General features: G+C 39.8%; 46 protein-coding genes and 5 tRNA genes (2 of these 51 running past the window's edge). 26 read left to right on the forward strand and 25 right to left on the reverse strand.

Features of this window, described 5'->3' with window-relative positions; all coding sequences use genetic code 11:
• Positions 1-1,079 carry the 3' portion of a D-alanyl-D-alanine carboxypeptidase/D-alanyl-D-alanine endopeptidase gene (gene dacB, locus FJ709_RS09805; RefSeq protein ID WP_226409895.1) on the forward strand. It extends 421 nt beyond the left edge of the window, so only the last 1,079 of its 1,500 coding nucleotides appear in the window; its start codon lies off the left edge, out of view; its stop codon occupies positions 1,077-1,079.
• Positions 1,080-1,218: 139 nt separating this feature from the next.
• Here dacB and FJ709_RS09810 read toward each other — a convergent pair whose 3' ends face one another.
• Positions 1,219-2,973 carry an acyl-CoA dehydrogenase C-terminal domain-containing protein gene (locus FJ709_RS09810; RefSeq protein WP_226409896.1) on the reverse strand — a complete coding sequence of 585 codons (1,755 nt, stop codon included), beginning with the start codon at positions 2,971-2,973 and terminating at the stop codon, positions 1,219-1,221.
• Between the two features lie 189 nt (positions 2,974-3,162).
• Between FJ709_RS09810 and FJ709_RS09815 the strand changes: the two genes are divergently transcribed.
• The gene (locus FJ709_RS09815; protein WP_226409897.1) at positions 3,163-4,002 is read left to right on the forward strand and encodes a hypothetical protein; all 840 of its coding nucleotides are present in this window, start codon (positions 3,163-3,165) and stop codon (positions 4,000-4,002) included.
• Positions 4,003-4,048: 46 nt separating this feature from the next.
• On the opposite strand, the gene FJ709_RS09820 is transcribed toward FJ709_RS09815, so the two are convergent.
• From FJ709_RS09820 to aroA, 9 genes are all read right to left on the reverse strand, one after another.
• Positions 4,049-4,600 (reverse strand): DUF2058 domain-containing protein, encoded by a 552-nt coding sequence (locus FJ709_RS09820; protein ID WP_226409898.1) that lies wholly within the window; start codon positions 4,598-4,600, stop codon positions 4,049-4,051.
• 14 nt (positions 4,601-4,614) lie between these two features.
• Entirely contained in the window at positions 4,615-5,427 is an 813-nt protein-coding gene (locus FJ709_RS09825) for an SDR family oxidoreductase (protein WP_226409899.1), read from the reverse strand.
• Positions 5,428-5,477: 50 nt separating this feature from the next.
• Positions 5,478-6,176, reverse strand: coding sequence for an orotidine-5'-phosphate decarboxylase (gene pyrF / locus FJ709_RS09830; protein WP_226409900.1), 699 nt, complete (start codon positions 6,174-6,176; stop codon positions 5,478-5,480).
• Between the two features lie 69 nt (positions 6,177-6,245).
• On the reverse strand, positions 6,246-7,406 hold the full coding sequence (gene lapB, locus FJ709_RS09835; RefSeq protein ID WP_226409901.1) for a lipopolysaccharide assembly protein LapB: 1,161 nt from the start codon (positions 7,404-7,406) through the stop codon (positions 6,246-6,248).
• 2 nt (positions 7,407-7,408) lie between these two features.
• On the reverse strand, positions 7,409-7,717 hold the full coding sequence (locus tag FJ709_RS09840) for a LapA family protein (protein ID WP_226409902.1): 309 nt from the start codon (positions 7,715-7,717) through the stop codon (positions 7,409-7,411).
• Between the two features lie 122 nt (positions 7,718-7,839).
• A complete protein-coding gene (gene ihfB / locus FJ709_RS09845; protein WP_226409903.1) occupies positions 7,840-8,127 on the reverse strand; it encodes an integration host factor subunit beta in 288 nt (95 codons plus the stop codon).
• A 79-nt stretch (positions 8,128-8,206) separates the two neighbouring features.
• Entirely contained in the window at positions 8,207-9,874 is a 1,668-nt protein-coding gene (gene rpsA, locus FJ709_RS09850; protein ID WP_226409904.1) for a 30S ribosomal protein S1, read from the reverse strand.
• A 137-nt stretch (positions 9,875-10,011) separates the two neighbouring features.
• Positions 10,012-10,698, reverse strand: coding sequence for a (d)CMP kinase (gene cmk, locus FJ709_RS09855; protein ID WP_226409905.1), 687 nt, complete (start codon positions 10,696-10,698; stop codon positions 10,012-10,014).
• 191 nt (positions 10,699-10,889) lie between these two features.
• A complete protein-coding gene (gene aroA, locus FJ709_RS09860) occupies positions 10,890-12,173 on the reverse strand; it encodes a 3-phosphoshikimate 1-carboxyvinyltransferase (protein ID WP_226409906.1) in 1,284 nt (427 codons plus the stop codon).
• A 453-nt stretch (positions 12,174-12,626) separates the two neighbouring features.
• Between aroA and FJ709_RS09865 the strand changes: the two genes are divergently transcribed.
• Positions 12,627-13,817: an amino acid aminotransferase gene (locus FJ709_RS09865; protein ID WP_226409907.1), complete on the forward strand. Its 1,191-nt coding sequence runs from the start codon at positions 12,627-12,629 to the stop codon at positions 13,815-13,817.
• Between the two features lie 154 nt (positions 13,818-13,971).
• On the opposite strand, the gene serC is transcribed toward FJ709_RS09865, so the two are convergent.
• Together serC and gyrA are read right to left on the reverse strand one after the other, a co-directional pair.
• Entirely contained in the window at positions 13,972-15,063 is a 1,092-nt protein-coding gene (serC, locus tag FJ709_RS09870) for a 3-phosphoserine/phosphohydroxythreonine transaminase (protein ID WP_226409908.1), read from the reverse strand.
• Between the two features lie 175 nt (positions 15,064-15,238).
• The gene (gene gyrA / locus FJ709_RS09875; protein ID WP_226409909.1) at positions 15,239-17,965 is read right to left on the reverse strand and encodes a DNA gyrase subunit A; all 2,727 of its coding nucleotides are present in this window, start codon (positions 17,963-17,965) and stop codon (positions 15,239-15,241) included.
• 379 nt (positions 17,966-18,344) lie between these two features.
• Between gyrA and ubiG the strand changes: the two genes are divergently transcribed.
• From ubiG to yfaE, 5 genes are all read left to right on the forward strand, one after another.
• A complete protein-coding gene (ubiG, locus tag FJ709_RS09880) occupies positions 18,345-19,067 on the forward strand; it encodes a bifunctional 2-polyprenyl-6-hydroxyphenol methylase/3-demethylubiquinol 3-O-methyltransferase UbiG (RefSeq protein WP_226409910.1) in 723 nt (240 codons plus the stop codon).
• A gap of 28 nt (positions 19,068-19,095) precedes the next feature.
• Positions 19,096-19,773, forward strand: a complete 678-nt coding sequence (locus tag FJ709_RS09885; protein WP_226409911.1) for an HAD family hydrolase — start codon at positions 19,096-19,098, stop codon at positions 19,771-19,773.
• 524 nt (positions 19,774-20,297) lie between these two features.
• Positions 20,298-22,586 carry a class 1a ribonucleoside-diphosphate reductase subunit alpha gene (nrdA, locus tag FJ709_RS09890; RefSeq protein WP_226409912.1) on the forward strand — a complete coding sequence of 763 codons (2,289 nt, stop codon included), beginning with the start codon at positions 20,298-20,300 and terminating at the stop codon, positions 22,584-22,586.
• Positions 22,587-22,662: 76 nt separating this feature from the next.
• Positions 22,663-23,793 carry a class Ia ribonucleoside-diphosphate reductase subunit beta gene (gene nrdB, locus FJ709_RS09895; protein WP_226409913.1) on the forward strand — a complete coding sequence of 377 codons (1,131 nt, stop codon included), beginning with the start codon at positions 22,663-22,665 and terminating at the stop codon, positions 23,791-23,793.
• Positions 23,783-24,184 (forward strand): class I ribonucleotide reductase maintenance protein YfaE, encoded by a 402-nt coding sequence (yfaE, locus tag FJ709_RS09900; protein ID WP_226409914.1) that lies wholly within the window; start codon positions 23,783-23,785, stop codon positions 24,182-24,184. Before nrdB ends, yfaE begins: the two co-directional genes overlap by 11 nt.
• 238 nt (positions 24,185-24,422) lie before the next feature.
• Here the strand turns inward: yfaE and FJ709_RS09905 are convergent, their stop codons facing one another.
• Entirely contained in the window at positions 24,423-25,088 is a 666-nt protein-coding gene (locus tag FJ709_RS09905; RefSeq protein ID WP_226409915.1) for an SDR family oxidoreductase, read from the reverse strand.
• A gap of 254 nt (positions 25,089-25,342) precedes the next feature.
• Here FJ709_RS09905 and FJ709_RS09910 point away from each other — a divergent pair, with 254 nt between their 5' ends.
• Complete coding sequence (locus FJ709_RS09910) at positions 25,343-26,752, forward strand: anti-phage deoxyguanosine triphosphatase (RefSeq protein WP_226409916.1); 1,410 nt, start codon at positions 25,343-25,345, stop codon at positions 26,750-26,752.
• A 166-nt stretch (positions 26,753-26,918) separates the two neighbouring features.
• On the opposite strand, the gene FJ709_RS09915 is transcribed toward FJ709_RS09910, so the two are convergent.
• A complete protein-coding gene (locus FJ709_RS09915; protein WP_226409917.1) occupies positions 26,919-27,815 on the reverse strand; it encodes a DMT family transporter in 897 nt (298 codons plus the stop codon).
• A 191-nt stretch (positions 27,816-28,006) separates the two neighbouring features.
• On the opposite strand from FJ709_RS09915, the gene FJ709_RS09920 reads away from it, so the two are divergent.
• Positions 28,007-28,597 carry a CoA pyrophosphatase gene (locus FJ709_RS09920; protein WP_226409918.1) on the forward strand — a complete coding sequence of 197 codons (591 nt, stop codon included), beginning with the start codon at positions 28,007-28,009 and terminating at the stop codon, positions 28,595-28,597.
• Here FJ709_RS09920 and FJ709_RS09925 read toward each other — a convergent pair.
• Complete coding sequence (locus tag FJ709_RS09925) at positions 28,590-28,925, reverse strand: hypothetical protein (protein WP_226409919.1); 336 nt, start codon at positions 28,923-28,925, stop codon at positions 28,590-28,592. The genes FJ709_RS09920 and FJ709_RS09925 overlap by 8 nt on opposite strands.
• Before the next feature lie 253 nt (positions 28,926-29,178).
• Here FJ709_RS09925 and asnS point away from each other — a divergent pair, with 253 nt between their 5' ends.
• Positions 29,179-30,579, forward strand: a complete 1,401-nt coding sequence (asnS, locus tag FJ709_RS09930) for an asparagine--tRNA ligase (protein WP_226409920.1) — start codon at positions 29,179-29,181, stop codon at positions 30,577-30,579.
• Between the two features lie 78 nt (positions 30,580-30,657).
• Here the strand turns inward: asnS and uvrB are convergent, their stop codons facing one another.
• Complete coding sequence (gene uvrB, locus FJ709_RS09935) at positions 30,658-32,676, reverse strand: excinuclease ABC subunit UvrB (RefSeq protein ID WP_226409921.1); 2,019 nt, start codon at positions 32,674-32,676, stop codon at positions 30,658-30,660.
• A gap of 1,024 nt (positions 32,677-33,700) precedes the next feature.
• On the opposite strand from uvrB, the gene FJ709_RS09940 reads away from it, so the two are divergent.
• The 15 genes from FJ709_RS09940 (at position 33,701) to gloA (ending at position 46,731) form a co-directional block, all read left to right on the forward strand.
• Positions 33,701-33,776: transfer RNA gene (locus FJ709_RS09940), tRNA-Asn, on the forward strand.
• Between the two features lie 32 nt (positions 33,777-33,808).
• Positions 33,809-33,884: transfer RNA gene (locus FJ709_RS09945), tRNA-Asn, on the forward strand.
• A 21-nt stretch (positions 33,885-33,905) separates the two neighbouring features.
• Positions 33,906-33,981: transfer RNA gene (locus FJ709_RS09950), tRNA-Asn, on the forward strand.
• 20 nt (positions 33,982-34,001) lie between these two features.
• Positions 34,002-34,077, forward strand: a tRNA-Asn gene (locus FJ709_RS09955).
• Positions 34,078-34,114: 37 nt separating this feature from the next.
• Positions 34,115-34,190 (forward strand) — tRNA-Asn (locus FJ709_RS09960).
• A 248-nt stretch (positions 34,191-34,438) separates the two neighbouring features.
• Positions 34,439-36,337: an EAL domain-containing protein gene (locus FJ709_RS09965; protein WP_226409922.1), complete on the forward strand. Its 1,899-nt coding sequence runs from the start codon at positions 34,439-34,441 to the stop codon at positions 36,335-36,337.
• A gap of 146 nt (positions 36,338-36,483) precedes the next feature.
• Positions 36,484-37,062 carry an electron transport complex subunit RsxA gene (gene rsxA, locus FJ709_RS09970; protein WP_226409923.1) on the forward strand — a complete coding sequence of 193 codons (579 nt, stop codon included), beginning with the start codon at positions 36,484-36,486 and terminating at the stop codon, positions 37,060-37,062.
• Positions 37,063-37,064: 2 nt separating this feature from the next.
• Positions 37,065-37,637, forward strand: a complete 573-nt coding sequence (rsxB, locus tag FJ709_RS09975; RefSeq protein ID WP_226415924.1) for an electron transport complex subunit RsxB — start codon at positions 37,065-37,067, stop codon at positions 37,635-37,637.
• Entirely contained in the window at positions 37,637-40,135 is a 2,499-nt protein-coding gene (gene rsxC / locus FJ709_RS09980; protein WP_226409924.1) for an electron transport complex subunit RsxC, read from the forward strand. Before rsxB ends, rsxC begins: the two co-directional genes overlap by 1 nt.
• Before the next feature lie 2 nt (positions 40,136-40,137).
• Positions 40,138-41,190 carry an electron transport complex subunit RsxD gene (gene rsxD / locus FJ709_RS09985; protein WP_226409925.1) on the forward strand — a complete coding sequence of 351 codons (1,053 nt, stop codon included), beginning with the start codon at positions 40,138-40,140 and terminating at the stop codon, positions 41,188-41,190.
• 24 nt (positions 41,191-41,214) lie between these two features.
• Positions 41,215-41,844 (forward strand): electron transport complex subunit RsxG, encoded by a 630-nt coding sequence (gene rsxG, locus FJ709_RS09990; RefSeq protein ID WP_226415925.1) that lies wholly within the window; start codon positions 41,215-41,217, stop codon positions 41,842-41,844.
• Positions 41,837-42,532 (forward strand): electron transport complex subunit E, encoded by a 696-nt coding sequence (locus tag FJ709_RS09995; RefSeq protein ID WP_226409926.1) that lies wholly within the window; start codon positions 41,837-41,839, stop codon positions 42,530-42,532. The genes rsxG and FJ709_RS09995 overlap by 8 nt, the downstream gene beginning before the upstream one ends.
• Before the next feature lie 8 nt (positions 42,533-42,540).
• Positions 42,541-43,182 carry an endonuclease III gene (gene nth / locus FJ709_RS10000; protein WP_226409927.1) on the forward strand — a complete coding sequence of 214 codons (642 nt, stop codon included), beginning with the start codon at positions 42,541-42,543 and terminating at the stop codon, positions 43,180-43,182.
• Positions 43,183-43,828: 646 nt separating this feature from the next.
• Positions 43,829-45,790 carry a methyl-accepting chemotaxis protein gene (locus FJ709_RS10005; protein ID WP_226409928.1) on the forward strand — a complete coding sequence of 654 codons (1,962 nt, stop codon included), beginning with the start codon at positions 43,829-43,831 and terminating at the stop codon, positions 45,788-45,790.
• 530 nt (positions 45,791-46,320) lie between these two features.
• Positions 46,321-46,731, forward strand: a complete 411-nt coding sequence (gene gloA, locus FJ709_RS10010; RefSeq protein WP_226409929.1) for a lactoylglutathione lyase — start codon at positions 46,321-46,323, stop codon at positions 46,729-46,731.
• 63 nt (positions 46,732-46,794) lie between these two features.
• Here the strand turns inward: gloA and FJ709_RS10015 are convergent, their stop codons facing one another.
• From FJ709_RS10015 to FJ709_RS10055, 9 genes are all read right to left on the reverse strand, one after another.
• Positions 46,795-49,356: a TonB-dependent receptor gene (locus tag FJ709_RS10015; RefSeq protein ID WP_226409930.1), complete on the reverse strand. Its 2,562-nt coding sequence runs from the start codon at positions 49,354-49,356 to the stop codon at positions 46,795-46,797.
• A 792-nt stretch (positions 49,357-50,148) separates the two neighbouring features.
• Positions 50,149-51,228 carry a protein-glutamate methylesterase/protein-glutamine glutaminase gene (locus tag FJ709_RS10020; RefSeq protein ID WP_226409931.1) on the reverse strand — a complete coding sequence of 360 codons (1,080 nt, stop codon included), beginning with the start codon at positions 51,226-51,228 and terminating at the stop codon, positions 50,149-50,151.
• Complete coding sequence (locus FJ709_RS10025; RefSeq protein ID WP_226409932.1) at positions 51,225-51,737, reverse strand: hypothetical protein; 513 nt, start codon at positions 51,735-51,737, stop codon at positions 51,225-51,227. The genes FJ709_RS10020 and FJ709_RS10025 overlap by 4 nt, the downstream gene beginning before the upstream one ends.
• Positions 51,734-52,534, reverse strand: a complete 801-nt coding sequence (locus tag FJ709_RS10030) for a CheR family methyltransferase (RefSeq protein WP_226409933.1) — start codon at positions 52,532-52,534, stop codon at positions 51,734-51,736. Before FJ709_RS10030 ends, FJ709_RS10025 begins: the two co-directional genes overlap by 4 nt.
• Before the next feature lie 102 nt (positions 52,535-52,636).
• Positions 52,637-53,176 (reverse strand): chemotaxis protein CheW, encoded by a 540-nt coding sequence (locus FJ709_RS10035; protein WP_226409934.1) that lies wholly within the window; start codon positions 53,174-53,176, stop codon positions 52,637-52,639.
• A 6-nt stretch (positions 53,177-53,182) separates the two neighbouring features.
• Positions 53,183-54,799 (reverse strand): methyl-accepting chemotaxis protein, encoded by a 1,617-nt coding sequence (locus FJ709_RS10040; RefSeq protein ID WP_264177944.1) that lies wholly within the window; start codon positions 54,797-54,799, stop codon positions 53,183-53,185.
• 43 nt (positions 54,800-54,842) lie between these two features.
• Entirely contained in the window at positions 54,843-57,044 is a 2,202-nt protein-coding gene (locus FJ709_RS10045) for a chemotaxis protein CheA (protein ID WP_226409936.1), read from the reverse strand.
• 41 nt (positions 57,045-57,085) lie between these two features.
• A complete protein-coding gene (locus FJ709_RS10050; RefSeq protein WP_226409937.1) occupies positions 57,086-57,400 on the reverse strand; it encodes an STAS domain-containing protein in 315 nt (104 codons plus the stop codon).
• Between the two features lie 56 nt (positions 57,401-57,456).
• Positions 57,457-57,671, reverse strand: partial view of a response regulator gene (locus FJ709_RS10055; protein WP_226409938.1) — the 3' portion only. 148 nt of this gene lie beyond the right edge of the window; only the last 215 of its 363 coding nucleotides appear in the window; the start codon falls outside the window, past its right edge — the gene reads right to left on this strand; the stop codon is at positions 57,457-57,459.

A 57,671-nucleotide genomic window follows, 5' to 3' on the forward strand; every position in this document is an offset into this window, starting at 1 on the left:
CCTTGATTAATCAGTTAAAACAAGCGGGTGTTCACACTGTTAATGGCAACATACATCTTATTGGCCATCACCAAGATCAGCTTCAAGCACCCGGTTGGGTGTGGGATGATTTAGGTATTTGTTATGCTGCACCTATCTCCAGTTTCATTATTGATAAAAATTGTGTTTTCGCTAGGCTTAGCGCAAATGGTTACAACAAAAAGGCGACCTTAAAAGTCATGGGGAAAAGACCGATATATGTTGAAAATGAAGCCGTTTTCGCGCCATATCAGCCAAGTGCTATTCCATGCGATTTACAGTTAATAAGAAAAGACAGTAATCATTTTACTCTTAAAGGTTGTTACGCTGGAGCCAAATCTTTACCGTTAGCCATTGCAATTAACGAACCTCAAGGTTATGCCGTGAATGTTGTTAAAGCGATTCTTAAGCAACAAAAGATAAGGTTAACCGGCAAAGTTGTTGTTGATACAACACGGACAATATCAAATGATAATTTCCAGCCTATCGCTACGCATTTATCTGAACCATTGCCTAAGCTTATTGACGAGATGTTACTTAAATCAGATAACCTGATGGCTGAAGCTTTGTTACGAACAAGCGCCGAAGATTTTACACAACAGCCATTAAATTTTAAGCAGACAACACAAGCTTTAGTCGTCATGTTACAGGAATTGGATATTGAGCTTGAAATGGCAAACATTGCCGATGGCTCAGGACTTTCTCGCTATAATTTATTATCTGCAGAACATGTTATGGCAGTTTTAAAAGTCATTGCCACTCATCAGGATTACCAATATTTACTCAACAGTCTGCCTGTTGCCGGAATAAAAGGCACCTTAAAGTACAAGCGTTATTTTAATAAACCACCTTTAAAGCACAAAGTCATGGCAAAAACGGGCAGTATGTTAGGCGTGTCGAATTTAGCGGGTCAGTTTGAAGCATCTAATGGTAAAAGGTATCTGTTTGTGCTGTTCGAAAATGGTCTTAGTCCGAAAATCCAGCAACAACAAAAAGCCCCTTTTTCGGCTATTTTATTGCAGAACCTAATGGACATGCCTTTAGTTCATCTATCAAATTAGTGCATCTACTAAATTAGTACGTTTACCAAAATATCACTCTATTCAGTAGGGTAAAGTCAAATAACAGCCAACAAAAAAGCACCTTTCAGGTGCTTTTTAAAATTGGTGGTGTTACCTTTGTTAGTACATGATGACTTTGTTAAAACATTTCAGCCGGCATCTGCATAATAGACACATCACCATGATTAACCTGAGACAAATGGTAATCCACTTTAACCAGTAATTTATCCATATAAAAGTCAGCTAAATAGCGCTTTTGTTGGCTAAAGTCTTTATCAATGTGATGAGTAGACTTATCCGCCATAACTAACCAGAAATATCCATATAATGCATAACCAAATGCATCCAAATAATCGACCGCACTAGCATTAATCAATGCAGGATGAGCTACTTTATTATCGTTAATGTAGGCCGCTGTAACTAATAAAGCATTCAATCGTTCACTGACTGCAGCAATATGCTTTTCGGATACATGGGTAAGGGTTTGCAGAGTTTGAATTGATTCTTCAATAAATAATGTCAAAGCAACTAAATTATCTCCGGTCACTTTACGGCCTAAGAAATCAATGGCTTGAATACCATTTGTACCTTCGTAAATTTGAGCAATTCGAGTATCACGTACAAATTGTTCTATTCCCGTTTCACGAATATAACCATGACCACCAAAAACTTGCTGCGCCATAATAGTCGCATCAAGGCCTCTATCGGTTAAAAATGCTTTCGCAACAGGTGTTAATAATCCGACATACTGGCTGGCTTTGGCTTTTACATCGCCTTCGCCATATTTAGCCAAATCAAGTTGCTTGCCAGTCAATACCGATAAGGCGCGCCCAGCTTCTGTCATTGCACGAATCGTGAGTAACATACGACGCACGTCACCGTGCACAATAAGGGGATCTGACACGCCAGTTGGCTTAGTGCCTGCGGCTACGCCTTGCAAACGCTCTTTAGCATATTCACTGGCCATTTGATAAGCTGCTTGTGCGTTTCCTAGCCCTTGTATGCCAATCGCTAAGCGTTCATAGTTCATCATGGTAAACATACACACTAGGCCACGATCTGGCTCGCCTATCAAATAACCAATGGCATTATCATAATTCATCACACAAGTCGCTGAGGCTTTCAGCCCCATCTTATGTTCAATTGAACCAACAGTTACGCCATTAGCCTCGCCTAAGCTTCCATCTTGACTAACTTTGATTTTAGGCACTAAAAATAATGAAATGCCTTTAGAATCTGGCAGCTTTGCTAACACTAGGTGAATAACGTTCTCAGTTAAATCCTGATCGCCGCCCGTGATAAAGATTTTATTACCTGTGATGGCATAACTGCCATCCTCTTGTGGTACAGCCTTAGTACGAATACCCCGTAAATCAGACCCTGCATGCGGCTCTGTCATATCCATGGCACCAGCCCATTGACCAGAGTATAAATTAGGTAAGTAGGTTTGTTTTAACTCATCACTAGCATGGGCATTGATACACAGTGCTGCGCCAGCCGTTAGAGAGCTATAGAGAACAAATGAATTACAAGCACTGTAGCCCATTTCGTCGACCAGAATACCTAGCATTTTAGGCATACCCATGCCGCCAAATTCGGCATCACCACAAAGACCTACCCAGCCGCCTGCAGAAAATTGATTGTATACTTCTTTAAATCCATCGGGAGTAATAATTTTATCACCATGATGGACGACGCCTTGTTCGTCACCACTTCGATTTATAGGGTGAAGTAAGTCACGACTGATCTTGTTGGCTTCATCAAGAATAGCAACTGCAGTGTCCATATCAACCATGTCAGCTAATTCTGGTAATTGTTGCCAGGTATTTGTGGCATCAAATACGTCTTCTAACAAAAATTTCATGTCCTTTAGGGGCGCTTGGTATGGGTTCATATCAGTCTCTCAAACGAATAATTAAAACAGGTGTTTAAATTTATATAATTTACCCGCTGAATACAAGTGCAAACTGGCTGATTTGCGATATTGCGTTAAAATTATACTACTGAATATATTTACGAATGCTTAACCGTTTTAGGCCATTTTTAAGTTAGAATACCTGCAATTGTTAACGATGTAGATGTAATGATGCCCCTGCAAAAATTTTATGACTCTCTTGAACAAGTGACTATAATTGGTAATGCTGATGGCGATTGGCTGCCATCAGCTAGTGGTGTGTCGATCACCTTTAATGCTACGCAACATAAAGACACTATTACTATTTGTAACGGTCCTTATGCCGGTGTAGACGAAGCATTTACAGTAGAAAGAAGTCATAACGATGCTATTTTTGTGCAAATATTAACCACAGTTGCTGACAGCCTAGTAAAAAGAATTGATTGTTGGCCGTCGTCTGGGCTTGTTACTGCAGTAATTTCTGCGATGATCTCTAAAACTGTTTACTTAACTCGCATGTCATTATTGCCTTCATTGGCAAGAAGCGTAACCATGGGGGAAACAGAAACTTTACCCTGTATGGTTCATAATTGGCTTGGTGAGAGGCGTATTGCATTAGGGATAGCACTCACTCATCCTCATCTGCATTGGCCCGAACTTTATGTGAAACCCAAATTTAACTCATCAATTGCTACCCAAAAGGGATTTAATCCAATTTCAGCATTATTGGGTGAGCATAATGATATGCAGACCCCGGCTTTAAAATGCCAAGTAACGCTACCTGATGACTATGTTGAGCAGCTGCAAATACTGAAACAAATAGCGAGTTTAGACGCACACTTCTGGCTTGAAGCAGCTAACATAAATAACCTACTTAAATGTGAAAAACTATTTTATAATCAAACACCTGAAAATGGATTGTCCAATTGGTTTTTGATGGATTTTAATGCATCTCAGCATCTAGATGATATTCGCCATCATCTAGCATATTGCCAACAAATTTTGGCATTTAAAGCATTAAGGGTATAAAAAAAGCCTCAATCAATTGAGGCTTTTTTTATGTTGCAGTAATTATTTACCACATCAGATCATCAGGAATAGCATAATTAGCATATGGGTCATCTGCATCAGCAACTTGTGCGACTGCATCTTGTGCGCTTGAATCCCATAAGTACCCGCACCATTGAGGCACTAATAAATTAACTCTCATCGCCAATTTATGGGGGACTAAATAGCTTTTATCTTCATAACGAATAATACCCAATGAGCCATTTAATAATTGACCTTGAATTTTGTCATTAATATAGACAGAAAAAATCTTTTTTTCTAAGGTGTAGTTAAATTTAATCTCTGCATCTTTTGGAATAGAGATGGCAAATTTTATGAACTCAGAGATTAGACCTTTCACTTGGCCTTTTTCTGTTGCTTCATTAAAGCGTTGTTCATTCAACTGCTTATCTTTTTTAGCTTGAAGCTGTTTTTGCTCTGCTATTTGTTGCTTTAATACCGCGCTACCGTCATCAACGTTGGCTTTCTTATCGCGACGCTTCTGTGTTTTCGCATTTTTAACGCTTTGTTTGCTAGTTAAACCCGCTTTGAGTAATTGATCTTGTAATGCATTTGCCATGGTAGAACCCTTAATTATAATCCGTGTTTTGCTGCCAAACTGCCTAATTCGGTCATTGCGATACTCGCGCCCCCAAGTGACCAGCCACCGTCCACTGGCAACACGACGCCTGTGATATAAGAAGCCATATCGGAAGCTAAAAATAATGCGGCATTGGCAATATCTTGTTTCTGGCCATTACGTTGTAATGGCACACTAGAAGCGACTTTTTGTTGTAATGCTTCACTGGGAGCCAGTCTATTAAAACCTTCCGTACCCTCAATTGGTCCAGGCACGATTGAATTTATCCTGACTCCCTCTATCCCCCACTCTAAAGCTAAAGTTCGCGTTAACATATCGACCCCTGCTTTAGCAGCGCAAACGTGAACCTGCAAAGGCATGGCGATATAGGCTTGAGGTGCTGAAATTTGGATAATAGAAGCTTTGGGGCGTTTCAGTAAAAGATAAGCTTGTTTAAGCACTTGAAAACTGCCAATAAGATCAATATCAATAACTGACTTGAAGCCATTATTAGACAGTTTAGCTGCACTGGCAGGAAAATTACCTGCCGCGCCACTCACTAATACATCGATATGACCATAGGTTTGTGCAATAGTTGCAAACCCTATCGCTAAAGCGTTTTCATCTCGTACATCAAAACAGACGCCGATGTGTGTGCCACTTGGGTTTGCTTGCTTTAATAATTCAACAGCTGAGTTCACTTTGTCTGCTTTTCGACTGGCGACGGCTACATTGGCGCCAGCTTGGGCGAAACAGATGGCAACGTGTAAATTGATCCCAGAAGTGCCACCGACAACAACAACATTTTGACTTGTATAATCAAACATATTTTATCCTTAATGCGTTCAGCAAGTGAGCTACAAAATTAGCGATACTATTAGACTTGTAAAGATTGATGTATTGCCGTCAGCGCTGCGAGAGGATCTGCAGCCTGGGTAATAGGGCGACCTATTACTAAGTAATCAGAACCTGCGATAATAGCTTGTGGTGGCGTCATAATCCGATGTTGGTCGCCTGCATCACTTCCTACAGGGCGTATGCCAGGGGTAATTAAATTAAAATCTTGACCAAAAGTCGATTTCAATAATTTTGCTTCCTGGGCCGAGCACACTACACCGTCTAAACCAGCTTGATGTGTTAGCTTAGCTAAACGTAACACATGTTCAAATGCTGGTACGTTAATACCAAGCAAGACTAAGTCTTCATCAGACATTGAAGTTAGTACAGTAACCGCAATTAATAATGGTGCATCTTTACCATATTTGTCTATGGATTGTTTTGCCGCTTGCATCATGGCTAAGCCGCCACTGGCGTGCACATTGGTCATCCAAACGCCCAGATCAGCTGCGGCACTAACAGCTTTAGCCACAGTATTGGGAATATCATGAAATTTAAGGTCTAAAAACAAATCAAATTTACGCTGATGAATATCGTTGACAAGTGCTGGCCCAAACAAAGTGAACATTTCTTTGCCGATTTTTAACCGGCATAAAGCAGGATCAAGTTTATCAATAAGCGTTAAGGCTTCAGCTTTGTTGTTATAATCTAAAGCCACAACAATAGGTTTATCAGTCATACTTTCTCCAACGTTTACAATCAATTTTTTGAATTTTTATTTGCGCTAAAACCCAATGAGAACAAAAATCTATTCACCATCAAGCCCTTTTATTCGCTTAATGCTGCCCCAATGCTTACAAGAAGGACAATGCCAATACAAGGCATGCGCAGGAAAACCACACTCACGGCAGCGGTAGCCAGGTCGAAATTTAATTTGTTGTTCTACTAATTTTTCAAGCATAGATAAACTTTGTTTAGCTTTACCATCTTCAGCTTGCTTAATATGTAGCTTCATTAAGTGCTGAAAACCTTTCATGGTGGGATGTCGATATAAATTATCTAACATCATAGCTTCAGCTGAATCACTATTATTTTTTGCAATCTGATGCTCTGCCAATGCAATAGCAACACTCGCACCCGCGCCTTGTTTTAATGCCAGACTCAAAAGTTGCTCATAACCTTCGCTGTCCGATGACTGGCGGTAAACTTGTTTGGCAATGTTAATACTGTCGGGGAACAGTGCTATATCAGCATCAATTAATTGAAGTAACGAATCCTTACATTCTTTTATCTGATCACTATCGAGATAAATATTCGCTAATCCAAGCCATGCACGCCCACAACTGACGTCCTGCTTGATGGCTAATTGAAGTTTTTTAATTTTGACGAGCATGTCTGTAGCTTGATCAGCAAGCTGACAGTAGAAATGTGCGGTGGTAACTTTAAACACTTGTTGACGCTTTTTAGGCAGTTTTTTTGTCACATCAATGGCATTTTGCCATTCCTTAGTGACCTGATAGATTGAAATAAGCTGAGATTCGGCCTCTTCACTGTGATCATCTTGATTGACAAGATTAAGAAAGATTTCTTCTGCCCTATCGTAAAATCCGGCAGCCATATAATCTTTACCTAACTCCATCATAGCGATATCACGTTGTTCAGCGGTCAAGTTTGGTCTAGCGATAAGATTTTGATGAATACGAATAGAGCGGTCAACCTCACCCCGTTTTCGAAATAATGAACCTAATGAAAGATGAGTATCTATTGTTTCATCATCAACATCTAGCATACTAATAAATAGATCAACGGCTTTATCTGACTCATTAGAAAGTAAAAAATTCAAGCCAGTAAAATAATCACGGCTTAATTTTTTACTTTTTTGACTATCGCGCTGCAGAATACTTCTGCGCCCCATGTACCAGCCGTAACCGGCTGCGATAGGCAATAATAAGAACAAAATTTCAAGCATAGTTAGCTAACGGTATCCGCATTAAGTTGCTCTGTTGTCCGTTTAGTCGGTATAGCCGTAATGTGACCAAGTCTGCTTAGACTTTTATTGGCTTTACGCAGTGCCAACTTCATTTTCATGATATAAAAACTGGCTAATATCCAACTCAACATAAAACCCGATAAAAAAACCACAGCCAAAACAACCGGCAAACGATATTGCCCTTCTGCGATAAAATAACTCAATGTCACTATCTGCTCATTTTTAGCACCAAACAATAATGCCAAAATAAACAACAACCCAACAATAATGATTGCAAAAAAAGACTTCACGGGATTCTCCATCAGAACAAAGCAATGTAATGATTATCTAAGATATTTAAGGCGCTGACCAGCTTTGACTTTCAATAGGTACAAAAAAGCCTCCAATTGGAGGCTTTTTATTCAAGCGTTAATCATTGATTAACCGCATCGACACGTTCGCGCAGTTCTTTGCCTGGCTTAAAGTGCGGTACATATTTGCCATCCAATTCAACTGAGGTACCAGTTTTAGGATTACGGCCAACACGTGGTGCACGATAATGAAGCGAGAAACTACCAAATCCACGGATTTCTATACGATCCCCGCTTTCTAATGTTGTCGCCATTTGGTCCAACATTTCTTTTATGGCAGCTTCAACCTCTTTCGCCGACAGTTGCGACTGCCTAGTGGCGAGTTTTTCGATAAGTTCAGATTTTGTCATCTTAGTTATTTCCTATTTCCAAGCCAAACACAGTCGCCTAATGGGGAGGCTCTCTCCCCATACAACAGGCGATTTTCGATTACTTACGAGCAGCTTTAAACGCTTCAGCCATTGCATTGCTGATAACCGCGTCATCTTGCTTGTTCAAAGTAGCGATAGCTTCTTTCTGTTCAGCTTCATCTTTCGCTTTGATAGATAAGCTGATAGAACGATTCTTACGATCTACGCCCATGAACTTAGCTTCGATAGCATCACCTACTGAGTATACAGTAGATGCATCTTCAATGCGCTCAGCAGAAATGTCAGCAACACGGATATAACCTTCAACAGTATCAGCTAGTTCAACTGTAACACCTTTAGCATCAACAGCAGCAACGGTACCGTGTACTACGGTGCCTTTCTTCTTGTCAGCTAAATATGCATTGAATGGATCATCTTCAGTTTGCTTAACACCTAGGCTGATACGTTCACGTTCTGGGTCTACTGAAAGAACCACTGCATGGATTTCGTCGCCTTTCTTGTACTCAGACACTGCATCTTCGCCAGTACCGTTCCAAGAAATATCAGATAAGTGAACAAGACCATCGATTCCACCGTCAAGACCGATAAAGATACCGAAGTCAGTGATTGACTTGATCTTACCAGATACTTTGTCGCCTTTGTTAAACTTAGTTGCGAAGTCATCCCATGGGTTAACTTTACACTGTTTAAGGCCAAGAGAAATACGACGACGTTCTTCATCGATGTCTAATACTAACACTTCAACTTCATCACCTAAGTTAACAACTTTAGATGGGTGAATGTTTTTGTTAGTCCAATCCATTTCAGAAACGTGAACTAAACCTTCAACGCCTTCTTCGATTTCCACGAAACAGCCGTAGTCAGTTAAGTTAGTTACGCGACCAGTAAGACGTGTGCTTTCTGGGTAACGCTTGCTGATTTCTAACCATGGATCTTCGCCAAGTTGCTTAAGACCTAGTGACACACGAGTGCGTTCACGATCGTACTTAAGTACTTTAACGTTGATTTCGTCACCAACATTAACGATTTCAGATGGGTGCTTAACACGTTTCCACGCCATATCAGTGATATGTAATAGACCGTCAACACCACCTAAATCTACGAATGCACCGTAGTCAGTAAGGTTCTTAACGATACCTTTAACTGCTTGGCCTTCTTGTAGATTTTCAAGAAGTGCATCACGCTCAGCACTGCTTTCTGATTCGATAACAGCACGACGAGAAACAACAACGTTGTTGCGCTTCTGATCAAGCTTGATAACTTTGAATTCTAATTCTTTGTACTCTAAGTGAGCGGTGTCGCGAACTGGGCGCACGTCAACTAGAGAACCTGGTAAGAAGGCACGGATACCGTTTAATTCAACAGTGAAACCACCTTTAACTTTACCATTGATGATACCGATTACAGTTTCAGCATCTTCGTACGCTTTTTCTAGAACGATCCAAGCTTCATGACGCTTAGCTTTTTCGCGAGACAGTTGAGTCTCACCGAAGCCATCTTCAACAGAGTCAAGCGCAACATCAACTTCATCGCCAACTTGAATTTCTAAAACGCCTTGTGCGTTTTTGAATTCGTCAGCATTGATTGGGCTTTCAGACTTAAGGCCTGCGTCAACAAGTACCATACCGTTTTCGATGGCAACAACGGTACCACGAACGATAGAACCTGGACGAAACTCCAGAGTTAGAAGGGATTGTTCAAATAGATCAGCAAAAGATTCAGTCATGTTTTTGGGTTACTTTATGTAATAAACCACCATCCATCCTAGATGTGGAGTCTAGTAATATAATCCACGTCATCCATAACGCGAATACCTACAGCTAGTTTAGCTTAAATAACTAATAAAGTTACTATTTATCTTAACTAGTCTGTAATTTTTTTATTTACGTGCTCTAACACTAGAGCCAGTACACCTTCAATTGAAATGCCACTAGTGTCTATCACTAAGGCATCTTCTGCTGGCACTAACGGAGAAGCTGAACGATTGATATCACGTTCATCCCGCTCGATAATTTCAGCTAAAAGGCGGTCGATTTTAACATCGAAGCCTTTGTCCTGCAACTGATTAAAGCGTCTTTCAGCACGCTCTTGGGCAGAAGCCGTTAGGAATATCTTGGCTGGGGCTTGGGGGAACACGACGGTTCCCATATCTCTGCCGTCAGCAACTAAACCTGGCGTGGCAGAAAAAGCACGTTGGCGACGTAATAATGCTTCGCGTACACGCGGTAATGCTGCGACCTTAGAAGCCGCATCTGAACATTCTTGACTGCGGATGGTTGTCGTCACATCCTCGCCTTCAAGTACCACTTTAATAGCATTACTGTCTGCGTGAGTCAGAAACTGCACATCTAAATGAGCAGCCATTAACGTTAATGCTTCTTCGTTACTTAATTCTATATGATGGTGAATAGCCGCAAGTGCTAGTACGCGATATATTGCGCCGCTATCTAATAGATGCCAACCTAAATGTTTGGATAATAATTGGCAAATAGTCCCTTTTCCTGCACCGCTTGGACCGTCCACAGTCACTATTGGAGCCCGTTCAGTCATAAATTCCTCCGAAAAACATCATCCCTGAATATAAAAAAGGGTTTAGCCAAAAATAAGCGGCAGCATTGTATAACAATTTTCAATAAAAAGCCGTTGCTAAGATAAAATTAACTCAGAAGTGTGTATTAATAGAGCTTTTCTGCTCTATTAACACCATACCCAAGAATTGAATTTTAGGGGTTTAATCTATTTTAACAATCAGTTAAACGTTTAAACTCACTAAAAAAGGTAGGAAATGTTTTTGAGGTGCAATCGGGATCATTAATTGTGATCCCGCAGTCTGCAAATGCCAATAATGAAAAACACATCGCCATACGGTGATCATTATAGGTATCAATTGCTGCAGTATTAATATTTTCCGGTGGGGTAATTGTGATGTAATCATAGCCTTCATCAACTATCGCCCCTACTTTGCGCAGTTCTGTCGCCATTGCTGCTAAGCGATCAGTTTCTTTTATTCGCCAGTTATAAATATTGCGCAATGAAGTGGTTCCTTTGGCAAATAGAGCCGCTGTCGCAATGGTCATTGCCGCATCTGGAATATGGTTCATATCCATATCGATGGCGGTTAATGTTGATTTTCTGGCGATAATATAATCATCACCCCACTCAATATTAGCCCCCATCGCCGCCAATGCATCAGCAAATTGGACATCACCTTGAATACTTAACTTACCTACTCCTGTGACTTTAACTTCACCGCCTTGAATCGCACCAGCAGCTAAAAAGTAAGAAGCCGATGAAGCATCTCCTTCAACTAACACTTTGCCCGGTGAAATATATTGCTGCCCTGTTAGGATTTCAAAACGCTGATAATTATGGTTAATCACTTCAACGCCAAACTGTTTCATTAATGCGATAGTGATATCAATATAAGGTTTTGAAACTAATTCACCTTTAATAATGATATTAACGCTATCTTTGGCCAACGGTGCAACCATAAGTAGTGCAGTTAAAAATTGACTAGATAAATCACCCGCAATTTCGACATTACCCCCATTTAACCCCGTAGCATTAACGGTTAATGGTGGAAAGCCAGGGTTTTTAAGGTAACTAATTTTGGCGCCAAGTTGTTGTAATGCATTAACTAAATCACCTATAGGACGTTCTTCCATTCTGGGCTCACCCGTTAAAGTGAACTCACCTTGGCCTAACGTTAAAGCCGCGCAAAGTGGCCGCATGGCGGTACCTGCATTACCGAGAAAAAGCGTTTGAGGTTTTTCGCTGTTTAATGTTCCTGCCAGCCCTTTAACTTTACAAACAGTATTATTTTCACTGAGATCAAATTCAACTCCAAGCTGTTTCAAAGACGCTAACATGTAGCGTATGTCATCAGAGTCGAGTAAGTTGGTCAGTGTTGTCGTGCCCTTAGCTAATGTGGCAAGCAACAATGCTCTGTTCGAAATGCTTTTGGAGCCAGGAATATTTATTTCGCCATTCATGTTAGCGATAGGCTCTAAATGCAGTTGCTTCATTTGCTTTCTTCTTATATAAATTGATTAAAATTTCGTTAACCAGGTTTCAAACATCCCTTATTCTATCGTTAAAAAATAGATTAAGTGGAACAAATTAATTACGACATAAATATGACACAAACCACAATTAAGACACTTATTTGCTTACGCACTGTGACTAATTGTTGTGTGTTGATTTAGCGTATAACCTCAACCATGCTCATTATCTTTATCAAATAAGACATAGCTCGTAATGGGTAACCATTACAGCAGAATAGTTTCAAAAATAACAGAATTATTTATTTGTCAGCATAAGTTTCCAACTGAAAAATACTCAACTAGAAATTAAAAGCCATTGTTTAGATTAATGACTTTAACTATCTGTTTAAAGCACGTTATCCTAGGAGCAATTCGCTAAGTATGCGCGATAATTTAAAATAGTATAAGTAAACAGCGCTAATAAAAGGTATCCACATGTTTGAATTATTAACAGCCTTACCAGCCGATCCTATTTTAGGATTATTAACCCAATACCGTGCAGATAATCACGCTAACAAAGTCGATTTAGGTGTAGGTGTTTATAAAGACCCTAAAGGTCACACGCCAATTCTAGATTGTGTCAAAGTTGCTGAGCAGCGTCGTACCGACACTGAAGATACTAAGGTGTATATTGGCCCTACAGGTTCGCCTTTATTTAATCAGTTAATGACTGAACTCGCTTTTGGTAAAAGCCACCCAGCTCTTCTAGCTAACCGTATTAGAACGGTTTCAACTCCTGGCGGCACTGGCGCGCTGCGTGTTGCTGCCGATTTCATTAAACGCTGTCGCCCTAATGCAGTATTATGGGTAAGCGATCCAACATGGGCCAACCATACTGGTTTATTTGAAGCCGCGGGGATCACAGTTAAAACCTATCCTTATTATGATTACGACACAAAATCATTAAAATTTGAACAAATGATTGCCGCGTTGAAACAGATCTCAAAAGATGATGTTGTGCTATTACATGCTTGCTGTCATAACCCAAGTGGTATGGATTTAACCACAACGCAATGGGATGAAGTCATCAAGGTGACTGCGCACCAAGGTTTTACACCACTAATTGATATGGCTTACCAAGGTTTTGGTGACGGTGTAGACGAAGATGCCTACGGCGTAAAGGAAATGGCCAAAGCAGTTGAGAACATGATTTTATGTAGTTCCTGTTCAAAAAACTTTGGCCTGTACCGAGAGCGCATCGGTGCATGTTCAATTATTGGTAAAGATGCCGCTCAATCTGATGTGGCCTTTTCCGTATTACTGTATGTTGTTCGTTGCATTTACTCTATGCCGCCAGCACATGGCGCAGCTATTGTTGAAACCATATTGGGTGATGAAACACTAAAACAGCAGTGGCTTGATGAATTGGCTGTGATGCGTAATCGCATTAATGGCAATCGTGCAATGTTAGTTAACAAGTTAATTGAACAGGGTGTTAGCCAGGATTTCAGTTTCATTGCGGCACAAAAAGGCATGTTCTCTTTCTTAGGGATCAGCCCTACCCAAGTTGAAACACTTAAATCTCAGCACAGTATTTATATGGTCGGTTCTAGCCGGATAAGTATTGCTGGGATCAGCGAGTCAAATGTAGACTATCTGGCTAAATCAATTGCAACAATATTATAATTGGTTAGCCATTATTGGTTTAATCATTGTGTTGTTAATAGTTCATTTAACGGTTAATCAACTGATGAAACGTAACTAGCTATTTAGTATGTTGTAATAGATTAAAATTAAAAAGGGCTGATAATTCAGCCCTTTTTGCTATGAAAAAATTTGATTAACTGTGCTTCTTTGCGAACGCATGCATAAAGTCTACTAGTTTTTGTACACCTTCTAGTGGCATGGCATTATATAAACTCGCTCGCATACCACCAACTATACGATGGCCTTTTAATGCCACTAAACCTGCGTTTTCTGCGTCAGCTAAAAACTCAGCATCAAGTGCACTATCAGCTAGTTGAAAAGTCACATTCATTCTTGATCGATTATCAATAGCAACGCCATTTTTATAAAACGCTAACTCATCAATACAGGCATAAAGTAGCGCAGCTTTTTGCTTATTTATACTTTCAATTACCGCAACACCACCCACACCTTTTAACCATTTGAACACTTCTGCCGCTAAATACCAGGCAAACGTAGGCGGGGTATTAAACATTGAATCATTATCTTTGGTGATAGTGTAATCCATCACCGATGATTGCACTAAGGTTGGCATTGCTAACATATCATCACGCACTATCACTATCGACAAACCCGACGGACCAATATTTTTTTGCGCGCCAGCATAAATAAGACCAAATTGGCTTACATCAATGTCATGGGACATGATAGTTGATGATAAGTCAGCAACCACAGGCCATGGGCTATTTAATGTGTCAAATATTTCAATACCATCAACGGTTTCATTAGCACAGTAATGTACAAAGCGATAATCTTTATCCATGCTGATTAAATCGGGAAGGCATACTTGATGTAAACCATTTATCGTTTCGACTATATTGATTTCATCAATTTGTGACTCGCCAGCAATGCGTTTAGCTTCTTTTACCGCTGAACTTGACCATTGGCCCGAAGTTAAATACAAAGCTCGGCCATTATCGCCTAAAAAGTTTGTCACTACATTGGTAAACTGACCTCGACCACCACCATGCATAAATAGCACATGGTAATTTTGTGGAATGTTCATGAGTTCGCGAAGATTTTTTTCTGCTTCTTGTGTTAAGGCAATAAACTCTTTACTGCGATGACTTATCTCCATCACGGAGACCCCTAGCCCATTCCAATCAATTAATTCCTGTTGTGCTTTTTGCATTACCGGTTGCGGTAACATCGCAGGACCTGCACAGAAATTATAAATTGTGCTCACAGACAACTCCTTCACTCTACTAATGATGATAGATTTTTATGTTCAATGTCAGTAATACTAAGGACTTTATCAACCGTTGAATAGCGCTTTTTTGCATGTTTTTGATGAAAATTTTTCCGTAAAACAAAACGAGCGCCAAAAGGCGCTCGTTTTCAATTAATCAACACTGACAATATTATGATTGCTCGTCTGACTCATCTTTAACTTCAGTATCACTATCTACTTCAACTGTATCCACATCCGTGGTTGCTTCATCTGCTTCTGCAATAGGATCAACAATGATTGGGTTGCCGTCTTCATCTAATTCGTCATCAGATTGAATTTCTTCGATACGTTGCAAACCGACCACTTTCTCGTCTTCTGCTGTACGAATAATCGTGACACCTTGCGTGTTACGACCAATGACTGATACGCCTTCAGCTGGAGTTCTTACTAAAGTACCTTTGTCGCTTATCAACATTATTTCGTCAAAAGCACCAACTTGAACAGCGCCAACAACAGCACCATTTCGATCGCTGACTTTAATAGAAACCACACCTTTAGTGCCACGACTCTTAGCTGGGTATTCACTCAGTTCAGTGCGCTTACCGTAACCGTTTTCCGTTACAGTTAAGATAGCACCATCACCTTTTGGCACAATTAGGGATACCACGCGTTGGCCATCTTCTAACTTAATACCGCGAACACCTGTTGCTGTTCGGCCCATAGGACGTAGTGCAATGACTTCTTCGCCGGTTTCGGCGTCAATTTTCACTTCACCCGTTTCAGAGTCGCGTGCTTTTTCATTAAAGCGAACCACTTTACCGGTATTAGAGAACAACATGATGTCATCACTACCTTCAGTGATATCAACACCAATAAGCTGATCGCCCTCTTTCAAGTTAACGGCAATAATACCGTTCGCACGTGGATTACTGTAAGCAGTAAGTGCAGTTTTCTTAACGGTACCGTGCGCGGTAGCCATGATGATATATTTGTCATCAGCATATTCGCGAACCGGTAATATGGCGGTAATGTGTTCACCTTCAGATAAAGGTAATAAGTTAATAATTGGACGGCCACGCGCAGTACGGCTAGCCAATGGCAATTGATACACTTTAAGCCAGTACATTTTACCAAAGTCAGAGAAGCAGAGAATAGTATCGTGGGTATTAGCCACTAGTAGCTTCTCAACAAAATCTTCATCTTTTACTTTAGTTGCCGCTTTACCTTTACCACCACGACGTTGTGCTTGGTAGTCAGAAAGAGGTTGATACTTGGCATAACCTAAATGTGATAAGGTCACAACAACATCTTCTTCGTTGATCAAGTCTTCAAGACTCATATCAATTTCATTAGCGTTAATAATTGTGCGACGTTCATCACCGTATTGCTCAAGTATTTCTTCTAACTCTTCTTTGATGACTTCCATCAAACGCTCAGGACTGCTTAAAATCAGCAACAAAGCGGCAATAACAATTAATAACTCTTCATATTCAGCAAGAATTTTGTCATGTTCAAGACCGGTTAAACGGTGTAAACGTAACTCAAGAATAGCCTGTGCTTGTTGCTCAGTTAAATAGTAAGCCCCATCACGAATACCGTATTCAGGTTCTAACCATTCTGGACGAGCAGCATCATCACCCGCTTTTTCTAACATGCCTTGTACGTGACCTAATTCCCAACCTTGAGCAACAAGCTTGGCTTTCGCTTCCGCTGGTGTTGGTGAGGCTTTAATTAAGGCAATAATCGGGTCGATGTTAGCCAGTGCTATAGCCAGAGCTTCAAGAATATGAGCACGTTCACGGGCTTTTCTTAATTCAAATACTGTACGGCGGGTAACCACTTCACGGCGGTGAAGAATAAAGCACTCAAGCATTTCTTTAAGGTTAAATAACTTAGGTTGGCCATTTGTTAGCGCGACCATGTTAATACCAAACGAACATTGCATCTGAGTTTGAGCATAAAGGTTATTAAGAACAACCTCGCCCACTTCACCACGTTTTATCTCAATAACAATACGCATACCGTCTTTATCAGACTCGTCACGTAAACCACTGATGCCTTCGATTTTTTTATCTTTAACAAGCTCAGCAATTTTTTCAATTAAACGTGCTTTGTTAACTTGATATGGAATTTCATGAACAATAATACGTTCGCGACCATTCTCATCGGTCTCAACATCAGCCTTTGAGCGCATAATTGCGCGACCACGGCCAGTGTTATAAGCATCAATAATGCCTTTTCTGCCGTTAATCGATGCTGCTGTAGGAAAATCAGGACCAGGGATATATTCCATTAGCTGCTCAATTGATAAGCTAGGCTCTTCAATTAAGGCTAAACACCCTTTAACAACTTCGTTTAAGTTATGCGGAGGAATATTGGTTGCCATACCCACAGCAATACCTGATGAACCGTTAATAAGTAGGTTCGGTACTCTAGTTGGTAATACTGCTGGAATAAATTCTGTGCCGTCGTAGTTAGGTACAAAATCGACCGTTTCTTTCTCTAAATCAGCCAATAAAGAATGGGCTAATTTCTGCATACGAATTTCGGTATAACGCATCGCAGCCGCTGAATCACCGTCAACCGAACCAAAATTACCTTGGCCGTCTACTAAGGTGTAGCGTAATGAGAATGGCTGTGCCATACGAACAATAGTGTCATAAACAGCGGTGTCACCATGTGGGTGATATTTACCGATTACGTCACCGACAACACGAGCGGATTTTTTATAAGGTTTGTTCCAGTCGTTTTTAAGTTCGCTCATTGCAAACAAGACACGGCGATGTACAGGCTTTAGGCCGTCACGCACGTCAGGCAATGCACGACCAACAATTACGCTCATAGCGTAATCTAGATACGAATTTTTGAGTTCGTCTTCAATATTAATTGGCGAAATAGATGAAGCCAGATCAGTCATAAACTGCGCGTTCCCCTGAAATTGAGCTGACGATTTTTAATCTATAATATCGTCAAGCTTTAAAACGTGATTTGGCATTCTAACACAGATATTTAATGTCGCCAGAGCAAACCTAAACCAAATTGACTTTAGTGTTAATAAAAAGGCTAACTTACTCATTTACCAGTAACTTAGTACTCTAGCAAGTCCGGATTTAATGGTTTAAGAATGTTTATTTTGAGTAACAAATAAACAATGTAACCGATAGGTTGTTTAAATAACCACCTGAACATAGCAAAAGTTGACTGGGATCATCAGCATTGGCGTATTTTAGCCCTATTAAAAACTGCATCAATGGATATAATGTCATCCATAATGCATAACGATATCTAGGTAAATCATGTCTACTGAAACTGCTGCGAATAAAAATGTCGACCCCGATGAGATTGCTAAATTTGAAGCAATGGCACAAACCTGGTGGGATCCAAATGGCTCCTTTAAACCGTTACATCTGCTTAATCCATTACGTTTAAATTATATCGATCAAACAGCACAGGGCATTTTTGGTAAAAAAGTGCTCGATATTGGTTGTGGCGGCGGAATTTTATCTGAAAGTATGGCTAAAATCGGCGCCCATGTAGATGGCTTAGATATGGGTAATGAACCTCTTGAAGTGGCTCGTTTACATGCATTAGAAACTGGTGTAACACTCAATTACATCAAATGCACCGCTGAAGAGCACAGAGATACACATCAAGCTTATTATGATGTGGTGACCTGTATGGAAATGTTAGAACATGTCCCTGACCCGCTATCTGTCATCCAAGCATGCTGTGACATGGTGAAACCAGATGGCTATGTGTTTTTCTCAACCATTAATCGTAATTGGATGTCTTATTTAACTGCGATTGTCGGTGCAGAGTACCTACTTAAGATGCTGCCAGTAGGCACCCATGATCACAGTAAGTTTATTCGACCTTCTGAATTAATTAATCTTGTCGATAAAACAGACTTATTGTGCAAAGACGCATTGGGCATAGCCTATAACCCACTATCTGGTGTGTTTAAATACACGAACAGTGTTGATGTTAATTACATGATTGCTACACAAAAAGTCGATTAGCATTGTTTGCTACCGCTTAGGAGTCTGCGTGTTAAAGCCCTTGATTAAAGGTGTATTATTCGATTTAGACGGCACACTTGCCGATACTGCGCCAGATTTGGTCTATGCACTGAACCTTGGCATGGCTGATGGGGGTTATGCTGCATGCAGTCTTGAAAAAGTGAAGCATGCTGCCACTCATGGTAGTTTGGCGCTGGTTAAGGCTGCACTGCCTGATATTAGCGATGATGAGCAAAAACAGATCCAACAAGCATTATTGCATCACTACCAGCTCATCAATGGTGACAAAAGCATTCTATTTGATAACCTTGCAGAGTTATTGAATCATTTTGATGATAACGGTACTCCCTATGGTATTGTGACAAACAAGCATGCTCGCTTTGCCCGTCCTTTGGTTCACAAACTCGGCTTGATATCGCGAATTAAAACTCTTATCAGTGGTGATAGTACTTTGCACCCTAAACCTCATCGCGCACCTATGCTACTTGCCGCGCAGCAGATGAACATCAGTCCTGAATCGATTATTTATATAGGAGATGCTGAACGTGACCTTATCGCGGCTCAAAATGCCAATATGATTGGCGGTATAGCGCATTGGGGTTATTTATCGCTCCAAGACAAACCTGACACTTGGCCTGGACAACTTCATTTTAAAACCACACAGTGTTTACATGACTATTTTGTATTGGACCGTCAACTTACTTAATATTATCGATATAAACGGTGTTGCTAAACGTCTATTAAGCCAACTCAAACAATCAATCAAAGATCAATCTAAAAATCAGCTAATAGAATCGATCGCTGATATTTTTAGCGATCAAATTCTTTTAAAATTACGGACAATTATTCTACAGCCCACAGAAAAGCTATATAAATTTGGGGTGTAGGGTTAGCTTTTACTAACTGTTGCGATTATCCTCAACTTATCCACAAGATGTTCTAGAAATTGTGGCTTGCAAAAACCCTCCAACCTCACTATCTTGTATGTTAGATTTTAAAAAACACCATATCTTGTGTGTCAAATACAATCACAGACACTAATGAGTTGTTTAAAATAACTCATTTAATTAAGCTGAACGGGTGACTTAGCGTGCTAAAATGTCTCAATCCGTCGTATTTAATGCTTCAGCATGATTGTTTTTACATGAAAACGTAAACGTGGTTAGACACGATCGCTTTTGGTATTAAGCGCTCAATCACAATAACAGATATAATCAAGGCCTCTCTGCAATGAATAGCAATATGACTGTCACTAAACGCTGTGGCGAACGTGAAAATATCGATTTAGACAAAATCCATCGCGTTATTACTTGGGCAACCAAGGGATTAAAAAACGTATCTGTATCTGAAGTTGAACTCAGATCGCATCTGCAATTTTTTGATGGTATTCCAACAGAAGCGATTCATGAAACGATCATCAAAGCTGCGGCAGATCTTATTTCCCCTGAATCACCCGATTATCAGTTTGTGGCAGCACGCTTAGCGGTATTCCATTTACGTAAAAAAGCATTTGGTCAGTTCGAACCGCCTAAATTATATGACCATGTCACCAGACTGGTTGAAATGGGCAAATATGATATGCATATTTTGGCTGATTACAGCCGCGAAGAGTTAGACATCTTAGATACTTATGTTGACCATTGGCGCGACATGAACTTCTCTTATGCCGCGGTTAAGCAACTAGAGGGTAAGTATCTAGTTCAAAATCGTGTCACCCACGAAGTATATGAAAGTGCTCAGTTCCTTTATATATTAGTTGCTGCGTGTTTGTTTTCAAAGTACCCCAAAGACACTCGTTTACAGTTTGTCAAAGACTTCTATGATGCCACATCAAACTTCAAGATTTCTTTACCGACACCGATTATGGCAGGGGTGCGCACACCGACACGCCAATTCAGCTCATGTGTATTGATTGAGTGTGACGATAGCTTAGATTCTATTAATGCAACCGCCTCATCAATTGTGAAATATGTCAGTCAACGTGCTGGTATTGGTATTAATGCTGGTCGTATTCGCGCCTTAGGCAGTCCTATTCGTGGCGGTGAAGCTTTCCATACTGGTTGTTTACCTTTTTACAAGTATTTTCAAACCGCGGTTAAGTCGTGCTCACAAGGCGGCGTTCGTGGCGGAGCGGCAACACTGTTTTACCCAATATGGCATTTAGAAGTTGAATCTTTACTGGTTCTGAAAAATAACCGCGGTGTTGATGATAACCGTGTTCGCCATCTAGATTATGGTGTTCAGTTAAACAAGTTAATGTATCAACGCTTGATTAAAGGCGAATACATCAGCCTGTTTAGCCCATCTGATGTTCCGGGTTTATATGATGCATTTTTTGAGGATCAAGTTGAGTTTGAACGTTTATATGTTCAGTATGAGCAAGATCCTGCTGTGCGTAAAAAGCAAATCAAAGCGGTTGAGCTATTCTCGTTAATGATGCAAGAACGCGCTTCTACAGGCCGTATCTATATTCAAAACGTGGATCATTGTAATACCCACAGTCCATTTGACTCAAAAGTCGCGCCAATCAAGCAGTCTAATTTGTGTTTAGAAATCGCCCTGCCGACTAAGCCATTAAAGAACATTGATGATCCTAATGGTGAAATTGCACTTTGTACCTTATCTGCACTGAATTTAGGCACAATCAAGAATCTAGAAGAATTAGAACCGCTAGCTGAGCTTGCAGTTCGTGCGTTAGATAACTTACTGGATTATCAAGATTACCCGATCATTTCGGCGCAGTTAGGCTCAATGAATCGTCGTACTTTGGGTATAGGTGTCATCAATTACGCCAATTACCTTGCTAAAAATGGTAAACGTTATTCCGATGGTTCAGCCAATAATTTAACCCATCGAACATTTGAAGCGATTCAATTTTATCTATTAAAAGCCTCAATGAAGCTTGCCCAAGAGAAAGGCGCCTGTCCGTTATTTAACGAGACAACCTATTCGAAAGGCATTCTACCCATTGATACTTACAAGCGTGACTTAGATAAAATTTGTGATGAGCCACTGCATTTAGACTGGGAAGGTTTACGTACCGATATTTTGCAATATGGGTTACGTAACTCAACGTTATCGGCATTGATGCCGTCTGAAACCTCGTCGCAAATATCTAACGCCACTAATGGTATTGAGCCGCCACGTGGTCTTATTAGTGTCAAGGCCAGTAAAGACGGTCAATTGAAACAAGTTGTACCCGATTTTGACACATTGAAAGATCAATACGAGTTATTATGGAACATGCCAAATAACGACGGGTATTTACAACTTGTCGGCATTATGCAGAAGTTTGTTGATCAGGCGATATCTGCCAACACTAATTACGATCCAATGAAGTTCCAAAGTCGTAAAGTACCTATGCAAACGCTATTAAAAGATTTGCTAACGGCTTACAAGCTGGGTGTAAAGACATTGTATTACCACAACACCCGTGACGGTGCGTCGGATCAACAAGATGAGATAATATCCATCGAAAAAGAAGACGATGATTGTGCCGGTGGTGCGTGTAAGATATAAACCTCTGGTTTATTGATATCACTTAATTAAGAAATTAAATGCGGGGAGCACTCCTCGCTTTTTTGGGAAAAGAAGCATGGCTTATTCAACATTTTGTCAAACACCTAATGATGCGACTCAAGAACCTATGTTCTTTGGTCAACCCGTTAATGTGGCGCGATATGACCAACAAAAATACGAGATTTTCGAAAAATTAATCGAAAAGCAGTTAAGTTTCTTTTGGCGACCAGAAGAAGTAGATGTCAGCCGTGACAAAATTGACTTTGCCAGCCTTCCTGATCATGAAAAGCATATTTTCCTGTCAAACCTTAAATACCAAACCTTACTTGATTCGATTCAAGGCCGCTCACCTAACGTGGCTCTTTTGCCGTTAGTGTCACTGCCAGAACTCGAAACCTGGATTGAAACCTGGTCTTTTTCAGAAACGATCCACTCTCGCTCATATACTCATATTATTCGTAATATCGTGAACAACCCATCAGTGGTGTTTGATGATATTGTTGAAAATGAGCAGATTTTGAAACGTGCTGGTGATATTGCTAAGTACTATGATGATTTGATCTACCTCACCCAAGTTAATAATTTACACGGTGAAGGTACTCATTTAATTAATGGTCAAGAAGTAACGGTTAACTCCCGTATTCTTAAGAAGACCTTGTATCTTTGTATGATGTCAGTCAACGCATTGGAAGCAATTCGTTTTTATGTCAGTTTTGCTTGTTCATTTGCCTTTGCTGAACGTCGCTTAATGGAAGGTAATGCCAAAATCATTCGCTTAATTGCACGTGATGAAGCACTTCACTTAAATGGTACCCAACATATTTTAAGTTTAATGCAAGGTGGTAAAGATGATCCTGAGATGGCTGAAATTGCCATTGAGTGTTATTCAGAAGCATATGACTTATTCCACAAAGCAGCTGAACAAGAAAAAGAGTGGGCTAAATACTTATTTAAAGACGGCTCAATGATCGGCTTAAATGAACAAATTCTTTGTCAATATGTTGAGTACATTACCAACCAACGTATGAAAGCGGTAAACTTACCCTTACCTTACGAAGAATTATCTAATCCACTCCCTTGGATGAAGAACTGGTTAGAAAGTGATGCTGTGCAGGTTGCGCCCCAAGAAGTTGAAGTATCATCTTATCTTGTTGGGCAAATTGACTCGGCTGTCGATGGCGATGAGTTTTTAGATTTTGACTTATAAACATTTTTTCATTACAGCGCCGATTGTTAGCTTAAAGGGACAACCGGCAATCTTGTTCGACGGTAAGCAAGCAACATTGCTTGAGGCGCTTGAGGACAAGAAAGTAAAAGTTTTTTCAGAGTGCCGTAATGGATTTTGCGGCGCCTGTAAAACAAAAGTCATTTCTGGTGAGGTCACTTATATCAAGCAACCGTTGGCAGAACTTGAGCAAGATGAATGCCTACCCTGTTGCTGTATTCCAAAAACTGATTTAAATCTTTCATTGTCGAAGGACGATAGTGAACAGGTTAGTGCAAGCAAAGCAAATCCTACCCAGTCAATGACAAATAAATCACAACAAGGAGTTGAAATGGCTTTTCTCCTAGATGATGCAATACTTGGTAGGAGTTAACATCAAATAAAATCACTGCATTAAAATCACAAAACTTCATTTAATCAATGATTTAGCTGAAATAATAAATTTACAATGATTTATATCAAGTTTTAGATGAATTATATCGACACAAGATATCTAGATTCGTTTTTGTTAGAACATACCCTTTACGATAATGTATGAAATAGATAGTACTACCAGCACTATGAACTTCTCCATCGTTCACCCTTTTGTCTTCACATCAAAAAGTAACCATTTACCAAGGTAAAACTTGACCATTTGCATGTTTAAACACCCCTGTTTGGCTTAGATCAAGTTGACTAATTAGCTTTATTAGTCGGCTGGCGGATTCTGTTGCTGAAATATCGCCATTATGATTAACCATATCTGTTTGCACATATCCTGGATGGTAAATACCCACAGCGATATGTCTATCTGCCAAATCAATACTCAGTGACATAGCGGCAGCATTTAACGCCGCTTTAGACATGCGATAACCATAGCGCCCACCGGAACCATTGTCTGCAATAGATCCCATTTTTGAGGTGATCATCGCCACTTTACTTCCATGACTTAATTGATCTTGTAAAGTATTTACAATTAGCAGTGGTGCCAGCGCATTTATTTCAAACTGTTCTCTAATGCTACTGATATTTAAATCAAACAGACTTTCATCACGTAATATACCTGCGTTACATATCAATATATCAATATTAATACCTTGTAAGCCGTTTGCCATCGCTGTGATACCTGCAGAGGTTGCGACATCCACACCGGTAATAACATTGACCGATAACGCAGCTAACTTATCGGATGATTGACGGCATAATGCATATACATTAAAACCTAAATCTTTAAAACCCTGTGCAAACGCTAAACCTATGCCGCGGTTTGCGCCAGTTATGACCACATTTTTACTCATTAAATTTTCCTATTATTGTTGGTTGACGTTATTGGTGGCTCAGCAGATTGTTGTCTAACTCACTCCTTAACCAGAGTAGAGGTTAAATCTCTATCTAGTTTACACAAAAGTGCTGGTTAGCATAGCAAGATATTAATGAGTAAAGTAATGTTAAATCAGGTTATTATTTTATAGAGACTTTCTGTTAACTCTAGTACCTTAACGACTGTATGTTTAAACCTATTACTAATATTAATGCATAAGGACACAGGGCTATGTCATCATTGTCAAACACATCATCTAAAGCATTAGCTAGCCTAACTCTTCCTAATGATATTAAAGCCCATGAAAATATATGGCATCAACGTATACTCGGTGAAGACAAGCAACGTAGAAACGATCACCGCAGCCCTTTTCAGCGAGACAGAGCCCGTATACTCCACTCGGCTGCTTTTAGGCGTCTACAGGCAAAAACCCAAGTGTTGGGTATTGGTATGAACGATTTTTACCGAACTCGCCTTACCCATTCACTTGAAGTGTCTCAAATTGGAACAGGTATTGCTGCACAACTAAGACGTAAGTATCCAAATCTTAAATATTTACTTAATTCAATGAGCTTAATTGAATCACTGTGTCTAGCACATGATATTGGTCATCCACCTTTTGGCCATGGTGGCGAAGTGGCATTACATTATATGATGCGTGATCACGGTGGTTTTGAAGGCAATGGTCAAACATTTAGAATATTAACCCGACTTGAACCTTACACGCCTGATACTGGTATGAATTTAACCCGCAGAACCCTCTTAGGTGTACTGAAGTATCCTGCGCCCTACTCTCAGTTAAGAATTGATACCCATCAAGCCGAGGTTAAGCACCATCGCCAGTTAAAACCATCACAATGGCCGCCAGTTAAAGGCGTTTTTGATGACGATAAACCTATACTCGATTGGGTACTGTCTAGCTTGACCGGACATGATCAGCAATTATTTCTGTCCAGTGAGCAAAGCCATATTCATCCTGACTATCCTCACTTAAAAACAAAATTTAAGTCACTTGATTGCTCTATTATGGAATTAGCGGATGACATAGCGTATGCGATACATGATCTTGAAGATGCCATCGTCATGGGTATTGTCAGTCCCAGCCAATGGCAACAAGATGTAATGGGTCAACTGCAAGGCATTGAAGATAGCTGGCTTAAAAATGAGTTTTGTAACATTGGCGATAAGCTATTTTCCCACCAACATCATTTACGAAAAGATGCTATAGGCACACTCGTCAATGCATTTGTCACCGCAATAAACATTCACACTAAACCTGAATTTGATGAACATTTATTAAAGTATAATGCTGAATTAGAAAGAGATTTTGCGATAGCTTTAAATGTCTTAAAACAGTTTGTGTTTAAATTTGTTATACGCAAACCTGAAATTCAAATGCTCGAGTACAAAGGCCAACAAATCGTAATGGAGTTATTTGAAGCGTTTGCATCCGATCCCGAACGATTACTGCCTTTAAATACCGGTGAACGTTGGACTAGAGCAGCCCAAGAGGATAACAATCCGATGAGGGTGATGGCGGATTATATATCCGGAATGACTGATGGGTTCGCAGCCAGATTACATCAACAATTATTTGGTGGCCAAGCTTCAGGTATTTTAGATCTCAGTCGTGAGCCTTAATAATATTTGCGTATCGCTAAAAGTCACAGCCCTATACGCTAACCTTTTAACTTTAGCGTATAGGGCGATAAATACTTTTATGGGTATGGCTAGGCCTTAATGCAATGATGATTACAACACTCAGCGGCCTAGAAAATAGGATAAATATGGCTATAGCTCAATCTGCTTATACTATAGGGTGTTTTTGTTGACCCCAAGATTTGACAAAATAACGTAATGGTATTTGTGAGACTAAAATGCCCATCAGCATTAATCCACACCCGAGTAATGCCCTAGCATCTAAGGTTTCACCAAGAATAACAATACCACCAATTGCAGCAAACACAGTCTCTAAACTGAGAATAATGGCAACATGCGCTGGATGGGCATTTTTTTGTGCGACAACTTGTAAGGTATAACCCACGCCAACTGAAATAATTCCAGAATACGCTAGCGCAGCCCAGGCTAATCCAATATTTTCAACCACAGTCGTTTCAATCATCATCGACACAATAATACTTAACAAACCACAGAAAATAAATTGTAAATGCGACAACAATATCGGTGAGTGTTTTTTGGCAAAGTGGTCGATGATCAGGATATGTATCGCCCAAAACACAGCACCAATTAATTGCAATAAGTCACCATAGCCGATGCTCATGTCATCTTTTATGCTTAAAAAATATAATCCCACTACAGCAATTGCACAGCCTATCCATGTATTAACACCGGTTTGATGCTTAAGAATAAGACCAAGTACAGGCACTATTACAATATATAACCCTGTGATAAAACCAGCATTAGCTGCGGATGTATACTGTAACCCCACTTGTTGCAATGACGCGGCAATGAACAATACTGAACCAGCACTAATTGACGCTATCAAAAGTGATTTCTTTTGGCCAACTAGTAAGGTTTTTTTATTGGCGAAATACCAGATCAATGGCAATAAACTGAGAGCGCCAATAAAAAATCGTAAACTATTGAACATAAAGGGAGCTAAATGATCCATCCCCAAAGATTGCGCAACAAAACCAAAGCCCCAAACAGCTGCTGTTAACAATAATAATAAATTAGCAATCACAGTTATTTCACCGAAAAAAGAAAACAAGATTACTCAAGTTGTTAACTGACTACAAGATAGCCTGTTAATTTATCCTTTTAACATAAAAAACAGATAAAGCTTTTTAATCTACACAAGCTAGGTTAGCCTAATTATTAACACGGTTGGAAAGCCATTTTATTGATAAGCTTCATCGGAATTAATCACTCACCATGCAATTAAATGAATTTTTGATCCGTTTTCAACTGCAAGCTCTTTCAGCCAATAACATTACCTCTGCACCAGCACATTATCCTGGCAGAGAAGCCGCTGTGCTTATTCCTATTCAGCAGATTGGCGGTGAGCTATATCTCATCTTAACTAAGCGCGCTATGCATCTTCGCCACCATCCTGGCCAAATTAGTTTTCCAGGCGGAAAATTTGAGCAAAGTGATAGTAATGCAATTGATACCGCACTTCGTGAAGCACAAGAAGAGATTGGTTTGCTAAGAACCAACGTCGATGTAATTGGCTCGTTTCCACCCCACAAAACATTTACCGGATTTGAAATCACGCCAATCGTTGGCATTATCAAACAACCCTTTGAACTAACAATTGATCCTGGTGAAGTGGCCAGCTGTTTTAGGGTGCCACTTAATTACTTTAAACAAACGAATAATCGTCATTTAGGCCAACACTGGCGCAAAGGCAAGTGCTATCAAGTGCACTATATGCCGTTTGAGGATAAATTTATTTGGGGCGTGACGGCTGCGATGATTGACTTATTGTGTCGACATATTGACAACTATGGCTTAATCAAATAACAAAGCGAATATATAAGCCAGCAGATAAGGACACTAATAACAACAAGGGAATATTAAACCAAACTCCCATTCGAGTAGTCGTTTTTGCGTAAAAATTAACCAGCAAGTTGAGTAAACTTACACCCGCACACCACCAAATAATGTATTCTAATTTAACCGTTAAAGCGGCATCCCAATCAAAACGTACCTCAACACCTTGTGATAAGAAGTAACCTACCGCACGGTCGGGCCTTGCCTCACCGTAAATAAGTAATGCATAGATGGCCAAACTCCACCCTAACAAAGATAATATGGTTAATATGACTTGTAATACACCTAACCGCGACATGCTATTTCCTTAGCGACTATAAAAAACCATTAATTCAAACTAAATCTAATTCAAACTAAATCTGAGAAGCTAAATAACTTATATTCAGCGACAAACAGAAATATACGTTAATTTCAGCCAGTATTTAAACCTGTGAATTAACACTATCACAATAATATCCCTAGAATAGCGTTTTCAGCTTGAGAAAAGCCACCATAAAGGTAAGATAAAGACAAAATTACTTACTATTTTAATGTTGGAGAATAAAGCAACAATGAGCATTGCATCTGTCGCTTCTGTATTTAAAGGTGAACACGTCGTTGGTTCGCAAGTCACTGTACGTGGCTGGGTGAGAACTCGTCGCGATTCAAAAGCGGGTATCTCTTTCTTGGCCGTGTATGACGGCTCATGTTTTGACCCAATTCAAGGCGTCGTGCCAAACAGCCTAGCCAATTACAATGACGATGTATTGAAATTGACTGCTGGCTGTTCGGTCGTAATGACCGGTGAAGTGGTAGCCTCTCCTGGTGCGGGCCAAGCATTTGAATTACAAGTATCTGAAGTGTTAGTTACAGGTTTTGTCGATGACCCTGATACTTACCCTATGTCAGCTAAACGTCACTCGATTGAGCATTTACGTGAGCTTGCACATCTTCGTCCTCGCACCAATATTATTGGTGCAGTTGCTCGTGTACGTAACTGTTTATCGCAAGCTATCCATCGTTTCTACAATGAAGAAGGCTTTATCTGGGTATCTACCCCGCTAATTACCGCATCTGATTGTGAAGGCGCAGGGGAGATGTTCCGCGTGTCGACATTAGACATGGAAAATCTACCTCGCACCGCTGAGGGTAAAGTTGATTACGATAAAGATTTTTTCGGTAAAGAATCATTTTTAACCGTATCAGGTCAACTAAATGCTGAAACTTATGCTTGTGCACTGTCTAAAGTGTATACCTTTGGCCCAACTTTTCGTGCAGAAAACTCAAATACGACTCGCCACCTTGCCGAATTCTGGATGGTTGAACCTGAAGTAGCATTTGCTACCTTAGATGATGCTGCTGAACTAGCTGAAAAAATGCTTAAATTTGCATTTAAAGCTGTACTTGAAGAGCGCATGGACGACTTGAATTTCTTTAATGAGCGAGTTGATAAAACCGTTATTGAACGTTTACAGTCATTTGTTAACAGCGATTTCGCCCAAGTCGATTACACCGATGCTGTTGAAATTCTTAAAAACTGCGGTAAACAGTTTGAGTTCGATGTGGAATGGGGTATCGATTTACAGTCTGAGCACGAACGTTACTTAGCTGAAGAACACTTTAAAGCACCAGTTGTAGTGAAAAACTACCCTAAAGACATTAAAGCTTTCTACATGCGCTTAAACGATGACGGTAAGACAGTTGCCGCAATGGACGTTTTAGCACCAGGAATTGGTGAGATCATCGGTGGCGCACAACGTGAAGAGCGTTTAGACGTACTTGATGCTCGCTTAGCTGAAATGGAGCTAAGCCAAGAAGATTACTGGTGGTATCGTGACTTACGCCGTTATGGCACCGTACCCCATGCAGGTTTTGGTTTAGGCTTTGAGCGTTTAGTGTCATATGTGACTGGTGTTAACAACATTCGTGATGTTATCCCATTCCCTCGGGCGCCACGTTCAGCAAGTTTCTAACACTTATTGGTCATAAAAAACGCGCTGTTATAGCGCGTTTTTTTATGTCTTGAATTTATTTAGCTCAGTTTGTTAATGCTAAGATGTTAAAATTAACTGATCTCTTAATTGCTTAACCTCATCACGAATGGCGGCGGCCTGTTCAAACTCGAGATTTTTTGCATGTTCATGCATCTGTTTTTCAAGTTGATCAATTTGATGGCTTAAATCAGCAATGCTGGCATATTGAGTATGCGGCTCAGCCACTTTATCATATTGACTGTTTTTATTAGCTCGCTTACCTTGCTTGCTGTCCCCCATATCCATAACATCTGTGATGTTTTTAACCACACCTCTTGGAATAATCCCATTTATTTCATTATGCAGTCGCTGCTTCTCACGGCGTCTATCCGTCTCGCCCATAGCTTTAGCCATTGAGTTGGTGATCCTGTCTGCATATAAGATTACTTTACCGTTAATATTGCGAGCGGCGCGGCCGATGGTTTGGATCAATGAACGCTCTGAACGTAAAAAACCTTCTTTATCAGCATCTAGAATACACACTAGCGACACTTCAGGTAAATCTAGACCTTCGCGTAATAAGTTAATGCCAACCAGTACATCAAAATGCCCCAAACGGAGATCGCGAATAATTTCCATTCGCTCGACAGTGTCAATGTCTGAGTGTAAATAGCGAACTTTAACCCCATGTTCATCCAAATAGTCGGTTAAGTCTTCACTCATTTTTTTGGTTAACGTGGTCACTAATATACGTTCATTAACCGCCACTCTTTTATGAATTTCAGATAATAAATCATCAACTTGTATGCCAACAGGTCTCACTTCAATGACAGGATCGAGTAAACCCGTTGGCCTAACAACCTGTTCAGCAATTTCACCTTCACTTTTATCCAACTCATATTGAGTGGGGGTCGCCGAAACAAAAATGGTTTGAGGCATCAAGCTTTCAAATTCTTCAAACTTTAATGGCCGATTGTCTAATGCCGAAGGCAGTCGAAACCCATAATCGACTAAATTAGTTTTACGACTTCGGTCGCCCTTATACATAGCACCGATTTGTGGCACGGTGACATGTGACTCATCAATGATAAGCAAACCGTCTGCAGGTAAATAATCCAATAGTGTTGGCGGCCCTTCTCCTGGAGCCCTACCAGATAGGTATCGTGAATAATTTTCAATGCCAGAGCAATATCCAAGCTCCACCATCATCTCAATATCGTATTGCACTCGCTCAGTGATCCGCTGCGCTTCAATCAACTTGTTGTTTTCAAGTAAATATTCTCGTCTCTCACGTAGCTCTTCTTTGATGAATTCAGTTGCAGCTAAAATTTTTGACTTCGGAGTAACATAATGGGTTTTAGGATAAATTGTCGTTCGAACAATACGCTTAATGATGTGTCCAGTTAACGGGTCAAACTCGCTTAAGCGCTCTATTTCGTCATCAAAAAGTTCAATTCGAATAGCATCTCTTTCAGAGTCGGCAGGAAATATATCAATCACTTCTCCACGAACCCGATATGTACCACGCTGAAGCTCAATGTCATTACGCTTGTACTGCAATTCACTGAGCCGGATCAATATGTCTCGCTGCCCCATAAAATCGCCTTGGCGCAGATGTAATAGCATTTTCAAGTAAGAATCTGGATCGCCTAAACCATAAATGGCCGAAACAGAGGCAATCAACACTACATCTTTGCGCTCTAAAAGCGCTTTAGTCGCTGATAGTCGCATTTGTTCGATATGAGCATTGACCGATGCATCTTTTTCTATAAAAGTGTTTGACGCAGGGACATAAGCTTCAGGCTGGTAGTAATCGTAGTAAGAAACAAAATATTCAACCGCATTATCGGGAAAAAATTCTTTCATTTCACCATAAAGCTGAGCGGCAAGTGTTTTGTTAGGCGCCATAATAATAGTTGGACGTCCCATAGTCTCAATAACATTGGCAATCGTATAGGTTTTCCCCGAACCTGTAACTCCGAGCAAGGTTTGACTGGCAATACCATTCTGTATCCCTTCAACCAATTGCGCTATTGCGGTTGGCTGATCACCTGCTGGGGTATATTGAGAGGCTAAACGAAAAATCTTTTCTGGCACGCAGGTTCTCTGATGATTAAATGTAGCCGTTATCATAATAAAAAATAGCCATTAACCCTAGATAATATTTTATGGCTTTTTAAACGAAAAAATTAATGCATGACGATTTAACGATCAAATGATGAAATAATTAAACAGGATCTAATTTGCCAGTAAACAGCTCAATTACTAGGCTAAACCGCAGTGAAAACTGCAATTTAATGCACAATGCTTGTTTGAAACTGATTACATTTTTGCAACAGTGAATATGTCGTGGTAAAGAAACATGTTGCATTTTTTTACTGTATTAAAAACAGTTACTTAATCACTTGCTAAATAAATCTACCATTTTAAGTTGAACTCAGGCTTAATCAGCGTTTGCAGGCAACAAAACAGAGTAACCCACAAGCTTATCCACAGATTTAGTGGATAACTCATACAACCTCAGTCAGGGTGCGGGGTTGACGTTATGGTCAATTCATTAAAGTGTCATCTTGGCTTGATGAAAGTTTATTACATTTGAAAGCTAATCTCACCTTGGCAAAGACACAACAGCATTAACACTTTCTTTTTGTCTTTTTCGATTACATGCCTAAACAGCATCAAACAAGCAAACAAGCAAACTAACTCTCGTAAAAAATAGTCGCTCCTTCAAAATGAATATGATCGAAAGTCTTACATTAGAAAATTACTGTTTACTTATATACCCACAAAAAATGTTGGCTAAATAGTGGTATTAACCTAATTGTTAATGTTATAGAACTGATAAACAATTGATATTATCTCTCTAATACGAGTAAAAGTGTAATCTCTTCACTTACTTGAGTGAAGTATCATCATATTTGATTAAACATTATTATCAGCTAAAAATTGTTACTCACTAAAAACTGCCGAATTTGACAATAAGTGCTGAAAAGTCGTGCACGATGCACATTACATGAGCAGTTAACAAGTTAATTGCACTTTTTTTTATAACTCGAGTTGACTCATGCTACTAGGCGTTTTACTATGCGCTCCGTTCTCAGCAATACATTGCTAAAACGATTCCCCAGTAGTTCAGTTGGTAGAACGGCGGACTGTTAATCCGTATGTCACTGGTTCAAGTCCAGTCTGGGGAGCCATTAGTAAAATTGTTAGAATAATATTATATAATTCCCCAGTAGTTCAGTTGGTAGAACGGCGGACTGTTAATCCGTATGTCACTGGTTCAAGTCCAGTCTGGGGAGCCATATAATATAGCATTTAAGTATTCCCCAGTAGTTCAGTTGGTAGAACGGCGGACTGTTAATCCGTATGTCACTGGTTCGAGTCCAGTCTGGGGAGCCACTTAAAAGTATTTGATCATTTCCCCAGTAGTTCAGTTGGTAGAACGGCGGACTGTTAATCCGTATGTCACTGGTTCGAGTCCAGTCTGGGGAGCCATCAAAACTAGTAGCAATCAAAAACAAGTATCCTCAATTCCCCAGTAGTTCAGTTGGTAGAACGGCGGACTGTTAATCCGTATGTCACTGGTTCGAGTCCAGTCTGGGGAGCCATACTTCAATTTCTTCTTAAGACTTATTATTCCCCCCCCTATTAGTATTAAGCAAATATTTAAATAACTGCTAAAATATAGTCTATTCAGGCTAATGTTTTGATCTATCTAATCCTGTTATCCTTCAAATCCTTTTAATGACCCCGCTTATTAGGGCTTACAAGGAAACTCAAAAGCTTAACTTGTTTAAATATTGCTCTGCCTTTAGTGTTAGTTAATAAAGGATCACTTTTATAAAATGGATATGTTATGGGCTTATCAAAATCCTTTCATCTGGTACTGTTAATCGTCTTCGGCTTGCTCTTTTATCGAATTTATACCATTGAAAACAACCAAGTCCGAATACAAGGCGATGCTGCACGACAACATTTTGCCGAATATGTTGAGAAATACAGTTATTGGACTGGAAATGGTGATGATTTATTTAAAACATTCAGCAGAGACTATGACTTCCAGTTTTTCCAATATGTGCATAACTCCGACAGCATCCATAACTTTACTTATGGTTCGCTAGCAAAAACAAACCAATCATTTGCAGATACAGTATTTAATATCGACCTTGGATATAGCTTTACTTTTCCTGATGGTCGTATGCAAGTCAAACTGAATCCTATTGCAGCAATAGAAAATAGTCTGTACAAACTTGAACAAGTCACCCAGCTATTAATTTTGGCCTACGTGATTCTGATGCTGTTATTCACAATACTCATTTTAGTGCATAAACGTCGAATCAAGTATGCGGCACAATATATTGATAACATTTCCACACTCTCTTTTCAGGCAGTAGAAATATCACGCCTTAGGGGAGTATTAAAACCTCTTGGTAATGCATTAGAAAAGTGCCGTTCCAAACTAAAAGAAAGCTTAGAAATCATTAGAGTTGAGAATGAAAAACTCACAAAAGAAGCCTATCAGGACCCAATCACTGGTTTTTCAACCCGCCATAGATTCAATGCATATTTAGAAAAGATAACGCAATCACAAAAGAATCTTTTTGGGACTTTAGTTGTCATCAAAGCATCTGAATTATCAAATATGAATCAATTATATGGACGAATTGCTGGTGATAATTATTTAGCAAAATTGTCAGACTGTATACGTAATGCAGCTCCAAGACAGGCAAAACCAGAGCATTTTAGAATATCAAGTAGCGATTTTGCTGTTTTTTTGGATGGTGTTTCCATAAAAGAAAGCACTAATTACATTGAAAAACTTAAACAACAATTTGATGACTATACTCAAAGTTTTCAACAAGATTCAGTTGCTCACATCGGAGTCGTCCCCTATCAGTCAGACAATGATCCGATCACTCTACTCGCCATGATAGATTCTGCGGTCAGTATTGCGCAAACCTTAGGACCCAATCGTTATCACTATTTAGAGAAGTTTGACGGTAATGAAACATTTGGAGATGAACATTGGAAATTGACTATCAACGATATTATTAATCGTAGGGGGGTAAACTTTTTTCAACAACCCATTTTACCCTGCAATACCGATAATAACTTGTACCGTGAATTACTCGCAAGATTTCATAATGCTGAGGATAAACATTTACCTACAGCATCTGTTATTGCTATGTCAGAGCGATATGGCTTAAGTATTGAATTAGATAAAATGATTATTACGAGTACCTTACAATTGATGAAAGAAAACCCATTATTAACTGGCAAATTGGGTGTCAACATCAGTGCAACATCAGCCTTGCAAGCTGTTTTTGTTTACTGGTTAAAAGAGATATTAACTCACCATCGCACAGAAGCATCTAGATTAGTCTTCGAGGTCAATGAGTCAGGTATGCAAACCAATTTAGCGGCAAGTTTTAATTTTGTATCAGAAATACATAAAGTAGGTGCTAAAGTTGCAGTTGAGCGATTTGGTTTAGGTTTTACCTCGTTTAAATTTTTCAGAGAGGTTCGCCCTGATTACATAAAATTAGATAATAGTTACAGTAATTCGATTGAATCAGACAATAACAATAAATTTTTTGTACGGATGATTGTTGATATAGCAAAACGGCTTAATATTTTGGTTTTAGCGACAGGGGTTGAACGTCAAGATGAAAAGCTAACCCTAGAGAAATTGTTAGTCGATGGCCTGCAAGGCTACTATATTGCCAAACCAGATAGTGTTATTAACACTGATTAGTAGGCTATTAAGCCATTTTTTGGCAATCAAAATGAACATTTTTTGTCAAGGTTAACGATTATCTCGTTAACCTTGTTTTTTATCCGTTGTTTATCAGTGCTAAACCTTAGATAATACCCAGATGTTTTATTAGATAATGTGCAGCAATGACAGAGTATCTCCTCTTATTGATTAGTACCGTACTGGTCAACAACTTTGTGTTAGTTAAATTTTTAGGTTTATGCCCGTTTATGGGTGTATCCAGTAAACTTGCATCGGCTGTGGGTATGTCTATGGCTACCACGTTTGTGCTTACTTTAGCCTCAATCCTTAGCTATTTAACTAATGAGTTTCTGTTACAACCATTCGACTTATCGTATTTACGTACCATGAGCTTTATTCTTGTGATCGCTGTGGTTGTTCAGTTCACCGAAATGTTAGTTCAAAAAACCAGTGCAACTTTACATCGCGCGCTGGGAATTTATCTACCTCTGATTACCACTAACTGTGCAGTTTTAGGGGTAGCCTTACTCAACGTTAATGAAGACCATAACTTTATCCAATCCGCTGTTTACGGATTTGGCGCGGCTGTCGGGTTTTCTTTGGTGCTGATTTTGTTTTCTGCGATGCGTGAACGCCTTGCGGCGGCAGATGTCCCCTTGCCTTTTAAAGGCGGCGCGATAGCAATGATTACCGCAGGCCTTATGTCACTTGCCTTTATGGGCTTTGCAGGGCTGGTTAAGTAATGATGACAAGCATTTTTATTGCAGTGGCTGTCTTAACGATAGTGGCCATTGTTTTTGGCGTTATATTAGGCTTTGCTGCAGATAGATTCAAAGTTGAAGGCGACCCGATAATCGATCAAGTTGAAGCATTACTACCGCAAACTCAATGTGGTCAATGTGGATATCCAGGTTGTAGGCCATACGCAGAAGCCATTGCTAATGGTGATAAAGTCAATAAATGCCCTCCTGGCGGCACTGCCACGATGGAAAAGCTCGCTGAGTTAATGGGAGTTGATCAAGAACCACTAAATGCAGAGGCCCAAGAGTCGGTTAAAAAAGTCGCTTACATTCGGGAAGATGAATGTATTGGTTGTACCAAATGCATTCAGGCATGCCCAGTAGATGCTATTTTAGGCGCTGGTAAGCTAATGCACACGGTTATTGCAAAAGATTGTACTGGCTGCGACTTGTGTGTTGAGCCTTGCCCGGTAGATTGTATTGATATGATCCCTGTTGAAACAACCCTTAAAAATTGGGACTGGAAGCTCAATACCATTCCTATTACTGTGTTGTCTGAAACTCGAGAGGAAATATAGTGTTAACTTTATTAGAACAATTAGATAAAGGCTCACTGTGGCAATCTCCTGGTGGCATACATCCACCTGAGCTTAAACACCTTTCTAATCAACAACCGATAGCTCGACTGCCATTAGCGAAACAATTCATTGTGCCTGTTCCTCAGGTGGGTGATCAAGCTCGATTAATTGTCGAGTTAGGTCAATCTGTCCTAAAAGGTCAAGTGTTAACCGAAGGTAGTGGCTTTATCTATTTACCAGTACACGCTCCCACTTCTGGGATAATTATTGGTATTGAATCTGTTGCAAGTAACCATGCATCGGGTTTACCCGTAATGAGCTGTATCATAGAAGCTAATGGTTTAGATACCTGGTGCGAGCTAGTACCGTCGGATATTTTATCAATTAGCAATGATGAAATAATCGCTAAGATTAAACAAGCTGGGATTGCAGGAATGGGGGGCGCTGCTTTTCCTGCTCATATTAAGCTCAATACCGCCAGTAAAATTGATCTTGTGATAATCAATGGCATTGAGTGCGAGCCTTATATCACATCAGATGATCGCTTAATGCGCGATTACAGTAATGAGATATTGGCAGGTATAGACATTATTTACCACGTGATTAAGCCGCAACGGATTATTATTGCCATTGAAGATAATAAGCCAGAAGCAGTTGAAGCAATGAAAGTCGCGATCAGCCGCAGTCAATTACCACCAAACAGTACAAGAGTAACCGTAATCCCAACTAAATACCCTTCTGGTGGCGAAAAACAACTTATTCAAATTATCACCGGCAAAGAAGTGCCTAGTGGTTGTCTACCTTCTCAATTAGGTATAGTGGTCCAAAACGTTGGTACCGCATTCGCCATTCAAGATGCTGTTATTCACGGAAAACCTTTGGTTGAAAGAGTAGTAACATTGACCGGTAAAAATATTCACCGCCCGGGAAATTATTGGCTGCCCATCGGCACGCCGATTTCAACTGTACTTGATCAAGTTAATTTTAGCATCGCACAAAATCAAAAAGTGATTATTGGCGGCCCAATGATGGGCTATGCCATTCAAAATACCAATGTACCTATTCTTAAAGGGACTAACTGCATTTTGGCACCTTCTGCTGCCGAAATAGCTCCTGACACTGTAGAGAAAGCCTGTATTCGTTGTGGTGAATGCGCTATTGCATGTCCTGCACTATTATTGCCTCAACAATTATTTTGGCACGCAAAGGCAGAAGAATATGACAAAGCCGCTAGTTTTAACTTACAAGATTGTATTGAATGTGGCTGCTGTAGCTATGTGTGCCCAAGTGACATACCGTTAGTTGAATATTATCGTATTGCGAAATCAGCACTTAAAATTGAGGCTGAAGAAAAAGTGCAAGCAGATAAAGCCAAAGTGCGATTTGAATCACGGTTACAACGTTTGGAAGATGAAAAGTTAGCGCGTGATGCCAAAGCCAAAGAAGCGGCTGCAAAACGTCAAGCAAGTATGAAAACAACTGACAAAGATGCTGTTGCCGCTGCAATGGCGCGCATTGCCGCTAAAAAAGCATCTGCCACGCAAGATGATAATGTCATAGTGGCAGAATTAACGCCTAATATACCCGTTAGTCAACAACCGAGTAACGATGTTAATAACACATCAGACAAAAAGTCTGCTGTCAGCGCCGCAATACAAAGAGCAAAAGCAAAGAAAGCAGCCCAAGCGCAAAATGGCGATACAGCTACAACTGTTCAAGCAGTACTTGATTCGGCATACGCTAATAATACTGAACCAGTTAAAGCCACCTTGTCGCAACAAGATAGAGTTGCCGCTGCCGTTGCACATGCCAAAGCCAAAAAGGCATTGCAGACACAACAAGCTGAAATCGTTAGAACTGAACAAGCGAATATTGACGAACTTAACGATGCGATAGCTGACGTCGTTGAGCAACCTCATGTGTCAGCACCAGATGCAGATAAACAAACACGCATTAATGCGGCTGTAGCACGTGCTAAAGCTAAAAAGTTGGCCATGACAGTGACGAGCAATATAGATACTCCAACTATTAATTCTATGTCGCCTCAATCCAGTGACGATGCTACTGATAATACTGATAATACTGAACCAGATAAACAAGCAAGAGTGGCTGCGGCAATTGCTAAAGCAAAAGCTAAGAAATTACAGTCAGTAGTGGCTGACAACACAATAGCTGACCAACTTGATAAAAGTGCAGAGTTAGCAGCGTCAGCAGAACATCAGTCAATCTTGACAGAACCAACAAATAATATAAGCCAAAGTCCTGATGACCTTAAAAAAGCCCGAGTTGCTGCCGCAATTGCAAAAGCAAAAGCGAAAAAAACGACATCAGCAGCCCTAACGGAAGAAGCGCCAGTAGGTAAAAGTACAACTAATAATGCATTAACAAAAGACGGTGTAGCCGAACATTCAGTACAAGATAAACAGGCAAGAGTGGCTGCGGCAATTGCTAAAGCAAAGGCAAAAAAACTAGCTCAACAAGCAGAGAAAAAGGATTAAACATGGCATTTAAAATTGCCTCATCACCCCATGTAAGCACTACATTGCAAACGGCTAAAGTCATGCAACGTGTTGCTTTGTGCTTACTTCCTGGCATTGCCGCACAATTATATCTTTTCGGTTTAGGGACCCTGTTACAAATTATACTCGCAGTCATAACCGCTTATGCTGCTGAAGCCATGATATTGCGGCTTCGCAATCGGCCAGTAATACCTACACTAGCGGATAATAGTGCACTGGTAACAGCCCTTTTACTGGCCATTGCAATTCCCCCGCTAGCCCCTTGGTGGATTATAGTTATTGGTACACTTTTCTCTATTGTTATTGTTAAAAATTTATACGGTGGGCTGGGAAACAATCTTTTCAATCCAGCAATGGCTGGTTATGTTTTATTGTTAATTTCTTTTCCTGTGCAAATGACCGATTGGGTCTCTCCGATGTCTGTAGCACAACATTCGGTTGACTTATCATCTGCATGGCACGCGATTGTAGGCTCATCGTCAGAATGGGTTGCTATAAACCATAACCTTGCTATTGATGGTACCACTATGGCCACGCCGTTAGACACCCTTAAAACAGATTTATCTATGGGGCTAACCACTACCGAAAGCTTAACTAAACCGATATTTTCTGGAATGGTGGGCGCTGGCTGGTTTGCCGTCAATCTTGCCTTTTTAATAGGCGGATTAATCATGTTAAAGCTCAACGTGATCCGCTGGCACATTAGTACTGGGATATTAGCTGCTTTATTTATCTGTTCAAGCTTTGGTTTTTTACTCAATCCAGATACACACGTTAGTCCAATAATGCACTTATTTTCCGGTGGCACTATGTTGGCCGTTTTCTTCATTGCCACCGACCCAGTCACTGCAGCAACCAGTGCAAAAGGAAGACTCATTTTTGGTGCAATGATTGGCATACTGATTTATGTGATTAGAACTTATGGTGGCTACCCTGATGCGGTTGCATTTGCAGTTTTGCTTGCCAACATGTGTGCTCCATTTATCGATCATTATGTTCGACCAAGAACTTATGGTCATCGCTCAGGGAGTTAATCTGTGTCATTAAAAGATAATTCAATGCTTAAAAACGGCACAATCCTCGGTATATTTGCACTGTGTTGTACCGGTTTAGTGGCTGTGGTCAATGGTTTAACCAAAGATACCATCCTCCAACAACAAGTCGCTCAGTTAAGTCAAACATTGACCCAAGTAATACCAAGTGAGTACCATGATAATGAGTTAGTTTCACAGTGTATTTGGGTTAACTCCACTGATTTACTCGGTACGTCTGATGACTTACCCGCTTATATCGCTATGAAACAACAGCAACCGACAGCAATAGCCATAGAAGCAATTGCCCCAGATGGTTACAACGGGGCGATTAAGATTATTATTGGTATCGACAACGATAATAGAGTATTAGGCGTTCGCACCCTCACCCATCAAGAAACTCCCGGCTTAGGTGATAAAGTTGAACTAAGAAAATCCGATTGGGTAACTGAATTTACTGATAAAGTTTGGGTTCAAGATGATAAGTCCTGGTTTGTAAAAAAAGATGGCGGCCAATTTGATCAATTCACGGGTGCCACAATCACCCCTAGAGCATATGTCAAAGCCATTCGTAACGCGGTCGCCTTTGTTGAGGCTAATCGAAAAGATTTGTACCTAGGTGGACGACCTTGTGGAGAAACAGAAACACATGAGTAAGTATCAAGAAATTGCCAAGCAAGGCTTATGGTCAAACAACCCCGGATTAGTCCAGCTACTCGGTTTATGTCCGTTATTAGCGGTTACCGCGACAGTGACAAATGCGTTGGGATTAGGTCTGGCCACTTTACTCGTTTTGGTCGGTTCAAACATTTTAGTATCTTTAGTTCGTGATGTTGTCCCTAAAGAAATCCGTATTCCGGTTTTTGTGATGATCATTGCCGCACTCGTCACCTGTGTTCAATTACTTGTTAACGCTTATGCCTACGGCTTATATTTATCCCTTGGAATATTTTTACCATTGATAGTGACCAACTGCGTCATTATTGGCCGTGCTGAAGCATTTGCATCTCGTAACTCCCTCGCCCACTCGGCATTTGATGGCTTAATGATGGGGGTAGGATTTACTGCTGTGTTAATAGTACTGGGCGCAACACGTGAAATTATTGGTCAAGGAACCCTATTTTACGGCGCGGATTTATTATTAGGTGATTGGGCAAAATCATTAACCATTCATCTTTGGCAAGTTGATAATGCCTTCCTGTTAGCACTACTACCACCCGGCGCTTTCATTGCAATGGGTTTATTAATTGCACTTAAAAATTGGATTGATGATGCGATAAGACAGCGCCAGCCTTTGGTGCAAACAGAGGCTGTAGCCCGCGTAAGAATTACTAAAGTGAGCTAGCATTACTGATGAATAAAGATAAGCGTGCACAAATCCTAACCCGATTAAGAGATAATAACCCTAAGCCAGAAACAGAGCTTAATTTCAGTTCACCCTTTGAATTGTTAGTCGCGGTTACGCTCTCGGCACAAGCTACCGATGTCAGCGTCAACAAAGCCACCGACAAGTTATTTCCTGTCGCCAATACTCCACAAGCTATTTACGACTTAGGTGTCGATGGCCTAAAGGACTATATTAAAACGATCGGCCTGTATAACAATAAAGCCATTAATGTGGTGAAAGCCTGTAAAATGCTACTTGACCTTCATGGTGGTCAAGTACCCGAGAATAGAGAAGCATTAGAAGCCTTGCCAGGTGTTGGACGTAAAACCGCTAATGTAGTACTCAATACCGCATTTGGCTGGCCGACCATAGCTGTTGATACCCATATTTTTAGAATGGCAAACCGGACTAAATTTGCCCCAGGTAAAAATGTCGACTTGGTTGAGCTTAAAATGCTAAAAGTGGTACCGAGTGAATTTAAAGTCGATGTTCATCACTGGTTTATTTTACATGGTCGCTATACATGTCTGGCGCGAAAACCACGTTGTGGTAGCTGCATTATTGAAGATTTATGTGAATTTAAAGAGAAGATTTATCCTGATGAATAACACCAATTAAATATAATATTTAATTACTTAACTATCTGAAACATTGATTTGAATACAAATTATTATTAAGTCACTTTGGGCTTGTTCTAAAAATAGCCACTAGCATAAATTAAGCGCTTTAAACGTTTTTAAAAAACATAAGAAAATCTTCAGATTTTTAACAAACTCCACGATTAGAACTTAGTAGTCGCTATCCTATGGCTTTCCTTGACTGAACCTAGAAAATATACCGTCCATATTGTTTATAAACCGCGTTATAGATTATAGATGTCTAGACAACAAAAACCACCAATCACTTTTAATGATATTTTTCATCTAATATTCAAATAACAAGCTATAGTATATTAGTTGATTGTTAATATCTGCCATATCTGCCATATCTGCCATAACTCTTAACTGTCTCAATGTATAAATGCTTCAAGAATTGCTTATTTGAGTTAGTTAACATTGCAAAATACTATTCCCTTGAACTAAGAAACTGATCTTAGCTCACGATCATATCTACCTGATAAGTCTATTTTTTATAAATAAAACTGTTGCTGTAGCAAAGGATAATAACAATAAAACCAACATCATCTTCATTTAAGGGATCTAATAAAGATGTTTAATCGTACTAGTTATGGACAATTTTATTGGAGTAAAAAGCATGAAACGTTGGCTATCTCGTCATTTATCTGTGTTAACCCTTGTTCCTGTTATTGCCTTAATTCTGTTTATATGTGCTGATATAGTTCGCGCATATGGTTCACTTGACCAAGCTAACAAAACTATTGCTGATGCAACACTCGTAACAGCTACCAGTAATTTAGTTCATGAGTTACAGAAAGAGAGAGGTATGTCAGCAGGGTTTATTGGCTCTAAAGGAGTCAAGTTTGCCGCTGAAATCAAGCAACAAAGAATTGTTACTGACAAAGAAATTCAAAATTTAATAAATTTTATAGATAAAGTTGACATGGATACAAAAAGTGATCAGGAAATAGCCCAACTTATTAACCATCTACAGAGAATAGAACAAATACGACGAAACGTTGATTCTATTAAGATTTCATTAACAGATGTGCTCTCCTATTACACAATAAATAACCAAATCATATTAGACTTGAATGGATATTTAGCTTCACAGTTAAAAGAAACCACCTCTGCAGGAAAATTTTTGACCCTTTACAATATATCCTATGTTAAGGAACAAGCAGGTATTGAAAGAGCGATACTTAACAGCGTATTTGCTAGTGACACCTTTACCCCAGCATTATTCAGTTCCTTCATTGAACGAGTGACGAAGCAAAATACCTATATTAAATCCACTTATACTGTTGCATCAACAGGTTATAGAAAAATATTAGATGATTTTGTTGAGTCAACAGAAAACCGTGAAGTACTTAGATTTCGTGAAATAGCCGAAAAAAATAGTGGCTTTAATGTAGATGCTAGTAGTTGGTTTGCTGCAGCAACGTTACGAATAGATGCTTTAAAAGTGGTTGAACAAAAGTTACTTGACGAAATATATCAATATGCAACGGATAAAGTAAATTCAAGGCTAGTGGTTATTCTTGTTGAGAGCGCTGTATTAATTTTAATGCTGGTTTTAGCCTATGCCGTATACAGCACTTTAAAGTTAAGGGCATTACAGTCATATGAAATAAATCGGTTTATGAAGAAAATTGATACCGAAAAAGATCTAACTGACTCAGTAGAAATAATGACTGAAGACGAGCTAGGTAGAATAGCTAAGTTAATCAATATTACATTTTCAAATATAAGAAAAGACTTTGCCAGTTTTCAAGAAAATGCTCATAAAATTGGTGTTGCTACCATACAAGCATCAAGTGCCTCAAAGGAAAGCAAAGATAGCTTGATGCAATTGCAAATTGATATTTCTAGCATCGCTAGTGCTACAGAACAAATGAATGCGTCGATAAAATCTGTGATGGAAAATATGTTAATTGCCTCGGATGAAGCCGCAAATGCAGCAAAAGAAACTGTCAATGGTGAGGTCGCGGTAAAAACTTCGATGTTGGGTGTATCTAGGACTGCAGAGGAAGTGGCGAGAGTTGGTGATACGATCACTGAGTTGAATACCCGAGTTAACGATATTTTAGGAATGGTAGATGTAATCAAGTCGGTTGCAGAACAAACCAATCTACTTGCATTAAATGCTGCTATTGAAGCAGCAAGAGCGGGTGAGCAAGGCAGGGGATTTGCAGTGGTAGCGGACGAAGTTCGCTCGTTGGCTCAGCGAACTCAACGATCAACTGAAGAAATATCAGGCGTTGTAGATGTACTTAAGCGCAGCTCACAAAAGGCATTCTCAAGCATCGAAAGTGGCAATCAACAAGCTAGGGAGGCTGTAGTAAACGCTCAGAAAATTTCAGCAGTTTTAGATAAAATAGTCAATAATATTAAATCTGTTGATGATGTAACACGTGTTATCGCCATATCAACACAGGAACAAAGTGATGTTATTCAAGATATTAACTCTAATGTCGGGAGTATAAATGATCAAGCACGAAAGAATGTGGTAGGAGCAGAACAATTATCTGCATCTAGTTTACAATTATCGCAAATTGCCAAAGATATGGAATCACGGATTCAAGTTTATAAATTTTAGAATTAATGATTATTTTTATAAAAATCAAACAGTAAACTTTGAAATACTTTGTTCTGAAATGAAAACCGTTCTTTTAAATAACAAATCGTTCTTAATTCTCGCTTGTAAAAATCGTCGACTTAGTTGAGCTTAAAATGCTCAAAGTGGTACCGAGTGAATTTAAAGAAAAGGTTTACCCCAATGAATAAGCGTTTATGATTAAGTTGGGATCAAAAAAGCCGCTAATGCGGCTTTTTTATTACTTAGCATTAATGAGCTATTGTGCCCTTAAAAAAGTGACACGAAAAAGGCACTGAAACAAATTGCAATGATCACTGTTGTACCTAAAGCCATTTTAAGTTCTGTTGTCATTTTAAATCTCCCATTCAGTATAAGTAAATAATAGCGTGCTACACACAATTTCATAGTGGCTTAGAATATAATTGTGACGTTAAGCAAATATTTTTATATAAAATCTAGCTTTTAAGCATGCGCCTGTATTGATATGATTCGGTTTTACTATTTATGCCTTCTTAATAAGGACGATAAACATGTCTCAACTTTTACACACCATGATCCGTGTGGGTAACTTAGATCGCAGTATCGCTTTTTATACTGATGTAATGGGAATGAAATTACTCAGAAAATCTGAGAATGCGGAGTATAAATATACCCTAGCATTTGTCGGTTTTGGCGAAGAGTCAACCGGACAAGCCGTGATTGAATTAACCTATAACTGGGGAGTTGAACAATACGATCTTGGCACAGGCTTTGGCCATTTAGCGATTGGTGAAGAAGACATCTATGCCCGTTGTGAAGCGATTACTGCTGCTGGAGGCAAAATTACTCGTGCACCTGGACCCGTTGCTGGCGGTAAAACTCAAATCGCTTTTGTAGAAGATCCTGATGGTTACAAAATTGAATTAATCCAAAAAAGTGCTGCTACAGCTGCATTAGGTTAATTTCATAAGAAGTACATCACAGAAAAAGCCAGCATCTGCTGGCTTTTTTATATCGATGATGACTTAAAACTTCATTGAGAAGCCAGCATAATACTGACGTCCAATAACATCATAAACTTCAGGTACAGTGCCACCATCTGAACCATTTGTTACACTTGACGGTTCTTCATCAGTTAGGTTTTTAACACCTGCAATGACCGTCATATCATTGTTGATATGATATGTACCAGAGATGTTGTGGTAGAGCACTGAATCAGCCTCAGCTAGCGCAGCAATTGGATTATCATTTTCATCGTAATCAGTATAGTGGTCGTCCATTGACCCAATATAGCGATTAAAATACATCACACTCCAATCACCTTGAGACGCTTGAATACTGAAGTTATTACGCACTTTTGCATAAGCGCCAAAATTGCCGTCAATTGTGCCCGTGTAATCTTCGTTATCTTGCTCAAAGTTCAGCAAGTAAGTAGTATCGTTACTGATCTTCCAGTCTAAACCTAAGCCTTCAAAGGTATACGCTAGATTAAAGTCGATACCTGAAGTATCTTGAGATCCCACGTTAGTCAGTGAGCTAGTTAAGTTATCAAACTTAGCCGCTCCTGCCGCTGGGTCAATTCCAAAGGTTTCACAAGCAGTGTTGTCGTTACCCACTAAACATGCATTAATGCCTGATTGCACATCTAGACGTGTAATCGCATTAGTCACTTTGAAGCTCCAGTAATCTAATGTTAACGATAAACCATCAATCGCGCTCGGTGAATACACAACACCTGCGGTTAATGATTCAGATTCTTCTGCTTGCAAATCATCATCAGAAGTATAACGAACCAGAATTTGCGGGTCCTGCTCATGACCTAACGGATCGGTTAGGTAATCGAATGAACCTGTGTCTCCGCCGTATAATTCGCTGATGCTTGGCGCTCTGAAGCCAGTGGCGGCAACACCACGTAGCATTAAGTCATCAGTGGCTTCATAGGTTAAACCCACTTTCCAAGTTGTCGCTTTACCAAAGGTTGAATAATCATCATAGCGTAGCGCAAATTCACCGGTTAATTTATCAGTAAACGGTACACTCACTTCTTGGAAGATAGATAACACGTTATAGTCGCCATCCGTTGCATCCTGTTGCGCTGCAGAGCTGTCACCATCCTGAATAACTTGATCAGGAGTATAGTAACCACTCTCATAGCGGTACTCTGCGCCAATAGCAAAAGCAACTGCACCTGCATCTAAATCAAATAACTCACCGTTTAGGCCTGCAGAGAAAGTATGTTGCTCATTGCCACCACTATTTTGTTCGGTAAAACTAATGTCGTCGATAATGGCTTGATTTAATGGGTCGCCACTAAACCATGCATCCTGGTTAGCATAAACAGAGGCTTCCATGTTTGTCACATTAATTGAATTATCAACCTGCGTTTTCGCTTTGTTGTTGCCGTAGGTATAAGAAGCGTCCCAGTTAAAGCCAGTATGAACATCTAAAGTACCTGCTAAACCTGCAGATAAACGATATGTATCGGTATCTTGCGAACTTATACGCGGGCCTACATCAGTGGTACGACGGCGATAATTGACACGGCCGGTATCATCAGCAGCAATACCGCCAGCAATCATTGCATCATTAAACGTGAAACAAGACTCTCCTGGTAATGTGTTGGCATCACCGCACACATTTAACATGATATCAGCTGGTTGAGCTGACATTTGCTGACTAGATTTACGTTTGGTATATAAAAAATCACCGCTAAATACAATATCATCGTTGATTTCTTGCACCATGTTAGCAAACACACTGGTACGTTCATTCGGGGTTTGATAGAAACTGTCTTGGGTATAGTCATAACCACTATCGCGATTAACCCACTCCCCCTGATCGTTAATCACCTTGCCACCTAATGAACCCGTCGGGATAAAAGAGCTATAACCAGGATCTGTCCAGTCGCGATCTGATTGAATCACGCCATCACGTTTAGAATAGGCAACCCCAAAAGTGTAGTTTCCTGAGTCAGTGTTCATACCATAAAGCGCACTGATTTCACCGTTTTCGCCATCGCTTTTATCAGTCATCCCACCTTGAACATCAAACTGAAAACCTTCAAAGTCTTTTTTGGTGATAATGTTTACCACACCCGCAATAGCATCAGACCCATATACGGCAGAAGCACCGTCTTTTAAAATTTCAACACGGGCAATCATGGCAACAGGAATCGCATTTAAATCGACAGCGCTATCTGCACCAGAACCAGAATTGACCATACGACGGCCATTCAATAGCACCAAAGTACGTTGAGAGCCCATACCGCGTAAATCAACCTGGGCTATACCATCTGCACCATTATTTGTGCTCGAACCAACTGCTGCACCAGCCATTGATGTTTGCGCCTGTAACAACTCATCGACAGAAGTAAAACCTTCCGCACGAATAGCAGCGGCATCAATAACAGTAACTGGTGAGGCAGTTTCCATATCTTGTCGTTGAATGCGAGATCCTGTGATCTCAATGCGCTCAACTTTTGCGGTTTCTTCTGCTGCAGATGCGGATATTGAAATGCTTGAGGAAACGACAATTGAGGTAATTAAGGCCGATTGAATACTTGTGGAAATAAGTGTCTTTTTAATCATAGTTATTAACTCCCAGTTCTATTTATTGTTATTTATCGTTTATGAAGACCATACCAATATAACGATGAACAGATACTGAATAAGATTATTTAACAGGTCAAACTCAAAGGCGATAAATTAATAGGAACAAGTGTAACAACCACTTTAAAAATAATAATTAAAATTGTTAATACCAAATCACATTTACTTTAAACTGCATAATATAACGTCAAACCTCCTGTGCCCAGGCGTTTTTAAAGTTGATTCATCTATAAAAACAATAATGTTAACAAGCCTAATAAATCCAAAAAGTGTGACGTAGGTCACGCAAAATCGATTTTAAAATAGCTAAATAAACTAATTTTGCTGTGTACCAACATAAAACTGACTATTTTAAAATAAAAACATTAAAAATCATCAAGAATAATTTTTTTAGATTACTTATCATTAATAATATTTACTTATTTTGTATCAGTTAGTTTGAAAATAAAAAATAAACTAACATCTTCGACACTGAAAGTTAATCAGGCCTATATTGAGATTCAACTTTAAAAAAAACAATCTCATTTTTTAACTGATACACATGTTAAATTTTAAAAGAAATATGGGCTTATTTTAACAGAAGTAACCAAGGAGATTATCGATATTTAGATTCTAGATTTGAACGTGAAATATAATGTGAGCGGGGGGTGTTAAATTGATACTGAATAATGAGAAAAATCAACTCTCTTTCGAATTATCATTAAGTTTACAGCGTAATTATCTAATTTTAGGTGTAATCATTATATTCTAAAACTTATTTTAACCATTTTACTATTCATCTTTTAAATGCGCATAGCGCATAATTTCTTGTGGAATTTGATTTAGGGACAATACTTTGCTTGCAGCCCCTAGGGCGATTGCTTCTTTTGGCATGCCAAATACTACACAAGATTTCTCATCCTGGGCTACAGTTGGTGCACCTGCATCTAGCATATCTTTTAGACCTCTTGCACCATCATCGCCCATGCCGGTTAGAATAAATCCTACCGCATTTTTCCCAGCGCACTTAGCGGTAGATCTAAAAAGTACATCTACCGAAGGTTTATGACGATTAACTAATGGACCATCAATAACCTCAACCACATATTGCGCACCGCTGCGCTTCAACAGCATGTGCCTCCCCCCAGGAGCAATAAGTGCTTGACCAGGCAAGACGCGATCATTGTTACGCGCTTCACTAACACGTATATCGCAAATATTATTCAGTCGCTCAGCAAAAGATGCGGTAAACTTTTCAGGCATATGTTGAACAATCACTATGCCAGGACAATTAGAAGGTAAAGCTTTTAGAAGGTACTCTAAAGCTTGAGTACCACCTGTGGATGTACCAATGGCGACCACATGTTCGGTCGTTTTAGACATAGCCGATGCCCCGCAAGGTATTAAGCTTTCTACACCATTTTTTACTCTTACAGTGACCGCAGCCTTAGGCATGCGAATATTGCTCATATTTGCTTTTGCTGCGGCTTTAACTGCGTTTGTAATATCACTCGCGGCATCTTGGATAAAATCTTTTAAACCTATTTTTGGCTTGGTCACTATGCTAACTGCACCAGCAGACAAAGCCTGCATAGTTGTTTCAGCACCTTTGTCTGTTAATGTTGAGCAAATCACAACTGGAGTTGGCCGTTCTGCCATGATTTTTTTAAGGAAAGTGACACCATCCATCCTCGGCATCTCTATATCTAAAACAATGACATCAGGCCATTGAATTGCCATTCTATTCATGGCAAATAAAGGGTCTGCAACAGCACTAATGACCTCAATGCCAGGGTCTTTATTCAATACACTTTGCAACACCTGTCTGACGATGGCTGAATCATCGACTATCATTACTTTGATTTTTGTCATAGCGCTTCTCTAGTAAGATCGCGTTCACCGTATTTTACCCATACATCACCATTCCATAATTCTAGATAGACTTGTCTGTGAACCGAGCCTCCTAAATCCATGTTTTGAACATTAAATCCGTTAACTGCTAATAATTTTAGTCCCGCATCAATATTTTTTTCAGCAACATTAAGAAAATGATGATTAAAATTGAGTTGTTGAAGCATATTACTGCCACCGAATAGCTTGACATGATAGTCTTGAGGTAAGGTTTTATGTTTTTTTATTTCCTTTAAAAACAGTGAAATAGCTCCATCAGCAAAGAAACCAATATCGAGTTTTCTAGAGCCGCCACAGCAAGGCAACATATAGTGGCACATACCCCCTAAAAGTTTTTCAGGATGCCATAAAGTAATGGCTACACAGGAACCCAGCAAGGTATTAATTTTTACCTTTCCTTGGTTAAAGTGAAACTCCCCTGGTTGTAAGGTTATGCTTTTACAATCAGTGGTTAGCAATAAAGTATTCATCGTTTTTGATACACAGAAGGTACGATCACTTTAAGGTTATCCACAACACCATTGAGGCTCTCAGAATGGCCAACTATAAAGTATCCATTGGGTTTTAGTTGCCTTAGCAATTGAGTCACAACTTGTTGCTTTGTTTTTATATCAAAGTAAATGAGTACATTGCGAAGAAAGATCACATCAAAGCTACCAAGTTGGCTAAGGTTATCTTTTAAATTGGCATGTATAAATTGCACTTTTTGTCTCAGCTCAGGACACATGATGAACGTGCCTTGCTGCTGCCCTGTTCCCTTAAGGCAATACTTAGTCAGATAGTTTTTTGGAATATTATCTGCTCTTTCGATAGCATAATGCCCGCTTCTGGCTCTATCTAATATTTGAGTACTGATATCTGTACCCACGATTTCCCAATTTTTATTACCAGCATGTTCTGCCAGTATCATTGCCAAAGTATAAGCTTCCTCCCCGGATGAACTTGCTGCGCTCCAGACTCTGTAATGAACACTATTCCAGGTTGGGATAATGATATCTCGAATAAAGTCGAAGTGTTTGGGCTCCCGAAAGAAAAAAGTCTCATGGGTAGTCAGTAAGTCTATGGCAATTTGATATTCGTTATGCGCTTTACTCTGCAGTAACTCGAAATATTGCGCATAACTATTTAAGCCAAAATGTTTAACCCTTTTGGCAAGACGGCTACTCACGAGTGCTTTTTTATTTTCTGATAAATTAATACCGGCTATTTCATAAATCATTCGTTGAAATAAGCAGAACTCTTTATCACTGAGGTTTAAAACATCCATACTTATCCTCAAAAACAGCTCATCAAAAAATATTATTCCCACACTCGTTCGTGTTTTCAAAACGTAGGAATAAAGGATTGATTTATAACACTTTTATTCTGCTCACTGTTTGTTATTAGGTATTTGTTCTTGAACTAAGGTGCTTACCATGGTCATCTCTTGGACGGACAGGACTTTATCTACCTGTAAGATAATCACAAAATTACCATTTACCTTACCCATTCCTTGAATGAAATCTGCCCGTATTTGTGCGCCAAAGGCTGGCGCTGGTTCTATATCTTTGTTACTTATTTCAATCACTTCAGAAACAGCATCTACCATGACACCAATGTCTTGCATCACATCTTCATTGAGCACTTCAATTATGACAATACAAGTCCGTTTTACAATATTGCTTTGTTCCGCCCCAAAGCGAGCGGCCAAATCTACTACTGGAACCACAGCTCCTCTTAGGTTTATCACACCTTTGATGAAATTTGGCATCATAGGGACCGGTGTGACATTACTGTACTCTAGAATTTCCTTTATATGTAAAATACCAATGGCATACATGGCTTCTTTTAAATTAAAGGTCAAATATTGCCAATCATCTTCAATATTGCTATCACTCGAATTTGCTATCTTGCTGGGAAAATTCATCATAATCTCCTAGAAGCGTACAAAGTCATGTTCGCTGGTGGCAACAGAACGATCTTTGGTCCTGGTTTTTGATTTATCTGCTTGACCCTGTTGATTTGTTCTCTTGCTATTCATTTGACTTGAGCGGGTAATTTCAACCTTAAAGAAACTAATAACGTCTTGAAGTAATTCAGCTTGGCTACTCATTTCCTCTGCGGTGGCAGCAAGCTCTTCGGATGCAGAAGCGCTTTGCTGAGTAATTTGGCTGAGCTGTTCCATTGCCGTGTTAATTTGCGCTGCACCGGAAGATTGTTCTTCAGAAGCGGCGCTGATCTCTTGGACAAGATCCGCTGTTTTCTTGATAGAGGGTACAATCTCATCAAGAAGCTTACCCGCTTTTTCAGCCAACCCGACACTACTTGCCGCCACGCCACCAATCTCTTGGGCCGCTACTTGGCTGCGCTCAGCGAGTTTGCGTACTTCAGCGGCAACAACGGCAAAACCTTTACCATGCTCACCGGCCCTAGCAGCCTCAATAGCAGCATTAAGCGCTAATAAATTTGTCTGATAGGCGATATCATCGATAATACTGATTTTATCGGCAATCGATTTCATGGCAGTTACGGTTTGCTGTACCGCGATTCCACCTTCGTCAGCTTCTTTAGCCGCCTTAGATGACATACCATCAGTAACCTTAGCATTTTCGGTATTTTGACTGATTGATGCGGACATTTGCTCTATTGAAGCTGAAGTTTCTTCCACACTTGCCGCTTGCTCACTCGCCCCTTGACTCATGCTCTGAGCCGTTGCAGAAACCTGTTCAGAGGCACTAGAAAGATTATCGGCTGATGCGCGAATGCTGGTGATGATTTCTGACAGTTTGGTTACCATGGTGTTAACGGCAAACAGCATACTTGAGGTGTCATTTGCTTTAACGTCAACTTTAACTTGTAAGTCTCCGTTTGCGATTAAACTGACGACCTGAGTAACGTAACTAGGCTCACCACCAAGTTGACGGGTAATGGATTTAGTAACTAAAATAGCGCCCACTATGGCGACAATGAAAGCGAGTAACCCCGCGATTCCCATTGCCAAAATACCATCTTCATAGCTCTGCTGAGAGACTTCGGCTGAACCTTCTAGAACAGAGCCTTGAAAGCTAACCAATTCTGCAGCAGCTGCTAAATAATCATTAAGAATAGGCATGGCATCATCAAGCATAACTGCAATAGCTTCTTGTTTTAAGCCCTTACTGAGTAGATCATTCACTTGATCAAACTCTTTTTGAAAGTTAACCCGTAATTCTTTGAGGGCACTCATCTTTGCTTTACCATCAGGGAGCTTTATCATTGACTCAAGCTCTGCGGTTTTTTGATCCACATTGTTCTTGTTGATTGAGAGGTTTTCATGCAAAGTTTTTTGCGCTTTAGGGTCGTCATTTATCAACAGTTCTAAACGAGTCTTAGCGTTGTGGTTGGCTAGATCAATAATGTCATTGGCCAAAACGGTTTTACGCCAATCATCGGTGACAATCCGATAAGTAATACTATTAACTGTCGATAGCTCTTTTAAGCCAATCCCTATAATGACTAACATTAAGACGATTAATAGCGCAAAGGTAAGACCAAGACGCATACTTAGTTTCATATTATTAAACATCCATTTATTCCTTTCGTTAAGAAATTCGAAATCAAGCTTGGCTGTAAAGGGCTTTGGCTGATTCAGTTGTTAGAATCTTTTGTACTAAATTAGGCACGTCTAGGATGAGCGCAACTTCGCCACTGCCCAGAACAGTTGAACCACTTATTCCTTGTATATGACTAAATATGTTACCTAAGGGTTTAATAACAGTTTGAAACTCCCCCACCAGTTTATCGACCGCCAAACCTACTTTGTTGCCAAGGTAAGAAATTACGATAACATTTTCTCGTTTAGGCGGACGCCCGCCTAAATTGAACAACCGCCTAAGTCTAATAAAGGGCAATACTTCTCCCCTTAGGTTGATATAACTTTGCTGTGAACTGGGGGAAATATCCGAATTACCTTCATTCAACTCAACACACTCGAGCACCATGTTTAGCGGAATGACAAAGGATGATTTTTCAATTTCGACTAGGAAACCATCAATAATGGCTAGGGTCAGTGGTAGACGAATGCTAAATATTGCTCCTTGACCAAGAATACTTTGCACTTCCACCGTTCCCCTTAGCGCGGTAATATTTCGTTTCACCACATCCATGCCTACACCACGGCCTGACAAATTAGTTACCGCATCAGCAGTGGAAAAACCCGGTTCAAAAATAAGATTATTCACTTCATGAACATCTAGACTTTCTCCCTCAGGAATTAAACCCTTTTCTTGCGCTTTCTTGAGGATTTTTTCATAGTTAAGACCTGCACCATCGTCAGAGACTTCGATGACTATCATGCCTGAATCGTGATAGGCATTAAGAGTGAGCCTGCCTTTAGGATCTTTTTGTTTCTCAATACGTACATCTGGCGCTTCAATGCCATGATCCATAGAGTTTCTGATTAAGTGCATTAACGGGTCGCTAATTTTCTCAACAACTGTTTTATCTAATTCAGTTTCGGCGCCGGTTATCACTAGCTCAATATCTTTGCCTAATTCTTTTGCAACATCGCGAACCACCCGTTGAAAACGCGTAAATGTGGCGCCAATTTGCACCATCCGAAGCTGTAAAGCAGCATCACGCACCTCTTCTACCAAACGAGTTAACATGGAAAAAGATTCAATTAATATCCGATCACCGGAACTATGCGCATGTAAGCTAGAGCCTGCGCCTGCTATCACAAGTTCTCCTACCAGATTTATCAATTGATCAAGTTTATCTGCATCGACTCTTACCGATTGAATTTCTTTTGTTTTTCCATCCCGTATCTGATTTTGCTTAGCTATTGCTGATTCAAGTACAGGTTGTGGCGTTAAACCATTATTGACAACTATCGTCCCTAGTGGGACCTCGATTGATTGACTTTTCAATTGCCTTTGTAGACTTAAAGCGTATTCAAGTTCATTCGGAGTTAATGAACCCGATTGAACTAAAATTTCACCTAATTGTATATCTTGTTCAGGTAGAGATTCGATAAGAGCGATAAAATCACTGACACGACTGCAAGGAGGGAGAATGTGGACTTGACTGTCATCGCGAATAAAATCAAACGCCCCTTCAATATCAAGTTTATTTGCTTGGCTCTTAAAATTGATTTCATATCCTAAATAGCAGGTTTCAGGATCCATCTCAGAGGCGCTGGGTAAATTAGGAAATAAAGAGGTAATAGACTCAATGTCGCCTAATGTGGCTAAATAACGCAAAATAGCCAGAGGATCCATCCCAAATCGAAACGAGTCAGGGTGGTAACGAACGGAAATATGCCAATTATCACTTTTAACTTTTGGACTATTTTCTCTTTCTACTGCTTGAGTCGTTGTGAGTTGAGTATTATCCTTTGCTTGTACCTTGGGACCATCAGTACCTTCCTGCTTAACGACAATAAGTAAGGTTTGAAGTAATGCATTGCCATTAAGTAAATCATGCTCGGTTAGACCTGTTTTATGCTCGACGTTATCTATAAGCAAGCTGATATGATCTTTGCAATCTAACAATAAAGAGGTGAGTTCAGAGTTTGATACAATTTTACCATCACGCATTTTATCAAGTAAACTTTCAACACCATGAGTGAAGTGAACAACTTCATCGAGCGAAAAAATCCCAGCCGACCCTTTAATCGTGTGAGCAGCACGAAAAATTGCATTGAGACTTTCGGCCTTATCTTGTTCATTTTCTAAATTGAGTAATAATAATTCCATCTCATCAAGTAGCTCCCTACTTTCTGATATATATAAACCCAATACTTGCTCTATCTCATCCATGGCAATATCCTCATTTTCTCTTAATGACAGTGCTTATTTTTTTATTGCCGAGTTATGATGACAGGATCATTAAACCAGCTAACTAAACCCATTATTTCAAAGGCTTCTAATACCGCTTCGCTGTGATTAATTAAAGTAAGTTCATGTTGTATATGTATTTGATGTTGCTTTGCCATTATCAAAAGTTGTAATCCTGCCGCATCGATTTCTGTAACGGCTGCTAAATTTAACTCTAGATGCTGACTAGCACTTAAGGCACCGATAAATTGGCTTTTTAGTTCCGTTGCATTATGTATCGTCATAGGACCTTCAATATGAGCGAGGCCACCTTGATCAGTTTGTGTGAATGTCAGCATAGTGCAGAAATCCTTTAAATTTATGCTAGATTTATGATGCCTTAACTTAATTACAACTAAATTAACTTAGCTACAGCAGCGAGCATTTGTTGTGGCTGAAACGGTTTCACGACCCAAGCTCTTGCGCCCGCAGCTTGACCCTCAGATTTTTTGTCTGCTTGAGATTCTGTAGTAAGCATTATGATGGGAGTAAATTTATGTGCGGGGATTTTTTTGACTTCTTTTACCATGCTAATGCCATCCATGTTAGGCATGTTAACGTCACTGATGA

Source organism: Shewanella glacialimarina, assembly GCF_020511155.1.
Lineage (GTDB): Bacteria > Pseudomonadota > Gammaproteobacteria > Enterobacterales > Shewanellaceae > Shewanella > Shewanella glacialimarina.

What these genes read in the sequence shown, in the direction of transcription:
- FJ709_RS10040 (WP_264177944.1), bottom strand. Translation starts at nt 54,799, where the DNA reads ATGAAACTAAGTATGCGTCTTGGTCTTACCTTTGCGCTATTAATCGTC.
- asnS (WP_226409920.1), top strand. Translation starts at nt 29,179, where the DNA reads ATGAGCATTGCATCTGTCGCTTCTGTATTTAAAGGTGAACACGTCGTT.
- ihfB (WP_226409903.1), bottom strand. Translation starts at nt 8,127, where the DNA reads ATGACAAAATCTGAACTTATCGAAAAACTCGCCACTAGGCAGTCGCAA.
- FJ709_RS10015 (WP_226409930.1), bottom strand. Translation starts at nt 49,356, where the DNA reads ATGATTAAAAAGACACTTATTTCCACAAGTATTCAATCGGCCTTAATT.
- gyrA (WP_226409909.1), bottom strand. Translation starts at nt 17,965, where the DNA reads ATGACTGATCTGGCTTCATCTATTTCGCCAATTAATATTGAAGACGAA.
- cmk (WP_226409905.1), bottom strand. Translation starts at nt 10,698, where the DNA reads ATGACTGAACGGGCTCCAATAGTGACTGTGGACGGTCCAAGCGGTGCA.
- nrdB (WP_226409913.1), top strand. Translation starts at nt 22,663, where the DNA reads ATGGCTTATTCAACATTTTGTCAAACACCTAATGATGCGACTCAAGAA.
- rsxG (WP_226415925.1), top strand. Translation starts at nt 41,215, where the DNA reads ATGCTTAAAAACGGCACAATCCTCGGTATATTTGCACTGTGTTGTACC.
- nth (WP_226409927.1), top strand. Translation starts at nt 42,541, where the DNA reads ATGAATAAAGATAAGCGTGCACAAATCCTAACCCGATTAAGAGATAAT.
- FJ709_RS10050 (WP_226409937.1), bottom strand. Translation starts at nt 57,400, where the DNA reads ATGCTGACATTCACACAAACTGATCAAGGTGGCCTCGCTCATATTGAA.
- FJ709_RS09810 (WP_226409896.1), bottom strand. Translation starts at nt 2,973, where the DNA reads ATGAACCCATACCAAGCGCCCCTAAAGGACATGAAATTTTTGTTAGAA.
- rsxD (WP_226409925.1), top strand. Translation starts at nt 40,138, where the DNA reads ATGGCATTTAAAATTGCCTCATCACCCCATGTAAGCACTACATTGCAA.
- pyrF (WP_226409900.1), bottom strand. Translation starts at nt 6,176, where the DNA reads ATGACTGATAAACCTATTGTTGTGGCTTTAGATTATAACAACAAAGCT.
- FJ709_RS10030 (WP_226409933.1), bottom strand. Translation starts at nt 52,534, where the DNA reads ATGGATGTTTTAAACCTCAGTGATAAAGAGTTCTGCTTATTTCAACGA.
- lapB (WP_226409901.1), bottom strand. Translation starts at nt 7,406, where the DNA reads ATGCTTGAAATTTTGTTCTTATTATTGCCTATCGCAGCCGGTTACGGC.
- FJ709_RS10045 (WP_226409936.1), bottom strand. Translation starts at nt 57,044, where the DNA reads ATGGATGAGATAGAGCAAGTATTGGGTTTATATATATCAGAAAGTAGG.
- FJ709_RS09865 (WP_226409907.1), top strand. Translation starts at nt 12,627, where the DNA reads ATGTTTGAATTATTAACAGCCTTACCAGCCGATCCTATTTTAGGATTA.
- gloA (WP_226409929.1), top strand. Translation starts at nt 46,321, where the DNA reads ATGTCTCAACTTTTACACACCATGATCCGTGTGGGTAACTTAGATCGC.
- FJ709_RS09920 (WP_226409918.1), top strand. Translation starts at nt 28,007, where the DNA reads ATGCAATTAAATGAATTTTTGATCCGTTTTCAACTGCAAGCTCTTTCA.
- rsxB (WP_226415924.1), top strand. Translation starts at nt 37,065, where the DNA reads ATGACAAGCATTTTTATTGCAGTGGCTGTCTTAACGATAGTGGCCATT.
- aroA (WP_226409906.1), bottom strand. Translation starts at nt 12,173, where the DNA reads ATGAAGCAACTGCATTTAGAGCCTATCGCTAACATGAATGGCGAAATA.
- FJ709_RS09925 (WP_226409919.1), bottom strand. Translation starts at nt 28,925, where the DNA reads ATGTCGCGGTTAGGTGTATTACAAGTCATATTAACCATATTATCTTTG.
- nrdA (WP_226409912.1), top strand. Translation starts at nt 20,298, where the DNA reads ATGAATAGCAATATGACTGTCACTAAACGCTGTGGCGAACGTGAAAAT.
- FJ709_RS09825 (WP_226409899.1), bottom strand. Translation starts at nt 5,427, where the DNA reads ATGTTTGATTATACAAGTCAAAATGTTGTTGTTGTCGGTGGCACTTCT.
- FJ709_RS09995 (WP_226409926.1), top strand. Translation starts at nt 41,837, where the DNA reads ATGAGTAAGTATCAAGAAATTGCCAAGCAAGGCTTATGGTCAAACAAC.
- FJ709_RS10035 (WP_226409934.1), bottom strand. Translation starts at nt 53,176, where the DNA reads ATGATGAATTTTCCCAGCAAGATAGCAAATTCGAGTGATAGCAATATT.
- FJ709_RS10025 (WP_226409932.1), bottom strand. Translation starts at nt 51,737, where the DNA reads ATGAATACTTTATTGCTAACCACTGATTGTAAAAGCATAACCTTACAA.
- FJ709_RS09815 (WP_226409897.1), top strand. Translation starts at nt 3,163, where the DNA reads ATGATGCCCCTGCAAAAATTTTATGACTCTCTTGAACAAGTGACTATA.
- rsxA (WP_226409923.1), top strand. Translation starts at nt 36,484, where the DNA reads ATGACAGAGTATCTCCTCTTATTGATTAGTACCGTACTGGTCAACAAC.
- FJ709_RS10005 (WP_226409928.1), top strand. Translation starts at nt 43,829, where the DNA reads ATGAAACGTTGGCTATCTCGTCATTTATCTGTGTTAACCCTTGTTCCT.
- FJ709_RS09820 (WP_226409898.1), bottom strand. Translation starts at nt 4,600, where the DNA reads ATGGCAAATGCATTACAAGATCAATTACTCAAAGCGGGTTTAACTAGC.
- FJ709_RS09910 (WP_226409916.1), top strand. Translation starts at nt 25,343, where the DNA reads ATGTCATCATTGTCAAACACATCATCTAAAGCATTAGCTAGCCTAACT.
- ubiG (WP_226409910.1), top strand. Translation starts at nt 18,345, where the DNA reads ATGTCTACTGAAACTGCTGCGAATAAAAATGTCGACCCCGATGAGATT.
- FJ709_RS10020 (WP_226409931.1), bottom strand. Translation starts at nt 51,228, where the DNA reads ATGACAAAAATCAAAGTAATGATAGTCGATGATTCAGCCATCGTCAGA.
- FJ709_RS09965 (WP_226409922.1), top strand. Translation starts at nt 34,439, where the DNA reads ATGGGCTTATCAAAATCCTTTCATCTGGTACTGTTAATCGTCTTCGGC.
- FJ709_RS09905 (WP_226409915.1), bottom strand. Translation starts at nt 25,088, where the DNA reads ATGAGTAAAAATGTGGTCATAACTGGCGCAAACCGCGGCATAGGTTTA.
- rpsA (WP_226409904.1), bottom strand. Translation starts at nt 9,874, where the DNA reads ATGACTGAATCTTTTGCTGATCTATTTGAACAATCCCTTCTAACTCTG.